We start from the raw sequence: 57,671 nt of genomic DNA, 5'->3' as shown, positions 1-57,671 counted from the left end.
GGGTTCCGGCGTGGGAACAGTCATTGGCGGCGCGATCAACAAAGGGTTGTACAACTCTGACCCGCTGCTTTCCGAACTGTTCATCAGCACCATTTACGCCGTGCTGCTGGGCTTTCTTGGTTTTTATGCCCTGTTTGACTTTTTGAAGAGCTCCCGCGGCGGCGCCGCAGCGAATCAGGACGCGCACGGCGGCAGCGCCGGAATGACAGGCGTGGCCCTGAAGCTTCAGGCTCTGGCCGTGCCGCCCATGATCACCTTTGACGAAGACCTCGTTCCTGGCGGCCGCCGGATCTCCGGCTGGATTGTTGCCGCTGGCGGCGTCATCGTGGGCCTTTTGGCCGCCATCATGGGCGTGGGCGGCGGCTTCGTCACCTTCCCCATGTTTGTGTACATCTTCGGCGTGTCGTCCATGACCACCGTTGGCACCGACATTCTACAGATCATCTTTACCGCTGGTTTTGCCTCCATCGGCCAGTACGCCATTTACGGCTACGTGTTCTACACGCTGGCTGTCGGCATGCTGCTTGGTTCGCTGCTGGGCATCCAGGTGGGCGCTCTGACCACCAAGGTGGTCAAGGGCATCCACATTCGCGGTTTTTACGCCATCTCGATCATTGCCGGTTTCATCAACCGTGCGGCCACCCTGCCCAAGAAGCTCGTTGAGCTTGAAGTGCTGAACTGGTCGCCCAGTGTGGTTGGCATTATTGAAGATGTGGGCAACGTGATTTTCTGGGTTGTTGTTGCCTTCTTCGGCATCTGGGTGTTCAGCAAGTTTTTCTTCAACCTCGGCAAGCTTAGAGGGGAGGCCTGATCATGCTTATTCATGCCAAAGCCCCTTTCTTCCGGGGCAGCTTGATGCTCATTTCGTTTCTGGTTCTGTTTGCCGCATTGCTCATGCCCATCTTGCGTGACGAAAACGGCAAGCATGTGACCGGCCTTGAATACGCCGATAACGTCTTCAACGAGCTCTCCAAGGGTTCGTCCTACTTTATCCCCGGCGTTCGGGAAAACCTGAAAAAGGTTGACGGAAAAGTAGTGACGATTACGGTCAAACTCAAGAAGGCCGCTCTTGCCCCCGTTGCCGCCATGGCCCTGCAAACTGCGGGTGCCACGGATGTGAGCGCAACTGACGGCAAGGTCACCTTTACGGGCGACCTTGGCAAAATCCTCGCCTCCGCCACTGACGATTCCGATGCCCTGTATCACAACGATGCAGACAAGGTTTCGCAGAAATACGGTGGGGAGAATGCCCTTAAAGTGGCCTCCGCATGGTGGTATCTGCTTTCGCCCAGCATCAAGGAACTGCAGAAGCAGCGCCTGATTGCCGAGTCGCAGGTGGTGGATCATGTGCTGCGCCGCGCCATTGAGCCGGGCAACAACTTCTACAGCGTGACAGCCGCCAAGGTGTCTGAGCACGTTCTGTTGATGGTTGGCATGCTGGTTTTCTACGTGCTGTACACCCTGTGGTACGGCTTTGCCATCTTTGAACTGTTCGAGGGCATTGGCCTTGCCATGACCAAGTCCAAAGTCAAAAAAGAAGGCTAAGGCATAAATCCGGAGACGCACACATCCCCATAGCTCGCGTCTGCTAAAAAATGGGGATATGCCGGCTTTGCCTGGTTGGATATTGAAGAAGGCCGTCTTCCAATGGAAGACGGCCTTCTGAGCGTTGATAGCATCAACGCGACCAGCAATCTGGAGCAGGTCGCGGCTTGCCCGCGCCGTTGCGACAGATTGATGGATTCTTATTCACGTTGACAGCCGTCTTCCAATGGAAGACGGCCTTCTGAGCGTTGATAGCATCAACGCGACCAGCAATCTGAAGCAGGTCGCGGCTTGCCCGCGCCGCCACCAAACACAACATATGCAATCTGATACATCTCGCAAAAAGCCTGTTACAAGTAACCGCTTAGGCACAATCGGACTGTATATTATCCAAGCAAATACCACTAACACATTGACATAATACCAGTATTAATATATTTACACGACTTTACCAACTCATTCAAGGCTGTCCCATGAATTCAGACGCTTCATTCTGCCTCTGGAACTCAAGCTGCCATGAGGCGCTGGCCGATGCACAAAACACCGGGGCCAATGTACACCTTGAATGCTGCCTTACCTGGTGCGGCGAGACCGCCTGCATATCTGTGGAGGGTCTGGTACGCGAAGTCAACGGCAGGGAGGCCCAGCTTGTTGTGCGCTCCATGAGCATGCAAGCCCAGAACCCCAAGGCTGTGGTAAACCATGGCAAATTTTACTTCAGCGTCAAACGGCACATTGCGCAGGATATGGCAGCGCGCCTTGGCGTATACGGTACCGCGCAGATTCTTGAAACAGCTGTCGGACCCAATGGCGAAATGCTGTATTTGAGTCTGCGCTTTTCACGCAATGTGACTGTACGGCAGTTGCGCAGCAGCAAGCGGATACCCTGGCGCGCTGAATACAGCCGCATGTCGAGCGTACTGCTCGCGCCGGAACGCCCCGACACCACCAACGATTTACGCATAATGCTTGGGGCGTACAGTCAGGTGGCCCCGCCAGCCACCCGTATTCTGGATGTTTCGGAAGGCGGAGCATGCGTCTGCATGCCGGAAGAACTGGCGATGCCTTCCTTCACCTCCGATGCAACCTACCTGTTTTTTCTCCAGCCCAGCGTGGTGCCTGTTACTGTGCCTCCCTACGTTTTTCTTGCCAAGCGGGCAGGTTTTGGCAAGCCCCCTGACGCACAGGGCGTTGCCGTGCGCCTGCGCTTTCAGGAAGAACTGGATTGGAGCGCCCGCCGCGCCCGGCTTCGCTGGCTCAACGTCAAGGGGGGCTCCCCCCGTTTGCGCCAGTGCCTCACCAAATACAACGATGCGTCAAAAAATCAGCAAGAGTCCGCCTAGGCACAAGTGCCCGCATTGTTCCATCTTTTGTCACGCTTCACTTCACTGCGCTTTCTTCCAGTTCTGGCTTTCTGGCCCCAAAATTGCATCTTTTATGGCTGTATTGCCGCCATGCGGAAAATTTGACCCCTGCAGGTCATCAACATAAAGGATACCGCCATGAAGATTTCTGGACTCAACCCCACTCCGGCCTTTGCCTTCCCTGCCATGGAAAAAGATGAAAACACCGCAGCCAGCGCGCCTTCCCGCGACGTTGTCAGCCTGAGCGCCCCCAACCTGCTGGCAGATGACGAAGTGGACGGCGTGCTTGACGACACCATGAACATGATCTCGCAAAATCCCATGGACGCGCTTTCCGTTCACGGCGGCCTGAGCGCCAGCCGCGTTGCCTCGCTGCTGAGCCTGTAGGCTGGCTGTTTCTCTGCGGCATGGTTTGACACTATCGCCGCCTTGGGGGTATCACTTTCCGTCTACGTCGGCGCATATTCTTTTTTTGGTCCGGCGTTTTTACCGAAGCCAGCACAGAGGTAAGGGTGATGACGGATATTGACCGCCAAATGGCCACAATCAAGCGCGGCATGGCCGAGCTGATTGACGAAAACGAACTGCGCAAAAAGATTGCGCGTGGCAAGCCGCTGCGCATCAAGGTGGGCTTTGACCCCACCGCTCCTGATCTGCACCTTGGGCATACGGTTGTTATGCACAAGATGCGTCATTTTCAGGAACTGGGGCACCATGTCATATTTCTTATTGGCGACTTTACGGGCCGCATAGGCGACCCTTCCGGTCGCTCGGAAACCCGCCCCCCCCTCACTGAGGAACAAGTTCTTGCCAACGCGGAAACCTACAAAAAGCAGGTTTTCAAGATTCTTGACCCGCAGAAGACCGAGGTTGCTTTCAACTCGGCCTGGCTGGGCAAGATGGATGCCACGGGCTTTATCAAGCTGGCTTCCAGCTATACCGTTGCCCGCATGATGGAACGCGATGATTTTGAAAAGCGTTTCCGTGAACAGCGCCCCATATCAATCCACGAATTTCTGTATCCGCTGTGTCAGGGTTATGACTCCGTCGCCCTCAAGAGCGATGTGGAAATGGGCGGCACAGACCAGAAGTTCAATCTGCTGGTGGGCCGCACCCTCCAGGCGCACTACGGCATAGAAAGCCAGTGCATTCTGACCCTGCCCCTGCTCGAAGGCACCGATGGTGTGCGCAAGATGTCGAAATCTTACGGCAACTACATTGGTATTGACGAAGCGCCTTCCCAGATTTTCGGCAAGGTCATGGCCATCTCTGATGAACTCATGTGGCGCTACTATGAGCTGCTTTCGGCCAAAAGCCTTGAAGACATTGCAGCCCTCAAGGCTTCCGTGGCCAGCGGCGAGCTGCACCCCAAGGCCGCCAAGGAAAATCTTGCCCACGAGATGGTGGCCCGCTACCACAGCGAAAAAGATGCCGATGAAGCAAAGCAGGGCTTTAATGCCGTTTTTGCTGGCGGCGGCGTGCCGGACGACATGCCCGAGCACCAGTGCGCCTGCGGTGAAGACAGCACTCCCACGGTGTTTCTTGAGGCCGCAGGCCTTGTTAAAAGCCGGGGCGAAGCTAAACGCCTGATGAAAGAAGGCGCGCTCTCCATTGACGGAGAACGCTGCGAAGACGCCATCACCCCGCTTGCAGCCGGGGAATACGTGGTCAAGCTCGGCAAAAAGCGCTTTCTCAAGCTGAAGGTACGCTGAAGCGCAACCAACTGAATACTTGAAAAAACGCCCTTGTGCAGCAGTTACAGACCAGCCGCACAGGGGCGTTCTTTTTATGCGCCAAAACCCTGCCCCTCCGGATTCTCCACGGCGGGCGGCAATAAATTGTCCGCAAGGCATACGCGATTACGGCCACTGTTCTTGGCACGGTAGAGGGCAAGGTCTGCCCTCTTCACCATGTCTTCCAGGGGATTTTCCACATCTACCTGTAAATCCGCCAGACCAATGCTGACGGTAAAACGAATATTTTTTTCATTGTGCCACACGACCATTTCCTCCACGCGCCTGCGCAAACGCTCTGCAATGGCCTCTGCCTGCTGGGGCACAACGCTGGCTAGCAGAATGCCAAATTCTTCGCCGCCAAGACGTCCCACATGGTCAGAGGTACGCATGGTATCGTGCAGCAACGCGCCAAGCCCTTTCAGCACGGCATCGCCCGTATCATGCCCGAACGTATCGTTGATTTTTTTGAAATGGTCGATATCAAGCATAAAGAATACCATGTTCAGTCTGTAGCGCCTGGCCCTTTCAATCTCGAACTGAATCTTTTCCAGCAGATTCCTGCGATTGTTCAATCCCGTAAGCGCGTCTGTGGTGGCCAGCGAGTACAGGTCTTCAATGCGTTTTTCCAGGCTTTGCTGTGTCTGCTTGAGTTCCGTAATGTCAGAGGCGATGACAAAAAAGCCCCGCACCTCCCGTCCGTCCATATCTGGTATGTAGCGGGACAGCACATAGCCTGTTGAGCCGTCGGCCCTGACCCTTTCCTGCTCAAAATCCTGTGGTTCGCCGCGCAGGGTCGCATCAATGAGGGGGGCGCATTTGGCAAGCAGTTCCTCGCCCAGCAAAGATTGCAAATCAATGCCGAGGATCTCCTCCTCACCTCTGCCAAACCAGGCTCTGTACATTTTATTGGCGTAATGGCACCGCCGCGCCGCATCCCAGTAGGACACCATGATGGGCGCGTGGTCCACCAGGATACTGATGAACTTATCGCGCGAGCGCATGTCGCTTTGCAGTCTTTCTGTGGAAAGTTCAGAACGGCGGCGTCTGCGCGCTTCCATCATCAGGAGTGAAGTTGAGAGCACAGCCGCAGTCAGCCATATCAGCACTTGATCGAGCAGGTCGCTACGCCAGTGGACATAGCTGTTTTCGCCGCTGATGATTGTTCCCACCACCAGAGGCCCACCCTCCAGAAAGGGTGCTGCCGCCTGCTGCAAGGTGAGCATGGACCGCGCCCCATCAGCCCGCAGGGGCTGGGTGTGCAAGGCCGCCGCATCGGGGGCCATGTTTGCAATGGTCTCCGCCAGAAATGCATTTTCAGTGTTGTCCAGGTCGGCAAAGGGCAGCAAAGGACGTCCAGAGGCTGCATAGACGGCAACCTTAGCATCTGCGCGGCTGAACGCATATGCCAGTTTGTACCTCCAGAATTCGGGTTTCAGGGCAATGCTTACAGATACGGAGAGAAGCCCGTCCTTTGCGGTGGAACGGGAAAAAACGGCTGTGGACGCAGAAGGAATTGCGCCAATGGAGGCCCGGGGTACATCGTTGGAAACGACAGATATGGCGGCGACAAAGGGATTATCCCGCACCAACTCTTGCACCTTGTCGGCAAGCTGTTCTTCGTCCCGGGAGGCAATGGCGGCGTTTTCCACCGTGTCCAGCAGAGAAGTGATGCCGCCCACTTCCATTTTGACAATATTGACGGCAATGCTGCTTTCAGAGAGCAGCAGACGCAACTCGTTTTCCTGAAGCAGAAAATAATCGTCCACCACGTTGGCGCACAGGACGGCAGCAAGCACGACCAGCCAGATACTGTGGATGGCCCAGTGCAACCGGGAAGACAGCGTTCTGAAAAAGGCCGCGATGCTCATGGCAAAACTCGGCGGGTAAATATGTTTATTGCATGATACTACCGCTATCGCGGGCAGGCAAGGAGCGCCCCGCCCCATCCCGCAGAGTTCTTTTATTTTTTTCTCTTTTCTCCTACCATGCGGCAACGGAGGTCGTATGCAGAAACTTTATGTCGCCATGGTCGGTCTGCCCGCGAGGGGGAAATCCACTCTGGCAAAACGCATCCGCGACGGGCTTGTGACCGAAGGAATTGCCGCAAGGCTGTTCAATAACGGCGACATGCGCCGCGCGCTCATTGGCGCGGAATCCACCGATCCCAATTTTTACGATCCCAACAACAAGCTGGGCCGTGAAGCGCGCGAAATGATCTGCATGCGCAACATGGAGATTGCCCGCGAATGGCTGGCCAAGGACGGCGAGGTGGCCATTCTTGACGCCACCAACGTCAGCCGCGCGCGCAGGCACCTCATTGAAACCACGCTCACCGACTACCCGGTGCTCTTTGTAGAATGCGTCAATGAAGACCAGCTGTTGCTCAATGCCTGCATACGCCGCAAAACCACCTTGCCGGAATACGCCTCGTATACTGAAGAAGAAGCCCTTGCCAGCTTCATGAAGCGCATCAGCTATTATGAAACCATTTACGAACCATTGCAGGACGAAAAATACTGGCTGCGCGTTGATTCCACAGCCAACCGCATTTTGGACGAGCGCCCCTGCGAAAGTTCGCCCTACTACCCCGCTATCCGCGAAATGGTTGTCAGCGTGTGGATTCAGTGCCTGTATCTGGCGCGCCACGGACAGACGGAATTCAACCTGCGGGGCCGCATCGGCGGAGACCCGCCACTCACAGCCACAGGCCGCGCCCAGGCGCTTGCCCTTGCCGCCCATCTGCACAACAAGCCCATTGAGTGGGTGTTTACCTCCACGCGCATACGCTCGCACGAAACGGCAACACCGTTGCTGACCGAACGGCCCGAAGCGCATGCCATGGCCTTTAAGGAGTTTGACGAAATCTGGGCGGGCGACTGCGAGGGCATGCTCTACAGCGAAATCCGCGAGCGCATGCCCGAGGTTACCCAGGGGCGCAACGCCTGCAAATACACTTACACCTACCCCAATGGCGAAAGCTACGCCCTGCTGCGCGAGCGGGTACAACGCGGCTTGCGGCGGGCGCTCTTTCTGGCTGGGGATGCCCCCCTGATCATTGTGGGGCATCAGGCCATCAACCGGATGCTGCTTTCGCTCTTTCTCCGTCAGCGCAACGAAGACGTGCCCTTTATCTACATTCCGCAAAACCAGTACTACCACATCAGCCTGACGCCGCGCCGCAAGGTCTTTGAACGCATACCCTATGACGGCGGGCCGGGGGCCAACCTGCTGGCAGAATAAAAATGGCTGCACCCACATCTGCCCGCGCGTCCATCAAACGCAGGCAGATAGGGGCACAGCCCGTGGACAGCCTGTTACGCAGGGCGCGGTGTTATGTTGGTACGCACCGCGCCCTGTTTTTATTCAGCATTCAAGGCAACCAGCCAGACGGTTGAAAACCGTCGGTTCCGCATGCCCCACCTGCACATCCAGCACATCGTGCAGCTTACGCACCTGCTTTACAATCTGCTCCATGCGCCCGTCGTCCTTGACCACCAGCCACATGCGGCAGGTATCGCCGTCTGCTTCCGGCGTAACAAGCACGCCTTCAAGGTTGTAGGCGCGGCCGGCAAAGAGACCGCATACGTGCGAAAGCACACCGGGATGATTGTTGACGCTCAAGTGCAACGTTGTAAGCGCGCTCGTCACGGAACCGTTCATGCGTTAACCCCCTCTATCATCTGACTGTTTGCCGCTCCTGGCGGCACCATGGGAAAAACTTTTTCTTCTGCGCTCATGCGCACTTCAAGCAGGCACGGGCCGGGCGTGCCCAAGGCCTTTTCCAGCACGGCCCTGGGGTCGCGCTCGTTGTTAAGACAGACGGCAGGCATGCCAAAGCCCTGGGCAATACGCACAAAGTCCGTGCCTGCCGTAAAGGTCGAGCCGAACAGGCGCCCTCCAAAGAACAGATCCTGCTGTTGTTGTACCAACCCCAGCCCATCGTTGTTGCACAGGATAATCTTGACGTTGGCCTGATTTTCGACAGCGGTGGCCATTTCCTGAATATTCATGAGCAGGCTGCCATCGCCGGAAAAACAGACCACGGTTTCCTCCGGCTTTGCCAGCGCAGCTCCTATGGCGGCAGGCAGGCCAAAGCCCATTGTTCCCAGCCCGCCGGATGTGAGCCACTGCCGGGGCTGCATCATGGGGTAGGCCTGAGCCACGCGCATCTGGTGCTGGCCCACGTCTGTGCTCACAATGCCCGTGCCGTGCAAGGCGTCCGCCACGTGTCTGATGATGCCGTAGGGCGAACAGACCTCATCCGTGCGGTCAAAACGCAGGCCATGCTCCGCCTTGCAAGCTGCCACGCGCTCAAGCCACGGCTCATGGTCAGTCTTGCGCAACAGGGGCAGCAGGGCCGTGAGAGCCTCTGCCGCGTCCGCCGTGATACCCACCTGTGGAATGCGCAGCTTGCCCACCTCGCAGGCATCAATATCAATGTGGATAAGGCCCGTCTTGGGGCAAAATCCGTCCAGCCTCCCCGTGGCGCGGTCGCCAAGGCGAGCGCCCACAACCATGAGCAGATCGCATTCGTCCACCAGCATGTTGGAAGCGCGCGCTCCATGCATGCCAAGCATGCCCACGGCCAGTTCATGCCCGTGCGGCACCGTGCCCAGCCCGCGCAGGGACATGACGGCAGGGATGCGGCGGGCCTCCATAAAGGAAATCACCGCCGCCGAGGCCTCGGGGGAAGACGTGCCGCCGCCCAGCATCAACAGGGGGCGCTTTGCGGCGTTCATCATTTCCGCCGCGCGGGCAAGGGCCTGCGGGTCTGGCTGCGGCATGGGCGCGGGGGTTCCGGCGGCGGGCAGATACTGCAATTCAGCAACAGCCACCTGCACGTCACGCGGAATATCCACCAGCACAGGGCCGGGGCGGTCGCCAGCGGCAATGGCAAAGGCCTCAGGAATCACGCGCAGCAGTTCCTCAATGGAGCGCACAATAAAGTTGTGCTTGGTGGCGGGAATGGACATGCCGTAGATGTCCACTTCCTGAAAGGCATCGGTACCGATCATGCTCAGGGGCACCTGCCCGGTAATGCAGACCAAGGGCACGGAATCCATGCGCGCATCGGCGAGCGCCGTAAGCGTATTGGTGGCGCCGGGGCCAGAAGTGGCAAAGATAACGCCGGGACGGCCCGTAACCCTCGCCATGCCCTGAGCTATGAAGCCAGCGCCCTGTTCGTGACGAGCGAGGATATGCCGTATGGTTCCACTGCGCCCAAGGGCATCATAGAGAGGAAGATTGAAACCGCCCGGGATGCCCGTAATGTGCGTGACACCCTGATTTTCCAGCAGGCGGATGGTGAGTTCTGCTCCCGAAAGACGTAACATCGCCGCAAGACTCCTTTTCGATGGTGAGGCTTGTCGGCGGCGGTGCGGACTAACAAAAAACCCCGCCGACTCGCGCCGGCGGGGTTTGCAATACTACCTTAAATCTTCCCTGCTCAGAACGCGCGCAAAGTGTGACACCGTACTACTACGGCGCACATAATGGATAGCAGCGCTACGTGGCGGAAAGAAGATTGTGTATTCATGCTCATGTTTGAAACCCTACGCCCTCACCCGGCAAGCTGTCAACATGTCAGACCAGTTCAGCCCAACAATTTATTTTTTGCGCTTTTTGCCCTCGGAATGCGGCAACAGCAACTTGACCGCGCGCACCTCGTCAATACGACGGCGATCCATGCGGGTTATCTCCAGATCCCATCCCTGATAGCGCAGGCGCGCGCCTTTTTCGGGTATGCGGCCCAGACGCTCCATGATGAGCCCCCCGAGAGTGGCGCTGCACAGACGGCGCGGCAGGCTCACCCCAAGCCAGCTTGCAAAGAGGTCAACAGCCAGCCGCCCCGGCAGAACCCAACTGCCGTCAGGCCTGCGGCAAACCTCCGGCCCGGCGGGCATGTCGCCCATCTGGCCCGCAAGCACGCTCAACAGTTCCGCAGGGGTGATGATGCCCACTACGCTGCCGTATTCATCCCGCACAAAGGCCAGCGGCGCGGGATTGGTACGAAAATCTTCCAGCAGGGTCGTCAGCGGTATATGCTCGAAGATGGTGGGCGCGGGCCGCACGTAGGTTTTCAGATCCCACTCCCGGTTGCCTATGCCCTGCTGTTCCTGTTGCAGGATTTCACCAGGGTGCACCACGCCCAGCACTTCGTCCGTATCGCGCCGCAGCACTGGCAGCCAGGCAAGTCGCGAGGCCGCCGCAAAACGCGTGACCGTGGCGCGGTCGGCATTGCTGTCCAGCCAGTCCACGCGCTGACGCGGGATCATGATAAAACGTGCCGTGCGCCCGCCAAGGCGGATCACTCGGGCCACCATGTCCCGCTCCATGGGTGCAAAGAGCTGGCCCCCGGCATCGCCTGCCAGCGCCGCTGCTTCCAGCTGCGCCTCGCCGCCGCCAGGCACGCCCCCGCCGAGCAGGTTCAGGATGACCCGTGCCGTGGATTCTCGCATGTCGCGCATGCTGTAGCGCCTGCGGCGACTCCGCAACGCCCACTGGTTGCAGGCCTCAACCAGCACGGAGAAACCAATGGCCGCGTACATATAGCCCTTGGGGATGTGGTAGCCCAGGCCATCAGCCAGCAGGCTCAGACCGATCATCAGCAAAAATCCCAAACACAACACAATGACCGTGGGGTGGCGCTCCACAAATTCCAGCAAGGGTGCTGCGGCAAGCACCATTATGACCATGGCAGCCAGCACCGCCAGCATCATGATGAACACGTGATCCACCATGCCCACGGACGTGATGATGGAATCCAGCGAGAACACGGCGTCCAGAATGATGATCTGAAAAATCACCTGCCAGTAGCCTGCCTGCGGCCCGCTGGTGTTAAATCTGCCCGCGTGGCCTTCAAGCCTGTCGTGCAGTTCCATGGTGCCCTTGAGCAGCAAGAACACGCCGCCAGCCATAAGGATAAGATCGCGGGCAGAATAGCCGTGCCCCCCCAGGGTAAACAGAGGGTCGGTAAGGGCGACCAGCCGCGCCATGAAGGCCAGCAGCACCATACGCATGAGCAGGGCAAGCCCAAGGCCGGTCATAAAGGCCTGACGCTTTTTTTCCTGCGGCAGCTTGTTCACAAGTATGGAAATAAAAACCAGGTTGTCTACGCCCAGCACCACTTCCAGCAGCACCAGCGTACCCAGACCAGCCCAGGCTGCGGGGTCAGTTACCCATGCCAGATCCCACATATTTTCTCCGGCGGCCATGCCGCGTTTCCGTAATAAAAAAGGGGCCAGAGGCCCCAGCAGACAGCAATTCCCGCCTCGCGGGATTTGAAGAGATCATGAGCCGACAACACCGCAAGGCGCGGTCAGTTCATGATTTCTGGTTGCGCTGACTTTGTCAAACGCAATGGGGGGCCAAAGGCCCCCCATAAAACCGTGCTTGGCCAGAAGGCGTACACTTATGTGCCGGAATCCGGTCCAGCGCAGTGCTTATTCGGCAGCAAGCTGGATGCGTTCGAAACCGGTAACCGTGATTTCGTCGCCGATGGTCTTGCCCGTTTCGCGCACGATGTCGGAAATGGTCTTCTTGTCGTCGCGGATGTAGGGCTGTTCCATGAGGCACACTTCCTTCTGGAACTTCTTCACCGCGCCGTCGGCAATCTTGTCCACGATCTGGGCAGGCTTGCCTTCTTCAAGGGCCTTCTGGCGGTAAACTTCGCGTTCACGCTCCACAGCGGCCTGATCAAGGCTGGCGGCGTCAAGGGCCAGGGGGCTGGCGGCGGCAACCTGCATGGCAAGGTTCTTGGCCAGTTCCAGCACTTCGGGCTTGGCGGCGCTTTCGGTCTTGCCGCAGGTCAGGTACACAAGAACGCCGATCTTGCTGTTGGCGTGGACATACTGACCCACCACGTCGTTGGCGCTCTTCTTGCTGAAGCGGGCAAACTTGCCAAGCTGCATGTTTTCGCCCACAGAGGCAATAAGCTGGGTCACTTCTTCGCCCAGGAGGGCTTCAAGAGCGGCGGCATCGGCAGGAGCCTTTTCAAGGATAACCTGGGTCACGCGGGTGGCCATGGTCTGGAACTGTTCGCCGCGAGCCACGAAGTCGGTTTCGCAAAGCAGCGAACCCATGGCGATATGCATGTTGTCGGCAGTGGCGGCAACGGTCACGAGGCCTTCGCTGGTGGCGCGGCCAGACTTTTTGGCAGCCTTGGCCATGCCCTTCTGGCGCAGCCAGTCAACGGCCTTTTCCAGGTCGCCTTCCACTTCCACCAGGGCTTTCTTGCAGTCCATCATGCCTGCGGCGGTCATGTCGCGCAGTTCTTTAACCAATTGTGCAGTGATAGCCATAGTATACTCCACACGCTGTCCGGCCCCAAGCCGGAGTTTTGTAAATGTCTGATCGGTTGCGCGGCCTCCGCGAAGCGCGGCGCACAATCTTTCATCCAGACGGGGGCAGCGCAGCCTTTACAGGTTGCGCCGCCCCCAGGATACGGAATATGGAAAGGCCTGCTATTCGGCGGGAGCGGCTTCCGGAGCGGAGGCGGCGGCTTCGGCCTTCTGCATGGCTTCTTCGGCGTTGACGACTTCGCCCTTGTGATCCTTGTTCATGGCTTCGCCTTCCATGCAGGCTTCGGCGAAAGCAGCCACAAACAGCTTGATGGCGCGGATGGCGTCGTCGTTGCCGGGGATGATGTAGTCAATGACATCGGGATCGCAGTTGGTGTCGGTCACGGCCACGATCGGGATACCGAGCTTGCGGCATTCCTTCACGGCGATGTCTTCACGGTGCGGGTCGATGATAAAGGCAAGCTGGGGAATGCGGTCCATGTTCTTGATACCGCCAAGGGTTTCCTCGAGCTTGTTCATTTCGCGTTCCAGAAGCAGAATTTCCTTCTTCTGGTAGCGATTGATGGTGCCGTCGCCAAACATGGCTTCCAGCTTCTTCAGACGGTCCACGCTCTTCTGGATGGTGACAAAGTTGGTGAGCGTGCCGCCCATCCAACGGTTAGTCACGTGGAACTGACCAGCGCGGCCAGCTTCAGCGGCCACAGCTTCCTGAGCCTGACGCTTGGTACCGATGAACAGCACTTTGCCGCCCTTGGCAACAGTATCGACCACTTTGTCGTAGGCGACGCGGAACAGCTTGACGGTCTGCTGCAGGTCGATGATATGGATGCCGTTGCGGGCGCCAAAGATGTAAGGACGCATCTTGGGGTTCCAGCGGCGGGTCTGGTGACCGAAATGCACGCCGGTTTCCAGCATTTGCTTCATGCTGACATAAGCCATTGGGATTCCTCCAAAGGGTTAACTTCTTCCACCCATGCCCTGACCCTGCAACCCGATGTTCGCACCCGAGTGGACAAACCGTCCTTGGGCGCAAAAAATGGACGACACCACACGCGCCGTCCCACCGGGCACCCCGGGCCGCTGCCTTTGGGTGTGCTTGATGGAAAGGGAGTCAATACACTATCACCCTGCGAATAGCAAGCATTGATGCGGAAATTTCCGCGCAAACCGCATATCGGCCTAACGGCTCAGCCCCTGCACAAGCTCGGGTGGGGTTTCACGCAGACTCTTTCCTGCATAAATGACCAGAGCATCGCGGTTCTTTACGCGGGCAAGCAGGCGCGCCCCTTTTCAAACGGCGCATCTATACTTATAGTTAGAGATCACGCTGTGCCTCAAGCGGCGCTGCACATCAACACTTCAGGATTCATCATGAACAAGCACGGATTCACTCTTCTTACAGAACAGCATCTGCACGAAGTGGACGGCACCGCCCGTTTGTGGCGGCACGAAGCCACCGGAGCGCAACTGCTTTCCATTAATAACTCTGACGAAAACAAGTGCTTTGGCGTCAACTTTCGCACGCCGCCAGCCGACTCAACGGGTGTTGCCCACATTCTCGAGCACTCCGTTCTTTGCGGGTCGGACAAATATCCCGTCAAGGAACCCTTTGTGGAGCTGATGAAGGGCTCGCTGCAAACCTTTCTCAACGCCTTCACCTTCCCCGACAAGACCTGCTACCCCATCGCAAGCTGCAATCTGCGCGATTTTTACAATCTCATTGACGTCTACATAGACGCCGTGTTCCACCCGCGCATTGACGAAGATATCTTCCGGCAGGAAGGCTGGCACGTGGAAGCCGAAACGCCCGATGGCCCGTGGTCGTACAAGGGCGTGGTCTACAACGAGATGAAGGGGGTTTACTCCTCGCCCGATTCCGTCCTTGCGGAGCAGAGCCAGCAGGCGCTCTTCCCCGATACGCTCTACAGCCTTGATTCCGGCGGCAATCCGGAAAACATCCCCGACCTCACCTACGAGGCCTTTTACGATTTTCACAGCCGCTACTACCACCCCAGCAACGCCCGCTTTTTCTTCTGGGGCGACGACCCGGAAGACGAACGCCTGCGCCTGACGGCAGCCGCGCTTGAAGGTTACACGGCCCGCCCGGTCAATTCAGACGTGCCTTTGCAGCCGCGCCTGGAAACCCCACGCCAGATCGAAGTGGCCTATGCCGCCTCCAAGGGCGAAAAACGCGCCCTATTCACGGTCAACTGGCTTCTGGGCGAGCGTGGGGACGTGCATCAGGCCCTGCTGATGGAAATGCTCGAGCATATCCTTGAGGGCCTGCCCGGCTCCCCCCTGCGCAAGGCGCTCATCGCCTCCGGTCTTGGGGAAGACACCACCGGCTGCGGGCTGGAGACAGACCTGCGCCAGATGTACTACTCCACCGGTCTCAAGGGCGTGGCTCCGCGCGATGTGCAGCAGGCCGAACTGCTTATTTTTGACACCCTGGCCCAACTGGCGGAAGAAGGCATCCCCCGCTCGGCAGTGGAAGCCGCCGTCAACAGCGTCGAATTCGCCTACCGTGAAAACAATTCCGGGCGCTTCCCACGTGGACTCTCGGCTATGGTGCAGTCGCTGACCACATGGCTGTATGATGGCGACCCGCTGGCTCCGCTGGCCTGGGAAGCCCCGCTTAACGCACTCAAGGCCCGCATTGAGGCTGGTGAACCCGTATTTGAACAGGCCATCAAGGATTGGTTCCTGAATAACGAGCACCGCGCCACCGTGGTGCTGCTGCCGGATACCAAGCTGGGCAAGACCCGCGAAGATGCGGAAAAGGCCCGTGTGGACGCCGTGCAGGCCGCCGCCGATGCCGAGGCCCGCGCCAGGATGGTGGAAGAAACCGCCCGCCTCATGGAAGCCCAAAGCGCGCCCGACAGCCCGGAAGCCCTGGCGACCATTCCTGCCCTGGGCATTGAAGACCTGCCGCGTGAAAACGCCTTGCTGCCCCGCGCCGTGGCAGAACTGCCCGAGACATATCTGACGCACGAACTGCCCACACAGGGTATTGCCTACGCGACCCTGCTGCTGCCCCTTGCCAATGTGCCGGACAGGCTCGTGCCCCTGCTGCCGCTCTTTGCCCGTTCCCTCACCGAAACAGGCACCGCCAAACGCGACTTTACGGAGCTTGGCGCACTCATGGCAGCCAAAACGGGCGGCCTCGGCGCTGAAACACTGGTGGGCCTTGTGCGCGGCAGCCGCAAGACCTTTGGCTACCTTGGCGTGTCGGGCAAGGCAGTGTACGACAAGCTGCCAGACCTCTTTGCCCTGACCCGCGAAATTCTGCTGGAACCCCTGACGGACGCCGATGTGCTGCGCGAACGCCTGGGCCAGATGCTGCTGGAAGGCAAGGCCCGGCTGGAGCACGGATTACAGTCCGCCGGTCATGCGGCGGTCAGCGCCCGCCTGCGGTCGCGCTTCAACGGCGCAAGCGCCATTGCCGAACGCACGTCGGGCCTGAGCTATCTTGAGAGCGTGCGCGGCCTGCTGGAGCGCATGGACACAGACCCGCAGTCTGTCTTGAATGATTTGGAAGAACTGCGCGCGCGTATCATTGCCCGCCCCGGCGCAATCGTGGACTGCACCGCAGAGGCGCAGGGCCTCGCACTGGTCGAAACGGAAGCCCGCCAGTTGCTGCGCTCGCTTTCGCCCGCGCGGGCAGGGGCGACATCGGACTTTGGCAGCGCCCCTCTGGAACTGCCCAAGGGTGAAGCCTTCATTGCCCCGGCCCAGATCAACTATGTGGGCAAGGCCGCCAACATCTACAATCAGGGCTATGTGTACCACGGCTCCGCCAGCGTTATCCTGCGCAGCCTGCGCATGGGCTACCTGTGGGAGCGCGTGCGCGTGCGCGGCGGCGCGTACGGCGCGTTCTGCAATCTTGACCGCCTGGGCGGCACCCTTGTGTGCGCCTCATACCGCGACCCCAACGTGGACGACACCCTGACGGCCTTTGACGGCATGGCCGAATACCTGCGCACCTTCAGCCCGGACAATGCCCAGCTCACCCAGGCCATTGTGGGCGCGGTGGGCGATCTGGACAGCTACCTGCTGCCCGATGCCAAGGGCGCGCAGTCCCTCTCGCGCTGGCTCACGGACGACACCGATGCCGCCCGCGCACTCATGCGCGAAGAAATCCTTTCCACCACCAGAAAGCACTTCCGCGAATTTGCCGAAGTGCTGGCCGAGGTTGCGCGCAACGGATCCACCTGCGTTCTGGGCGGGCCCAAGACCGAAGCCGCAGCCAAGGAACACGGCTGGAGCAGCACCAAGTTGGTGTAGCATCCCGCAATTACAGAAGGATAAAGGGGGAGATTTTCCATAAATCTCCCCCTTTGTGCATGCTGCACACAAGGAACATCTGCATGTCCCAAAATTCAGGCGACCAGACGCTCCAGCCAGACACAACGCATCTGCGGCCCGCACGCTTTGCAGGCCGCCTGGCCGCGCCCTCCTTTGTGTTGCCCGCCGGAGTGGCGGTAAACGCGCGTTTTCTGGCTGGCAAGGTGGACGAAGTAGGCCTGTGCTTTTTTGAAGCGCAGTCCTGTCTGGACTACGGCCCGCAGGATTTGCCGCCCGATCTGGCAACCCTGCCCCTGCGCTGGCATGTGCATCTGCCCGTTGACCTGCCCTGGCCCGCCAGCAAGAGCGCCGCGCATCCTGCCCGTAGGGCCGCGCAATTGGCAATGTCCGTACTTGGCAAGGCGGCCTTTCTTCAGCCGCGTTACGCCGTGCTGCACCCGCCCCAAGGTTCGCCCATGGTGCAACGCCGCCTGCTGGCAGGTTTTACGCACCACTGGAAAAACATCTGCAATGTCCCGCTGTTGCTGGAAAACGTGGGCCACAGCGATATTGCCAGCCTTGGGAATGGCTTTCTTCAGGATCACGGACTGGGCCTGTGTCTGGACGTAGGGCACCTCCTGGGCTATGGTCAAAAAAACCTGTTGGTTTCGACCCTGCCAGAGCAGGCGACCATGACGCACTGGAGCGCCCCCGGCGACGGCGACCGGCATCTGCCCCTCACGGCTTTTACGCCTGGGCAGGCGCATACCGCAGCCGCCATCATGCAGCGCATCCCCGATTCGGCAGTGCATATGGTCGAAATATTCAACTGGAATCGCCTAGCCGCATCCCTGCCGGTGCTGGAAGCGCTTGCGCAAACGCATTCCGGCGAATGAACCTCGGCAAACGCATTTTCGCAAGCGGGCTTTCGCAGAAGAACTTTTAAGGAGAATCATGGCTGGCGCCACAGACCACATCGCCCTGCTGCAAAAATGGCGGGCAGGTCTCAGCAAGGACGACCGCTGGTGCATCCTCATCAATGCCGACCCCGATGCCCTGGCATCGGCGCTGGCGCTCAAGCGTATTATGATCCACAAGGTGCACAACGTGGACATTGCGCGCATCAATGAGGTGACCCGGCCCGACAACCTGGCCATGATCCGCTATCTGAACATCCCGGTGCGCCCCTGGCAGCCTGAAAATGCCGACCAGTACACCCACTTTGCCATGGTGGATTCCCAGCCGCACCATAGCAAGGCTTTTCAGGGCCTGCACTTTGACTGCATCATCGACCACCATCCCCTGCCCCGCGTCGCCAACAACATTACGGCATGCTCACTGGCTGGCCCGGCCTTGCTGCGTGATATCCGCCCCAACATGGGCGCCACCAGCACCATGATGGCCCGCTATCTCAAGGCCCTGCGCATGCGCCCAGGGCCAAGGCTTGCCACAGCCCTGCTGTACGGCATACGCACAGACACGGCGGCTTTTGAGCGCTCCGGCGGCGAAGACGATTTTCGCGCGTATCAGTGGCTTTCGCGCCATGCGGACAACGGCCTGCTGCGACGTATTCTGCGTAGCGAATACCTGCGGGAATGGCTGCCGCTGTTTTCACGTGCATTCCGTTCCCTTGCCGACTGCCGAGGCGGCGGGGCCTTTGCCTCGCTCAACGAGGTCAACAGCGCAGACCTTTTGGTGGCAGTGGCGGACTTTTTCACACGGGTGCACGGCCTGCGGTGGATAGCCGTGAGCGGCGTGGTGGACAAAACCGTTATCGTGATCTTTCGCGGCGATGGCGGGCGGGACATTGGCCGTCTGGCGGACGCCTGTTTTTACGACGTGGGCGAGGCTGGCGGTCATCGCAATCTGGCCCGCGCGGAGTTTCCCCTGTCAGCAGTGCCGGAAGGGGTCAAACCCGGCGAATTTGTGCTCAGGCGGATTGAAACGCGCAAGCTGCGGCGCAAAGCAACACCCCCGGATGCCCCCTCAGACCCCGCAGAACGTGGCGCAGCCTGACCTTGCAAACAATTTTCATGCAAACTTCAATTTTCTATTGACAGGCTTTTGCATGCCGCGTAGCTTTTTACCTAGAAAATTTAAGGATACTTTCATGCAGCGCATTTCTTCCAACCACACCTCCTCCTACGCCGCCGGCATCTTTAGCTGGTATTATTTTGCGTACTTTACCGGAGCCTGTGGTCGGGAGCTTTGCTGACGCGTAAAAGTTAGAAAGTTCAACGGGCCGCAGGCAACAAGCCAGCGGCCCTTTTTTTGTATGGGCCGCCGGAAAAAATGCGGCAAACCCCGCCTCATGCGGGTCACCTTAAAGCAGCAGACTGAAAGGAGCGAGCCCATGTACCTTGGAAAAAAAATCCGCCTGGAACGCATCATCAACCGCACAAATGGCCGTACCATCATTGTTCCCATGGATCACGGAGTGACCATCGGCGCGGTTGAAGGCTTGGTGGACATGCGCGACACCGTCAACGACATGGCCACAGGCGGCGCGGACGCAGTGCTCATGCACAAGGGCCTTGTGCGTTGCGGACACCGCAACGCGGGCAGCGACATCGGCCTTATCATCCACCTCTCCGCCTCCACCGCTCTTTCGCCCCTCGGCAACACCAAAACCCTCGTTGGCACGGTTGAAGAAGCCATCAAGCACGGCGCGGACTGCGTTTCGGTGCACGTCAATCTGGGCGACCCCAATGAACGCCTCATGCTGGCCGATCTGGGCCGGGTGGCCGAATCGTGCGACAACTGGGGCATTCCGCTGCTGGCCATGATGTACGCGCGCGGCCCGCAGATTCAGAACGGCTACGCCAAGGATGTGGTTGCCCATTGCGCTCGCGTGGGTGTCGAGCTGGGCGCGGACATCGTCAAGGTGCCCTATACCGGCGATGCGGAAAGCTTCTCTGAAGTCGTGGCCGCCTGCTGCGTGCCCGTGGTTATCGCCGGTGGCGAGCGCATGGATTCCACCCGCCAGATCCTCCAGATGGTTCAGGATTCACTGAGTGCAGGCGGCGCGGGCATTTCCGTGGGCCGCAACGTATTCCAGCATCCCAACCGCGTTGCCCTGGTCAAGGCCCTGCGCGCCATTGTACACGACAACGCTTCCGTGGATCAGGCCATGGAAATTGTAGGAGAGTAAGCCGCATGTCCCGCATCTATTTCAACTGCGTTCCCTTTGACAAGGGCGATGTGACTCTGGCGCTGGAATCCGGCGTGGACGGCGTTATTGTGCCGCGCAAGCATGTGGAAGAAGTTTCCGGTCTTTCGCGCTGCCCTGTGTTGGCTGCCGAGGATACCGCCATGGTGGCGCTCAACGTCAAGGCAGACGAAGAAGCCGTGCTCGAACGGCTGCACAAGGGCGAGCGTGTGGTTCTCGCTCGCGGCTGGGAGGTAATACCTGTGGAAAACCTTCTGGCCCAGAGCGACAGCGTTCTGGCTGAGGCCGCTACGCTGGACGAGGCCCGCCTTGCCGCAGGAATTTTGGAACGCGGTGTGGCGGGCATTGTTGTATCCAGAGAGGCCGTGGCCGATCTCAAGACCATTGTCAGCCAGTGCAAGCTCGCGCAGGGGCATGAAGAACTGCTGCCCGCCGTGATCACCCGCGTGGAATCCGTGGGCCTCGGGCACCGCGTCTGCGCCGACACGCTCTCCATCCTGCGCAAGGGCCAGGGCATGCTGGTGGGCAATTCCAGCGCCTTTACCTTTCTTGTGCATGCGGAAACCGAACGCAACGAATATGTTGCCGCCCGCCCCTTCAGGGTCAATGCGGGGGCCGTGCATGCCTACGTGCGCCTGCCCGGCGACAAAACCACCTATCTTGGCGAATTCAAGGCGGGGCAGGAAGTGCTGATCGTGGACGCCAACGGCGAAACAAGCCTTGCCACCCTTGGCAGGGTCAAGATTGAAGTGCGCCCCATGCTGTTGGTTGAAGCCCAGGTTACCACCGAAGACGGCGTTAAAACCGGAGCGGTATTTTTGCAAAATGCTGAAACCATCCGCCTGACCACCCCCGGCGGCGAGCCGGTGAGCGTGGTGAGCCTGAAACCAGGCGATACTGTGCTGTGCCGCCTGGACGAAGCTGGTCGCCATTTTGGCATGCGCATCCGCGAAGACATCCGGGAGATATAAGCATGGACGACAGCAACAGCCACTGGCCCAAGGGCCACCCCGCAGCCGCAGCAGACCGTCAGGCAGCCTCTCCTGATGAGGCGGGCGCGCGCCTTGCCGCCATCCGACACGAGATTGACGCCGTGGATCAGGATCTGCTCACGCTCTTTAACCAGCGGGCGGCCCTGAGCCTCGAGGTGGGGCGCATCAAGGCAGATGTGCCGGGCATTATCTTCAAGCCCCTGCGGGAAAAGGAAGTGCTGGACAGTCTGGCAACGCGCAACCCCGGGCCCTTGCCGGAGGAGCATCTGCGGGCCATCTGGCGCGAAATATTTTCTTCTTCCCGCTCCTTGCAGCGGCCCCAGAATGTGGCCTATCTCGGCCCGGAAGGCACGTTTTCCTACTTTGCGGGCGTGGAGTATCTGGGCCATGCCGCCCAGTTCCGCCCCTGCAACGATATCACGCAGGTCTTTCAGGAAGTGGCTTCCGGTCAGTGCGAGCTCGGCGTGGTGCCGCTGGAAAATTCCCTTCAGGGAACCGTGGGGGTGAGCTTTGACCTGTTCCTCAAGTACGATGTGCATATTCAGGCCGAGCTGTTCTCGCGCATTTCGCACTGTCTGCTGAGCAACGCGCCTTCGCTGGCCGCCGTGCGCACCGTGTATTCCCACCCCCAGCCCCTGGCCCAGTGCGGCGCGTGGCTGCGCGCCCATCTGCCCGGCGCTGGCCTTGTGCCGGTGGAATCCACCGCTGCCGCCGCGCAGTATGCCGCTGGCAAGGAAGACGCGGCAGCCATCGGCCACGGCAAGCTGGCCGACCTCATGGGCATTGCTGTTCTGGCCCGCCGCATTGAGGATGAACCCGGCAACTGGACGCGCTTTGTGATCATCGGCCCCGGCGACGCGCGCTCGGGCAGCCGCACGGGCGGCCCGCAGCCCGGCCATACCGGCGCGGACAAAACCTCGTTGCTGTTCACTACGGCAGACAAGGCTGGCGCGCTCTCATGCGTGCTTGACCTACTGGCAAGCAATGGAATCAACATGCGCAAGCTGGAATCGCGCCCCCTGCGCGGTCAGCGCTGGAAATATGTATTTTTTGCCGATGTGGAAAGCGATCTCGAAGATCCCCGCTACGCCCCCCTGCTGGAAAAACTGCACGAAGTCTGTACCAGCTTCCGCATACTGGGCAGCTACCCCACAGGGCCGCAACTGGACCGTCTTGACCTCCACTCGGAAACACCGGAGCAGCCAGCCTCATGAGCCAGAGCACCATTATCATCACTGAGGCCGAAAAGCAGGCCACGGCAAGCGTTACCGCACCCGCTTCCAAATCTGTTTCGCACCGCTACCTTATTGGCGCGGCGCTGGCTCAGGGAGTTTCCACAGTGCGGCATACCCTTGAAAGCCGCGACCTCGAACGCACCCGCGCCATCCTGTGCGGGGCCGGGGCGAGCATGGAAACCCTGCCTGAAAGCACCCAGGCCTCCGGCGCGTGGCGCGTGACGGGCATGGGCGGCAAGCCTCGCGGTGGCGCAACGGGCTACCCCCTTTCCTGTGATGTGGAAGAATCCGGCACCACATGCCGCCTGCTCACCGCCGTGCTGGCCGCTGGCGAGGGCGAATTTCGCATACACGGCGCGCCGCGCATGCACGAAAGGCCCATCGCAGAACTGACGGACGCACTCAAAAAGCTGGGGCTTGCCGCCACCTTTGAAGGCAAGCCCGACTGCCCGCCTCTGGTGCTGCACGCCAAGGGCCTCAACCCTGCCCTGTGTGGGGGCGAGGTGACGCTGGGCATGGATATTTCGAGCCAGTATTTTTCAGGCCTGTTGCTGGCGGCCCCCATGGGACCTGCGCCTTTGTCAGTAACGCTTGGCGGGCAGAAAGCCGTATCCTGGCCCTATGTGGGGCTGACCCTGCAATGCCTGACCGACTACGGCATCCGCTTTGACGTGGAAACCCGCGACGAGGCCGATGCTCCATGGGAAATGCTGCCTCCTGGCGCATGGCGCGAACTCAAGGCCGCGCATCCCGGCTGCCTGCGTGTGACAGTCCATCCCGGCGCGTACCGCGCGGGCAACTACACTGTTGAAGGCGACTGGTCTGGCGCGTCCTATCTGCTGGCCGCTGGCGCACTGGGCCTCAAGCCTGTGAGGGTTGAAGGTCTGCGCACGGATTCCCTGCAGGGCGACCGCGCCATGCTGGGCATTTTGCAACGCATGGGCGCGCGCATGACCATGACGGAAGATTCCGTCACCGTGTACCCCTCCGCCCTTCATGGCGTGGAGCTGGACATGGGCGACTGCCCCGACCTCGTGCCCACGGTAGCTGTGCTGGCCGCCTTTGCGCAGGGTTCCACGCGCATCAGCAATGTGGCCCATCTGCGTTATAAAGAGTCGGACCGCATCAGCGCCCCGGCGCAGGAGCTTGCCAAGGCTGGCGTGGTCATTGACCAGCTCTCAGACGGCATGCTCATTCACGGCCTGGCTGGACGCGGCAACGGCAAGCCAGATTGTCCGCGTTTGCCCGAGGGAGTTTCCCTCTCTGCCCACAACGACCACCGCATCGCCATGTCTCTGGCCCTGCTGGGACTGCGCCAGCCTGAAACAAATGTGCGCGCCCTGCTGGACGACCCGCTGGTGGTGCGCAAATCCTTTCCGCAATTCTGGAATATCTGGGAGCAACTGGCATGAACGGCAATCAAGGCAGTAACGGCACTCCTGCCGCCCATAACGGCGGGGAATCCGCTGCGGAGGATGGATTTGACGGTTTTACCGGCTTCTGCCCGCGCAATCCCGTAAAAACCGTCATTGTTGGCTCCACTGGCCGCATGGGCGCCATGCTGCTGGCTCGCGCCGAGTCGGCAGGGCTGAATGTGGCGGGTGTGGACGTGCCCCTGACGCCCGAAGTTCTGGCTCCCGCCTGCGAGGGGGCCGAACTGGCCATCATTTGCGTTCCTGCCGCTGTGTTCAGCGAGGTTATTGCTACGGTCTGCCCGCATCTGCTCCCTGGGGCTGTGCTGGCGGACATCACCTCCGTAAAGGAAATTCCGCTGCAACAGATGGAGAAGGTCTGGGCCGGGCCAGTGGTGGGCACGCATCCCCTCTTTGGCCCCAAGCCGGATCCGCAGGCAGACCAGCCCGTAGCTATTGTGCCGGGGGGCCATGCGGGGCAAATTCATGTGGAACTGGCCTCGGGCTTTTTTACAGCCCTTGGCTGCCGTGTTTTCTGCACCACGGCCGAAAAACACGACAAGGCCATGGCCAGCATCCAGAATATGAACTTCATCACCAGCCTGGCGTACTTCGCCCTGCTGGCGGAGCATGAGGACCTGCTGCCCTTTCTTACGCCTTCATTCCGCCGCCGCCAGAACGCTGCCCGAAAAATGCTGACAGAAGACGCGCGCATGTTCGCTGGCCTGTTTGAAGCCAATCCCTACAGCTACGAAGCTGTGCGCCAATACCGGCAGATGCTCAACCTCGCCGCCGCTGGCGATATTGACCTGCTCAGCCAGCGCGCCCGCTGGTGGTGGCAGGAAGAAGAGGATCAACAAACGCACTGACTTCAAACAGCTCGCAACAAATGACGCACATGCGGAGGAAACTCCATGCGCCCAATGAGCGTTGCGCCCTGATCTGATATGCCCGCCAGTTCTCTGACGGGCATATTTTTTGCTATTGTCTGGGCAACGCGCTTAACAGCGCCAACCAAACCAGGGCGGTAAGAGCATGTTCGGTTCGCAGGAAGATCCAAGCAGAACAGAAAAAGCCACTCCAAAACGCGTCAGCAAGCAGCGTGAGGAGGGCAATGTTCCCAAAGCGCCAGAACTGGGCAAGGCCGTGAGCCTGCTTGGGGGCTTGTGTATTCTCTATGCCTGGATTGGCCCCATGGCCGACGACATCAAGCGCCTGTTCCGCCACTTTCTCAGCCACTCGTGGGAGTTCGATCCCAACCCTGAAAACGTCTACAGCCTCAGCATTGACGTCACGCTTGAAATTGCCCGTATGATCATGCCCATCCTGCTGACTCTGGGCTTTCTGGCCTTCCTGGCGCAACGCCTACAGGTGGGAAAACTCTGGACAACCAAGGCGATACGCCCCACATTGAAGCGCTTCAACATAATTCAGGGCCTCAAGCAGATGCTGGCATCGCCGCAAACAGCCCTGCGCACTATCAAGAGCCTGCTGTTTTCTCTTGTTCTCGGCATCATCCCCGGCTGGATCATCTTCAAGGAACATCAGAATTTTCTGCCCATGTACTACGCCAGCACCGAGGGCGTGGCGACCTACATGCTGCAAATGGCTTTCAAGCTGACCTGCTACGCGCTGCTGCCAATTATTGCCATTGCCATTTTTGACGTATGGCAGTCGCGCTATGCCTATAACGAAGGCATGAAAATGACCAAGTCGGAAGTGAAGGACGAGCAGAAGCAGGCTGATGGCGACCCCGTGGTCAAGGGGCAGCAGCGCAGAAAAATGATGGAAATGATGAGCAAACGCATGCTTGCCGACGTGCCCAAGGCGGATGTGGTGGTCACAAACCCCACGCACATAGCCGTGGCCCTGAGCTATAATACCTCGGAAGCTCCCGCGCCCATCGTGCTTGCCAAGGGCGCAGACAATCTGGCCGAAAAAATCAAGGAAGTAGCCCGCGAAAACAGGATTCCCATTCGCGAAAACGTACCTCTGGCACGGGCTTTGTATAAGTCCACAGAGGTGGGCGACATGATTCCCGAAGAGCTTTACAAAGCGGTGGCTGCTGTGCTGGCCAGCATCTGGAAGCTCAAGCCCAAGGCGGCAAGGCCCTAGAAAGGCAAGGAATTTTTCCATCTTGTCCATACGTACCAGGGTAAACCCGCTTTCGGGAACCAACGCAGAGAGGTGTCATAAAAATGGCTGCCGTAGTAATCCCCCAGCTTGATTACGCTCGATTTTCAAAAAACGGCGAAATATTTCTTGCAGCCGGTGTGGTCACCATCCTGTTTGTCATGCTGGTGCCTCTGCCCACGTTTTTTCTCGATTTCATGCTCTGCATCAGTATTTCCATTTCACTGCTGGTGCTTATAACCACAATGTTCATGACCTCGCCGCTGGAATTTACCATCTTTCCTTCGCTGCTGCTGGTCACAACCCTTCTGCGGCTGGCGCTCAACGTTGCGTCCACCCGCCTTATTCTGCTCAACGGCAATATGGGCGCAAACGCCGCTGGCGAAGTCATCCGAGCGTTCGGCCAGTTTGTTGTGGGCGGCAGTTACGTTGTGGGCGCCGTTATCTTTATGATCCTGTTCATTCTGAACAAGACCGTTATCACCGCTGGTACTTCGCGTATCGCAGAAGTGGCGGCCCGCTTCACCTTGGACGCCATGCCCGGCAAGCAGATGGCCATTGAAGCCGACCTCAACGCTGGTTTGCTGGATGAAGAACAGGCCAATGCCCGCCGCGCAGGGCTGCGCAAGGAAGCAGATTTTTACGGCGCCATGGACGGTGCCTGCAAATTTGTTTCAGGCGACGTGAACGCAGGCATGTTCATCACCCTGGTGAACCTTGTGGGCGGCATCATCATTGGTATGGTCCAGAAAGATATGGACTGGAACACAGCCCTCACCACCTATTCTCTGCTGACCATCGGTGACGGCCTGGTTTCCACCATACCTTCCATCATTGTTTCCACAGGCACTGGCCTGCTGGTTTCGCGCGCCGCCTCCGAAGCCAAGATGGGCGAAGAATTTCTGGCCCAGCTTACCTTCAACAGCCGTGCGCTCAAGATGGTCTCGGGCGTGCTGCTGCTGTTTGCGCTGGTTCCCGGTCTGCCGACCATTCCCTTCCTCTGCATATCCATCCTCATCTTTGTGGTGAGCCGCCTCACGGAAAACAAGGATCAGGAGGCCGCCAACAAGGCCAAGGCAGACAAGAAAAAGAAAAGCAGTTCCGGCACCGCCGATACGCCGGAAGAGGTACAGGCCCTGTTGCCCCTTGATACACTTGAACTTGAAGTGGGCTACGGCCTCATCCCCCTGGTGGACGAAGAACAGAGCGGCAACCTGCTGGCCCGCATCCGCTCCATACGCCGACAGTTTGCGCTGGACATGGGCGTGGTCATTCCCTCGTTGCACCTGCGCGATAACCTGCAGCTCAAGCCCGGCCAGTATGCCCTGCTTATCAAGGGCAATCAGGTGGCTTCGGCAGAAATTCTGGTCGATCACTTTCTGGCCATGGATCCCGGCAACGTGACCACCAAGATCAGCGGCATTGAAACGCGCGAGCCTGCCTTTAACCTGCCTGCCCTGTGGATTCCAGACAGTCAGCGCGAGGAGGCCATGCTTGCGGGCTACACGGTGGTTGACCCGGCAACGGTTATCGCCACGCATCTGACGGAAGTGTTCAAGCGTCAGCTGGCCGACTTTCTTGACCGCCAGGGCGTGCAGGGGCTGCTGGACACGGTCGCCAAGCATTCGCCCAAGGCAGTGGAAGACCTGGTGCCCAACGTGCTGCCCCTTGGCGTGGTGCAGAAAGTGCTGCAACTGCTGGTGCGCGAAAGCGTCAGCATACGCGACATGCTCACCATTGTGGAAACTCTGGGCGACTTTGGCTCAAGCGTCAAAAATCCCGACACGCTGGCAGAATATGTGCGCGAAAAACTCTCCCGCGCCATCGTGCGGCCCTACCTGGACAGCCAGGGAACGCTTTCAGTGTTGACCCTTGCGCCCAATGCCGAGCGCCTGGTGCAGGAAGGCATTCGCCATGCCGACAACGGCGTGACCTTCCTCTCCATGAATCCGGCTGTGGCCCAGCGGCTGGTGAACAATATCAGCACGGCTGCCGACAATGCGGTGAATACCGATGCCCAGCCGGTGCTGCTGGTGACACCGATCATCCGCCCGCATCTGGCCCAGATTGTCACGCGCTTTCTCCCCACGGTGCCGGTCATCTCGCAGGCGGAGATTCCGCCCGACATCCGGCTGCAATCGGTGGGCGTGGTCAGCGCCGACTAATCCGGTCTGGCTCAACGTTACGCGGCGCTCCGACCCTTGAGTCAGAGCGCCGCTTTATTTTTTATATTACGCTTCAGCTATCAGGATTCGTTGCCTTTTACTTTTCCACCAGCTAGTATTGTCTATGGCGAAAGCTGCGTTCATGTGACTGTTACCGCATGGGTCAATACTGCCCAAAAAGTTGGCCCCGAATTTGCAGATACTGGTCTGTCGTCAAACAAACGGCACTGATGCGCCGCTGGGCGATATTGAACCGTTAGGCAAAGGAATGGGCCATGCAGGTAAAGACGTTCACAGGGGCCACATCACAGGAAATTCTGGCCAGAATCAAGGCCGAGATGGGGCCTGACGCCGTTATCCTGGGCAACCGCACCTATCGCAAAAACGGTGCCGTCTGCCATGAAATAACTGCCGGGATAGAGCGCCCCAAGACCGAAGCAGCGCAAGCTGCAGGCGCGCCTGCAGGTTGGGGCGAATGGCACAAGGAATGGATGCATCTCAAGGATCAGATCTTTGCCTTGATGAAGCCGGCCATTCAGCTTGAACGCCTCACGCCCCGCCAGCGTGTTGCTCTGGAATATTTGCAGCGCGAAGGTGTTTCTGACTCTGTGGCGGTTGACCTTTATCAGCGTTTGCTGGCCGAACCCGGAGCCTCTGTGCTTGAATGCCTCTGCGGCATGGTGCCGGTCAAGGCTTGGGGCGCGGAACAGTGGCGGCAGCGCATCCACCTGATGGCCGGGCCTTTCGGTTTTGGTAAAACCACAACGGCCCTGCGCTTTGCACTGCACCTGCGCAAACACGAGCCAGAAGCGCGCATTGCCTTTATCAACGCCGACTGCCTGCGCGGCAACGGCAGGCTGATTTTGCGCCACTGGGCGGAACTTTCCAATTTTACGTATATGGAAGCGCCGGACAAAGCCGCCATGGAACTTGCCCTGGCCGCCACCCGCGAGGCCCGCGCCGTATTCATTGATGTTCCCGGCCTTGACCGCAACGGCAATCTTGCCCACTGGCGGGCCGACATGGGCCTGGACACTGTGGAAGCTGCTACGCACCTTACGCTTTCGCCATTTTTTGACGCACTGCAAACACAGGCGTTTTTGCAAAGATACAAATTTGAAGGGCCTGGCTCCCTTGTATGGACCAAGCTGGACGAAGCCGTAAGCTTCGGCAATATTGTGAATGTGGCCTGCGCTGCCGGATTGCCGGTTTCAGCACTGTCGTTCGGCGCGGAACTCAAGGAAAGCCTTGCCCCGGCCACCGAGCCGCTGGTCTGGCGTCTTATTTTCAAAAGGCAACTTCCCGGCCAGGCCGCCTAGCGCGGCATGAGCCATAACATGTGGAGCAGACAGATGAGCGGCACTTTCCCTCTGGTTTTTTCCGTCACCTCAGGCAAGGGCGGCGTAGGCAAGACCAATATCTCGGTCAACCTCGCCATTTGCCTCGCGCAGCTGGGCAAGCAGGTGGTGCTTATTGACGCCGACCTCGGCCTGGCCAACGTAGACGTGGTGCTTGGTCTGACCCCGCAGAAGAATATTTTTCATCTGTTCCACGAAGGGGCCACCATTTCGGACATACTCTTTCCCACGCCTTACGGCTTTTCCATCCTGCCTGCTTCTTCCGGCATGAGCGAAATGCTCACCCTTTCCACTGGGCAGAAGCTTGAACTGCTTGAAGCCGTAGACGAAATGGAAGACGGGCTTGACTACCTCATCGTGGACACAGGTGCAGGCATCAGCGACAACGTGCTCTATTTCAACATGGCAGCGCAAGAACGCCTGGTAGTGCTTACACCGGAACCGACCTCGCTCACTGACGCCTATGCCCTTATCAAGGTGCTGAAGAACAATCATGGCGTTGAACGCTTCAAGGTGTGCGTCAATATGGCCCCTGACCTCAAGACGGCCAAGGACATGTTTGTACGTCTGCATCAGGCCTGCGACCATTTTCTCAGTGGCGTCTCCCTGGAACTCGTGGGCGTTATCCCGCGCGATACCGGTGTGCGCAAGGCCGTGGTGCAGCAGTTGCCCTATTGCATAAGCGAACCGCAAAGCCCGGCGGCAAAGGCCACCATGTCGCTGGCCAAGAACATCAGCGCATGGGAAGCCCCCGAAAACCTCGACGGCAACATCAAGTTTTTCTGGAAAAAACTGCTGTTCCGCTAGCATTGCAGATGGGATTTCGGGCCTGAAAAGCCTTTGGCGACAGAAACAACGTTCCATAACCTCAACGTGTCAAAAACGCAGCGCAACCAGCCTTGGCGGGCAGGTGGAGCGAGGCATAACAGGCATCCAGATGCCACGGGGTAGAAGAGGCAAATCCGAAGGAAACCAACATGAAGACCGGCACAGCGCAAGCGCAAGCTCCCTGCCCCTGGGAAGCGCTCGAAACCGGGGCAACCCCTTGGGAGAGCTTTTCACCGGCAGAGCAGGAATCCGTGGTGCGTCACTATGCGCCCAAGATACGCTTTCTCGCTTTGCGGCTCAAAGCCAAGTTGCCACGCAGCATAGAACTGGGGGAGCTGATCAGCTCCGGCACCCTGGGCCTCATGGAAGCCTTGGGCAAGTTCAGGCCGCAGCTCGGCATCCGCTTTGAAACGTATGCCGAAAGCCGCATCAAGGGAGCCATGCTTGATGAATTGCGCCGACTTGACTGGTTTCCCCGGTCCTTGCGTCAGCGTGTGCGGGTGCTTGATGAAGCCATGCGCAAGGTTGAGCACGAGCAAGGCCGACAGGCCACCGAGGACGAGCTGCAAAAGATCACCGGCCTCGACATGCGCGATGTGCGGCAGGGGCTTGAAGCCCTGCAAAACCAGCTCTGGATTTCACTTGACGCCATTCAGGACACGCTCTCGGGCGAAGGCCCCGAAGGCGGAGAACCCTTCCGCAGCACTGCCCTGCAAGAGCTTGTGGAGCGCGTGGCGCCGCTGATCGACCGCTTGACGCCAAGAGAAAAGTTGGTACTCTCGCTGTATTATACTGATGAGTTGAATATGCGTGAAACTGCCGAAGTCATGGGCATCACCGAAGGCAGGGTTTCACAATTACATTCACAGGCCCTGAGCCGCCTTCGCAAGGAATTTCATAATCTTTACGGCGAAGGCACTGAAATATAAGCTTACAACAGACAGTGGCGCACGGCTGCAACGTCTGTTGCAAACCGATATTGACGGCGCTTCAAGGAGTTCTTCTCATGCCTTACAATCCGAATATGCGAGTTCTTGTGGTTGACGATTTTTCCACCATGCGCCGTATTGTGCGCAACATTCTGCGCCAGCTTGGTTTTCAGAACGTGGTGGAAGCCGATGACGGCACCTCGGCATGGGAAGTTCTGAACCGCGAAAAGATCGACTTTATCGTTTCTGACTGGAACATGCCCCAGATGACAGGCATTGACCTGCTCCGCAAGGTTCGCTCAAGCGAGCAGTTTGCCAACATCCCCTTTCTGATGGTTACTGCTGAAGCCCAGCAGGAAAACATCATTGAAGCGGTACAGGCCAAAGTTTCCAACTATATCGTCAAGCCTTTCACGGCGGACACGATGAAGCAGAAAATCGACAAGATTTTCCCCTAGAGTATTACACGTTAAAATACTTGCCTGTGGCGGTACGCATTCGCCCGGCAATCATGCGTGGCGCGGATATATACAAGTATCTACGCAAGGCAGCCAGCCTTTTCCCAGGCAACCTGCCCTTGGGCACAGCGCCAAGATTTCCCTGGCTTTGACGGCCCGCTCCTGGCCGGGGTCAGCGCTGTACGCGCTCTCCTGGTTCGGGGCGGGTTTTTTGTTCTTAGTGGTTGCGGTAGTATAGTGTTGGTCACGGCATGGAACAGATGAACAGGCCGTGATTGTCAGGAGAGGCGCGTGGCTGAAAAGCAGGATTTGAAAGACGCCCCCGTCAAGGATGAACTTCAGGTTGCGGTCAGCCAGGATACAAGCCTGCGCAAGGTCGAACTTGATCTTGACGATGCCCCGTTCCTTGTGGAACAGGCGCCTCCTCCCCCGGCCAAAACAGAGGAAGCCCCTCTTCAGGTAGCCGAAGAAGGGGCCGAACAACCCAAGAAGAAAAAAAAGCTGCTGATCATTGCTGCCGCTGCTGGCCTGCTCGTGCTGCTGGTGGCAGGCGCTGCAATCTGGTGGTTTGTACTGCGCACTCCCCCGCCGCCGGCTCAAGAGCCAATCAAGCCAGAGGTGATCGTAGTGCCTTCTGCAAAAACGCCTACGGCCCAGCCTGACAGCGTCAAAGAACTGGCGCCCTTTGTTATCCCCCGGCAAACAGCCACCGGCGCGCGCTTTTTAATTTGCAAATTTTCAACAGTCAGTCAAAGCCCCAGAGTGGGCATGGAGATTGACCACAAGCTCATTCCCCTACGCGATGCCCTGTATTATTACCTAAGCAGCAAGTCGGACGAGTTTTTGCTGAATCCAGCCAATACGGCCACCATTAAGAAAGACCTCAGCGGCGTGCTGAACGATTACCTGACGCAGGGTCGCATTGATGACATTTTGTTTGAAAGCTACCTGAACGAATAGCACAGCAGCTTCTGGCGGGCAGTGAAGCCCGCAGACGCCAGCGCCTGTAGCGCTGCTCAAGACATATTTGCTGCTGCATACGCGACCCTCTGAATGGTCGTACGGGCCCCCGAATCCGGCAACAGGAGGCCTCCATGAGCGTTGACGCCACCATGGCCGTGCTGTATGCCCAGACCAGCCTGGCCACATCCGTAAGCAATGCCGCTGCTGTCGCCCCGCAGGCATCGGCTGCCATGTCGCGCGTTCTTGCCGCCGCCATGGCAAAGCAGGAGCAGCAACAGGTAACGCGCACAGAACCCGGAAACCAGACGGCGCTGACCCCGGATGCCGATCACCAGGGCGCTCCCCATTTTGGCAGCCGCAGAAGGCGGCGGCCCCCCCCTGAACCGGAAACCCCATCGGGTGAAACTTCATCCCCGCTTGTGGGCAACCTCTTGAACATAAAAGTATGAACGACACCCTGCTTTACGCACTTATCATGCTCTTTTCCCTCTTCGAGCTTGCCATACTTGGTGGTGTGCTTGTTTTTTATCTGCGCTTGCGCCGGTCAGAAGCGCTGCTCAACGCATTGCAGGGCAATCAGGACAGCCTGCTGGCGCGCATAGAAATGAACGCTCGGCTGGAAAAGGAAATCGTGGCTACGTTTGCCCAGCGGCAGGCGGAATTGCGGAATCTGGATGAGAAGCTTGAGGCGCGCACGCATGAACTGCGCCGCTTGCTGGAACAGGCAGAGGGCATCAGCCGCTCCCCCCAGTTTTTGCGGGAACTGATTTTGAATGGACACCGCAAAGGTCTGAACAGCCGGCAGATCGCCAAAAACGCTGGCCTCAGCGTGGATGAGGTGGATCTTATACTTGCGCAGAACGTCCAGTAACGCCATCCTGCCCTGTAGCTGCGGGCAGCTATTCCTGATGCAAGCCCACATTCCCAGACAAACAGACGCTAACTCCGGCGACCAGGCTAGAAGTCAAGCTTGAACTGCATGCCCAGCCCTAGGGCAGATTCCGGCTGCTTGTTGGCATTGGTTCGCTCGCGCTGCTCATCCTTGAGGATCAGCTCGGGCCCGACCCTGATGCTCAGGTCATCGCCTGCGTCCACATCCGCATAGGCGCGCACAACATGGCGGCTCTGCATGGGGACGTTTTCGTCCGCCTCCAGTTCATGCTGTCCCTTCTTCCGCCACGCGGAGTCTTCCTGCCCAACGCTCACGGCCATGCCGCTTTTGTGTTCTTCTTTTGCTGGAGGCCCTTTGAGGGCAGAATTGATGCTGGCCGTTGTATTTATTGATTTTTCCTTGGACGCGTCATCCCCCACGGCCCGCTTTTGCAGATCGTTGGAGCTTGTGCCTTCCCGCCATGCATCTCGGCTCTGCGCCTCGCCGCCAAACGCCCACGCTGGCGCGTGAATGCCCTTTGAGTTCTTTTCCTTCTGCTTGCTTTCGCGTCGGTTTGCCTTGGCAGAGTCCCCCTTTTTTTCGCCAGAACGCTTGGCTCTGGAGCTTTTTGGGGCAATCTGGGGGGCACTTATGCCGGTCTGTTCTGGCGGAGCCGGATTTTCCTTGGCGCATGCCAGATCCGGCGCAGAGCAGCACAAGCCCAGCGCGACGCAAAGAGAAAGGAAAATCAGGGGTAACTTTTTATCCATGTTTTTCCCTTTACGACAGGCATGCCCCTTCTGTAAAGCCCCGAAAACGAGGTGGACTGGCTTCAATACTCATATACGGGGACCATGGGAGCAAACGCACAGTGGGGGAAGCGCCGTCAGACGCTTCCCCCACTGTTTATCAGACAGCGGCAGCTTGCCGCTTCGGTTCGTGTATTATTCGGATTTAGCCGCAGGCGCGCTTGCCCGCCCGCCAGCCTGTTCCTGCAACAGCTTTTCTGTGTTCACCACAGGGAAGCTGGGGCTTGTGCCGGGGTCTTGCCAGCCGCCGCCAAGGGCCATGCACACGCTGACCACGCTATCAAGCCTGTCGCGCAACGATGTTGCCAACTGCAACTCGGCAGCAAAAAGCTGACGCTCGGCGTCCAGCACCGTCAGGTAGTCCGTATAGCCGTTGTCGTATTGCAGACTGGCGATCTGCACGGCACGCCGCAGGCTTTCAACCTGCACCTGCATGCTGCGCACGATATGGTCGGCCTCGCGCTGCGAGGTAAGCGACGTGCGGATGTCTTCAAAGGCAGACTGCACGGTTTTACGATACACGGCGATGGCTGCCTTTTTCTGGGCTTCGGCATCCTTGAGGTTATACCAGTTGCGGCCAAAATCCAGCAAGGGCACAGTGCCGCTTGCGCCATAGCTCCATGTACCAGCGGGGCCGGTAAAGAGGTTACCCATGGAAGCGCTCAGGGAACCCAGCATGCCCGTGAGGGAAATGGAGGGGAAGAACTGCGCGCGGGCAACGCCGATATTGGCATTGTAGGCCATGATGCTGAATTCTGCAGCGCGCACGTCAGGCCGCCGCTCCAGAAGGTCAGAGGGCAGGCCAGCGGGCAGCACAGGCGGCGCGGGCAGCATGTGGATGCCTTGTCCGCGTTTCATGGCCCGATCCATTATATCGCGGGGGGAACGGCCAAGCAGCACGGCCAGACCGGCCTCGGCCTTGTCCACAGCCACGGTGCTGGTGTGCACCTGGGCGCGGGCAGTTTCCACCTCTGCACGGGCGCGCTGCCAGTCAAGCTCGGTTATATCACCCTGTTTGTAGCGGGCGGTATAAATCCGGAAGGATTCTTCACGCGATTTCAGGGTGCGGCGGGCCGTATCAAGCTGCATGTCCTGCGCCAGCAGGGCAAAGTAGCCCTGAGCCGTCTGCCCTGCCACCGAGAGGCGCAGAGCTTCGTGCCCAATGACCGTGTTCATCAAGATATCGCTGAGCATGGTGTACTGGTTGCGGATCTTGCCCCAGAAATCCAGTTCCCAGGAGGCGCTCAGCGCGCCCTGGTAGGCTGTGGTAGAACGCGACAACTTGCTCTGGTCAAAAGGCACCGTGTTGGCGGCCTTTTCAGATGCGCCCTGAGCGGCGGCGGAACCGGTACCGTTGATGACGGGCATCAATGCGGCAGTCCCTACGCCAACCTGAGCGGCGGCAGATTCGATCTTGGCCATGGATTCAGCCAGATCCTGATTGTTCTTCAGCGCTTCTTCAACCAGTTCTGACAGCACAGGGTCGTTAAACCTGTTCCACCAGTCGGTATGCAGGGGCACTGAGCCCATATCCACTGCCCGCCACTGCTTGGGCATTTCCTGCTCCGGCCTGTCATAGTGCGGAGCAAGAGAGCATGCCGAAAGCAGCATGGCCAGCATCAGCACCAATGCAGGTGTCTTGAGCATTATGCCCGGGGCCTTGCCGGAAGCGCTCATATGTCGTCCTCCTGGTCTTCCGCAAGGTGGTCCCTGCCCGCATTGGGATCAGTTTTGCCCTGCAGTTTCAGTGAGAGTTGCATGATGGCCTTGAAGAAGAACGGCACAAACAACGTGGCTATGCACGTTGCCGCCAGCATGCCGCCGATGACCGCCGTACCGATGGCGTGACGGCTGTTTGCGCCCGCACCCGTACTGATGGCCAACGGCACGCAGCCAAGGATAAAGGCAAGCGAGGTCATCACGATGGGCCTAAAACGCAGTTTGGAGGCGTGGATGGCCGCAGCATCAAGGCTGCGCCCGGCGCGCCAGGCTTCAACAGCGAATTCCACGATAAGAATGGCGTTTTTGGCCGCCAGACCAACCAGGGTCACAAGTGCCACCTGGAAGTAGATGTCGTTGGAAAGCCCGCGCCCCCAGGTAGCCAACAAGGCTCCGAACACGCCAAAAGGCACGGCTGTGAGCACTGAAAGTGGCAAGGACCACGATTCGTACTGCGCGGCAAGAATCAGGAAGACCATGACCAGCGCCAGCACAAAGATGACAGTGGTGTCGGCGCTTGCCAGTTTTTCCTGAAGGGCGGTACCAACCCAGCCCAGCTGATAATCAGAGGACAAGACCACAGAAGCGGCTTTTTCCATTTCGCTGAGAGCCTGGCCCGAAGAATACCCAGGCGTGGGCGCACCCATGATGTGGGCTGCCGGGAACACGTTGTAGCGTTCCACAACCTGGGGTGCCGTGCGGCGTTCAAGGGTCATTACCGCAGTCAGGGGCACCATCTCGCCATTTTTATTTGGCACGTATATGTCGTTGAGGCTTTCAGGCAGCACGCGGGTTTCAGACTCAGCCTGAAGCCGGACCTGGAAGGTACGGCCCATGAGGTTGAAGTCGTTGACGTATGAACTGCCGAAGGTGGCGCTCATGGCCGAATACACATCGGCAATGCTGATGCCCATATCCTTGCAGCGTTCGCGGTCAAGGTTGGCGTAGAGCTGGGGCGAACCAGTGGTAAAGAGGTTGCGCACCATGCCCACTGCCGGGTACTTGGGCGTGCCGTCGGCATTTTTGGAGGTCACTTCAAGCACAAGCTTGTTGGCAGAGTCTTCCATGTCCTTGAGGCTGCCGCTGCCGCGCATCTGCACATAGCCTTCAAAACCACCGGTATTGCTCATGCCGCTGATGGGCGGCGGCGTAAAGCCCAAGATAAAGGCCTCGGGCTGCATAACGGTTACAGCGCCCACGGTGTTCACGATGACGCTGGCTGCATCCTTGGGATCCTTGCGTTCTCCCCAGGGTTTGAGCAGGGCAAAGAAGGTGCCGTAGTTACTCTTGGCGGCCATGGAGGTGATGTCCAGACCGGAGAGCGTACCCACGCTCAAAACCGCAGGGTTTTTAAGCATGAAGTCGGTAAGCACCTTGTTGACCGCACGGGTGCGGGGTTGGGCCGCGCCATCGTCCAGAATGGCCAGACCAAGCAGATAGCCCTGGTCTTCATCCGGCACAAGGCCGCCGGGCACCACGCGGAACAGCCCCACGATGCACAGAACCATGACCACGCAGAGCGCCAGCGCACGCCAGGCGGAGGCTTTGACAAAACGTACGGCGTTTACATAGCGGCGGGTAATGCGACCAAACACATAGTTGAACCACACAAAGCCCTTGGCAGGCGTGTGGTCATGGGCATGCGGCTTGAGCAGCAGGGCGCAGAGCGCCGGAGTGAGCGTCAGCGCCACAATACCCGAAAGCACCACCGACACCGAGATCGTTATGGCAAACTGCTTGTACATCTGCCCCGCAAGGCCGCCCATGAACGAAACAGGAATAAACACGGCGCACAGCACAAGCACAATGGCGATAACCGGGGCCGTAACTTCGTTCATGGCCTTTGCTGTCGCCTCTCTGGGCGGCAGATGCTCCGAACTCATGATACGTTCAACGTTTTCAAGCACAACGATGGCATCGTCCACCACGATACCGATGGCAAGCACCAGAGCGAACAGCGTAAGCGTGTTGATGGTGTAGCCAAAGGCGTACAGACCCGCGAACGTGCCGATAATGGATACAGGTACGGCAATGCAGGGAATGAGCGTGGCGCGCCAGTTTTGCAGAAAGACGTACACAACGATGAACACCAGGATCATGGCTTCGACCAGGGTGCTCACCACTTCCTTGATGGATTCGATAACGAAGTCGTTGTTGTCCACCAGCAGGGTGTAAGCCAGACCATCGGGCATGCGCGAGGCAATGTCCTCCAGCTTGGCCTTTACCATATCGCCGGTGGCGATGGCGTTGGCGCCCGGCAACAGATACACGGCGCCCATGCGGGCACCCATGCCGTTGTAGCTGGAAAGAACGCTGTAGTCCTTGCCGCCCAGTTCTATGCGCGCCACATCCTTGAGCCGCAGCATGGCGCTGTCATCTCCGGTGCGGATGATGATTTCGCCAAACTCTTCAGGCGTTACAAGGCGGCCCTGAGTGTCGATCTGCCAGGTAAGCTGGGTGGAGTCGGCCGTGGGCATGTCACCCAGACGTCCAGGGGCGTACTGCGAGTTCTGCTCCTGAATGGCCGAGGTTACCTGCTTTGTGGTAATGCCGTACTTGGCGAGCTTGTCCGGTTGCAGCCAGATACGCATGGAGTAGTCCATGCTGCCAAAAAGCGAGCAGTCGCCCACGCCGTTGATGCGCTTGAGTTCGTCAACAACGTTGACCTGAGCCCAGTTGTGGATGAACACGTCGCTATAGCGCCCGTCGGGCGAATAGTAACAGAACACCTGCAACATGGCGGGCGAACGCTTGACGACCGTGACGCCCTGCCTGCGCACATCTTCCGGCAAGGTGGCCTGGGCCAGGTTAACCTTGTTGTTAACGTTGACCAGAGCCATGTTGGCATCACTGCCCAGCTTGAAGTACACGTTGATGTTGCCCGAACCGGAACCCGAAGCGGCAATGGAAGTCATGTAGAGCATGTTTTCCACACCGTTGATGTTCACTTCAAGGGGAGCCAGAACCGTGGAGGCAATGGTTTCCGCTGAAGCGCCGGGATACGACACGCTCACGTTGACCGTGGGCGGCACAAGGTCGGGGTATTGTGCGATGGGCAGGGCCTTCATGGCCAGCGCGCCCACCAGAGTTATGACAATGGAGATAACGGCCGACAGAACCGGCCTGCGCAAAAAGAAATTCGGCTTTGTAGAAACAGCCATATGCTACCTACTTCTTCGGCGCGGCATCCTGGGGCTGCTGCCCACCGGCTTGCTGCACGCGCACTTGAGTCCCGGGGCGGGCTTTGATGATACCTTCACTGATGATGCGTTCCCCGCCCTTGAGGCCGGAACCCACCAGATATTGATCTCCCACAGCCACAGTCACAGTGATGGGAATGGGGTAGACCTTGTCGTCCTTGTCCAGCCCCATGACCACGGTACCCTTCTGGGTCACGATAACGCACTTTTGCGGAATAAGAATGGCGTTCTTGAGGATGTCGCCTTCCACAAACAGGCGCACATACTGCCCGGGCATGATCTGCCCGTCGGTATTGGGAAACACCGCGCGGGCCTTGATAACGCCCGTGGTGGGCTGCACCTGGCTGTCGATAAAGGTCACGTCGCCTTCCGTGCCGTACATGGTGCCGTCCAGCAGGCGCAACCTTGCCTTGTAGCGGTTGTCCTTGGGGAACACCAGGACGCCCGAGGCTGCAAGCTGCTGGCGCAGCATACGGTCAGGCGCGGCAATGGAAAAGTCTATGTACATGGGGTCGGTCTGGTTCACATAGGTAAGCAGCGAATTGTTGCTCACCAGGTTGCCGGGGGTGTAATTTTCCTTGCTGCTGTAGCCGGAGACAGGGGCCACCACCTGGCAGTAATCCAGATTGATCTTGGCCTGACGCAGGGATGCCTTGGCGCTGTCGTACGCGGCCAGGGCAGAATCGCGGTCTTTCTGCGAAACGGCGTTCTTTTCGTACAGGGGGCGAATACGCTTCCATTCACGTTCCGCGTTCACGTACTGGGCCTGCGCCTGCTGCATCTGGGCTTCGTACTGATCGCGTTCGAGCTGGAACATCTGCTGCCCCGCCTTAACGAAATCACCTTCGTTATACAGGCGCTTTTCAATAATCCCCTGAACACGGGCGCGCACTTCAACCGCGCGTGAGCCTGAGGCCTGCGCCTGGAACTGGCTGGGCCAGGAGGCATCGGCGACGGTTACTTCAACAGCCGACACTGGCAAGCGCATGTCGGGCTGTCCTTTTTTGTCGCTCTGGCAGGCGACCAGGGCAAGACAAAGCCCCAATACAACTGAAATTTTTGCAATAGGTCTGATACTCATGAATAACTCCATATGGCGTGGCGCACGGCGCTCAAAACACGCACGGCGTAACGGCGGTGGCTTAATTTTCCACCGAGACGGGTCATCGCTAAACGTCGTTCCTGGGGGGGGATCAGCATGAAAGATTTGGCGCGAACAAGCGCCTCATGACGCGTTGGGGGCGTCATACAGCCCCAGCCTGGTAAACTCACCGACAATTGCAGTAAACCACCCCTTTAAAAAGCACAGTTCACGCCAAAAAGCAATGTATCGGGCTGTGGGACCGCCAAATGTTTGAAACGATTATTCCCTGTAATTTCAGATAGTTATCATATCGTGGTATTTTTTTATAACATACTGAAATTATTAACCATTTTTTTAGCAAAATTCTCCATCTGAATCAGGGGTTTCACTCTTCTCGAAGTACTCCCTGATATGTCTGGCATTGGCGCTTGCGCTGTCCAGAAAGACCACCCACCACACGGTATCCTTGAACAGCTCCATGCGCTTGAATTTGTGGCGCTCGTCAGTCATGCGCAGCACTGTTATCTCCAGTTGCTTCTCTGCGCCGCTTTCACCCATAAAAACAATCCGCAGGCCAGCACGCAGCATGACGCGCAGGTCTGCCGGGGAATACTGGGTAAGTATTCTGCCTGCCACATCGGTGGCCTTGAGGAAACTGGTGGCCTGGGCGGATGAAATGCCCACCTTGCGCACATCGCCGTTGATCAGCAGCTCCACACGCTTGATGTTGGCCAGATTGATACGGCTACGGTTGATGACCTTGCCGTCGCGCAGCACACGGTAATAACAGGCCCCGATTTCCTCAGAAACGCCCATAACAACGGTGGCGCTTACATCAGGATAAAAAACGCCTATGCTGGCCGTCATGCCGGAGGCTCTGGCAATATCGCCCTTCTCCTCTGCGATGCAGCGCAGATGGCGCGCAGTACGCATCCTGGCATTCACGTAAATGCCTACAAGCAGGAGAAACAGCAGGGCGACAATTGTAAGGGTCATGCAAAGCGCCTTGGAGGGTAAGGGATAAAGGATCTGCGCACCCGGCAGTCCAGCAGCAGGCAACTGCGCGGCGGAGTAGCGCACGCTCGCCTTTCAGGGCATGGCAACACCTGAAATGATCTTCTACAGCAGGAAAACCTGCCTGCCGTGCCCGGCAAACATTTTTTGAAATTATTGCCAGGCAGTTAATTCATTCCATTGTCAACGCTCTAGTCGTCAAGCCGCAGGCGCACCAAGGTTCCGGCACGAGCGGCAAGCAGCTCGGCCACAATGGAAACCGCAATCTGCTGCGGGGTCTCCGCCTCAATGGAAAGGCCAATAGGGCAGCATACGGCAGCCAGTTCTGCATCCGGCACACCCTGTTTGCGCAAAGCGGCATACACCTGTTCACGCTTGGTTCTGCTGCCGATCATGCCCACATACTGGGCGTGACTTGTCAGCGCCTGAGCCAGAGCCTCGCGGTCAAAACTGTGCCCGCGCGTGATAATGGCCACAAAATGCCTGCGCCCGATGTCGCAGGTCTGCACAAGATTTTCGTAGCCCGGCAAAACCTGACAATGGCGGGCCATGGGGAAGCGCTCCGCATTGGAAAATTCCTCGCGGTCGTCCACCACGTCTACTACAAAGCCGCAGGAATGGGCCAGCCGCGCAACTTCCAGCGATACATGCCCGCCGCCGCACAGCAAGAGCACTGGCGGCGCGTCCAGAGGTTCCACGTAAAGTATGCGCCCGTCCACGTCTACCAGGCCAGGGCGACCCTTACGCGTCTCCAGCAGGGGGGTTACTGCGTCCAGCCCCACGGTGACGCCTTCGGGCTGAACGGCATGTTCCGGCAAGGCATCAACAAACAGCCGCCGCAGCGGTGTTTCCGCCTCGCCATGCAGCGAAACGCCGTCCCGGCGCAATTCAACCAGCCATGCGCCCCGACCGCCCAGCCGCAGCACCTCTGCCGCAAGAGCGAACATTTCAGCCTGACGTGGTGCAAGCACCTCGCACAGAACTTCCATGCCGCCGCCGCAGATCATGTCGCTGTTGGGCGTAAAGCCGCTCATGTCGCACGAAACACGCGCAGAAAGGCTGCTTGCAAGGCTGTTGCGGGCCGCTTCCATGGCGCGGGCTTCAAGCAGGCCGCCGCCCACTGTTCCTTCAAATCCGTTGCGAGTCTGAAGGGCGCGGGTTCCAGCTTCGCGCGGGGCAGAGCCTGTGCGGCTCACCACGGTTACGAGCACCAGAGGTTCGCCCCCCGTCAGCAGGGCCGCAGCGCGGGCTTCAAGCGTATCTTCCCACGGGGTTGTCACCAGAGATTCCGGCGAGCCCTTGAGGCCTCCGCCGCCTGAAGGCAACAGAGAGGCATCGTTTTTCTTACCCATCTCCATCCTCCTTCACATAGCCGCACCCTTTGACAGGGCAGATGACCTTTGCGCCATCACGGCTTTTCTTTTCGATCAGATAGGGCGAATTGCACCGTGGGCAGGGGCCGGGCACGGGTTTGTCCCACAGGGCAAAATCACACTGCGGGTACTGGTCGCATGAATAGAATATCTTGCCGCGCTTGGTGCTTTTTTCAACCAGCGACCCCTTGCCGCAACGCGGGCAAGGCACCCCGGTGGAAAGCGGAGCCGCATACTTGCAATCGGGATAGCCCGTGCAGGCAATGAAGCTGCTGCCCGTGCGGGACTTCTTGATCACCAGGTCTTTGCCGCACTGCGGGCAGTTCCCCACTTTTTCATACTGGGGCTTTTCCTGGGCCACGGCTTCCACGGTGCCGTCTTCCGTGCGCTCAAAATTGCTGGTGTAGCGGCATTCCGGATAGCCGGAACAGGCCAGAAAAGCCCCGGCCTTGCCAAACTTGATGAGCAGGTCCTTGCCGCACTCAGGGCAGGGCAGGTTTGCGGGCATGCCCCCCTTGAGGCTCTTCATGTTTTTGGACGCAGCCGCCAGCGTGGGATTGAAATCTTCCGAAAAACGCCGCAGCAGTTCGACCCACTGTTCCTGACCTTCGGCCACCTTGTCCAGGTTTTCTTCCATCTGGGCGGTGAAACCCACGTCCATGAGCTTGCCGAAATGCTCCACAAGCTGTGTGCATACCACGCGCCCAAGGTCGGTAGGCACAAAATGGCGTTCCTTCAGGCTCACGTATTCCCTGTCCTGAAGGGTGGAAATAATGGCCGCATAGGTGGAAGGACGCCCGATGCCCAGTTCTTCCAGCTCGCGCACAAGGCTTGCTTCGCTGAAGCGGGCCGGGGGCTGGGTGAACTTCTGCTCCTTGTCGAGCTTTTCGAGCGTGAGCGTCTGCCCAGCGGTCAGGGGCGGCAGCTCAGCGTCCGCTTCATCCTTGCCGCGAGGCATGGCCGCCAGAAAGCCGGGGAACAGCAGGCGCTCGCCCTTGGCCTTCCACTGCGTGTGCGCGCAGACAATACTGGCCGTTGTGTCGTGAAAGCGCGCCCCGGCCATCTGCGAGGCCACAAAGCGCGACCAGATGAGCCGATAAAGATTGTACTGCTCCGGCGGCAGGTGGGTTTTCACCTCGTCGGGCGTGATGGTCACGTCAACAGGACGGATGGCTTCATGCGCGTCCTGCGCGCCGCCCTTGGCCTTGTAGACCCTGGCCCGCTTGGGCAGATATTCCTTGCCAAAGTTGCCTTCAATAAAAGCCTTGGCCGCATCGCGGGCTTCATCGGCAATGCGTGTGGAGTCGGTACGCATATAGGTAATGAGAGCCGTGAGTCCCCTGTCGCCCAGTTCAACGCCCTCGTACAGGCGCTGAGCAATATTCATGGTGCGCTTGGCAGTGTACGAAAGACGCTGGTTGGCAGCCTGCTGCAAAGTTGAGGTAATGAAAGGCGGCTGCGGAGCGCGTTCACGCTCTTTTTCTTCCACGCTTTCCACCACAAAGGGCTTGCCCGCCATGGCATCTTCGATATCCTTGGCCTGGGCTGCATTGCTGACCACAGCCTTTTTGCCGCCCACCTTGGCAAGCTCGGCCTTGAACGGAGGCGGTACGTCCGCTGCCAGCAAGGCCTTGAACAGCCAATATTCTTCGGGCTTGAAGACCTCGCGGGCCTCCTCGCGCTCAACAATGAGGCGCAGGGCCACTGACTGCACGCGTCCGGCAGAAATGCCGCGCTTGATGGACTTCCACAGCAGGGGCGAAATTTTGTAGCCCACCAGACGGTCCAGCACACGGCGGGCCTGCTGGGCGTCAAAAAGATGCCCGTTGAGCTCGCGCGGGTGCGCCAGGGCTTCTTTCACAGCCTTGGCCGTGATTTCGTTGAACTGGATGCGCTTGATGTCCTTGGCTTTGTCGCGGATAAGCTCCGCCACATGCCAGGCAATGGCCTCTCCCTCGCGGTCGGGGTCGGGCGCGAGATATACGGTATCGGCCTTGGAAGCGGCAGCGCGGAGTTCACTGACAACATTCTTTTTATTGTCTATAACCTCGTAGTGCGGCGCAAAGTCGTTGGCTTCGTCCACACCAAGCGAGCTGGACGGCAGGTCGCGCACATGGCCAACACTGGCCTGCACCATGTACTGCGGCCCCAGAAACTTCTTGATGGTCTTCACCTTGGCGGGTGATTCCACAATGATAAGCTGTTTGCCCATGCTGCCCCTCGGTTATCTCGTGCTTGCCGGCAAAAGACGCGCGGCCCTGTTAACGCTCACGCCATCGCGTGGCTTGCGCCCGCACCCTGCACCGTCACGTATATGGTTGCCAGGGCGGCGTTTTCACGCAATTTTTCTTGCGTGCAATCGCAACGCAACACGCCCTCGCAACGATTATTTCCCGTTGCCAAAATCCATTGCAGCGCCATAACGCCCCATTGGCGGCCATGCGCGACACAACCAATAGCGTCAAGTACGAAGCATTTGTCAAGTCCCGACCTGTCTCAGTTCCATACGCCAACAACGCTTGCCCTGGGGGCAACCGTGCCAAACTGGACAGCAAGGCCGATCTGCGCTATTTATGATAGTGTCGTTCAAAATTGCAAGGAAGCATATGCCAATCTGTTTTCTGCCACGTAACTTTGCCGCTGTTCTGTGCCTGCTGACCATGTTTGCTTTTGGCGCGGGTTGCGCAACGCATCAGGAGCAGCCGGGCACTCCCCCTGCCGCAGATTCCGGAGCGCAGCCAGGCAGCGATGCAGACGTTTCTGATGCGCCGCTGCAAAGTGTACAGGTGCGCAAGGGGCAGACCGTGCACGTGGCCGTGAGCGGCGGCGACGCCTCGTTTAAGGCCGACTTTGAATCCATGCTCACGAGTTATCTGCAGAGCGAAAAAGATCTGACCCCCGCCGATTCTGCACAAAAGGCAGACCTACTCATACGCGTGAAGGTGGAGGACATATATCCTCTGGGTTCACGCAACGCGCCTGTGAGCGCAGGGCATGCCCTGGGTTCAACCGCCACCGGAGCCATGCTGGGCGTGCTGCTTGGCGGCGCAACCGGCGGCAGAAGCGGGGCAGCCTGGGGAGCAGGAGCAGGAGCGGCCCTTGGCCTAGGCGCGGCCCTGCTGGACAGCTCCGGCAAAAGCAAAATATGGGGAATGAAAGCTCTTGTGGGCGTGGGCCGCAACGGACAGGAGCCGTCAGATGCGGACATGCACCGCACCACGGTACGCGCTGAAGGAGCCAACATGGGCAAGGAGGACATCCTGCCCGCCCTAGAGGACACCTTAAGCCGAAAGATTCTCGAGTCGCTGCGCTCCTGATTTCGCGCCAACGCTATCCGCATTCCGGCCCTCGCCCGGCGAGGCTGGTCGCAAATATTATCTCCCCCCGAATCCAACTCAGATCCGCGCCTTTTTTGGCGGCGGCATCTCAAAGGAGCCGTATGTCCTTTATCCGCTATATTCTGATGCTGTGCCTGGTCTTTGCCTCCCTCTGCGGTTGCGTGCGCCAATCGGCGGACGCAGCACGCGTGGAAGTGCTGCGCCAGGGCCAGATTGAGGAGCCGGAAGCCGATGTGAACATCCATCCGGCGGTTTATGTTAACGTGCGCGACAATACCAACAAGGTTTTCGGCCTGCGCACCCAGGTGGAGACATGGCTGCAACGCCAGGGCTACACGGTAGTCCCAAACCCCAGCGAAGCGGGCTACATCCTCCAGATAGTCGTGCTCGCCGCCGGGACAACCGCGCCGGAAACCGCCCGTCAGGTGGTGACTGCCGGGTATGACGCACCCTCGCAACTGAGCGGCAAGGGCGGTACTGCCATGGTGGCGGATGTGCTGCTGGTGCAGCGGCATGTTCCGAGCACTCAGGGGTCCCGCAGTAAAAATCTCAAAAACATTGGCAAGCGCAATGCCGTTGGCAGCAGCCAGATGCGCATTGCCCTGCTTGCCCATCAGGAATTCAAGACCGGCGCGGGCATGCCCCCGGTCTTTGCCGAAACCCTCGCCAAGGAACTGGCGACCTCCGTTCACAGCGCCAACACTGAAGAAGCCCCAGCCCAGCCCGCCAAGCAGTAGCCGTTTCCGCGCGGAAGCCCCGCCGGAACCCCTACCCCATCGTCTTTCCCAAGGGCAACCGACGCTGTCGGTTGCCCTTGTTATTTGCGGCAGCCCTGACGGGTTCCTCCGCCAGCGTCAGCATTCCGGCGCAGGCCTGATCCGCAAAATATAACCTGTCGTTTTACCCGCGCATATCCAGAGTTGGCACTGTACTTGCTTTTTCCTCAACGCGGAGCCTCAGCCCCGCAGGAGGAACACATGGCACTTTCCAATTTTCTGATCCGCCCCCCATCTGATGCACAAAAGGCCCAGGCGGGAGCTCCACGCCGCACTGCGTCTGCACAGGCCGGAAACCCCGCGTCCTTTGCCAACATCATGAGCGGCCAGACCACCAATGCGGAAAACGCCAGCACTGCCGAAATGCAGCGCGCAGGCATGGCCCTGGCCGGGAACATGGGGCAGCAGGGCATGGTACTGGCAGGGCGCTCGCCAAGCGATCTTGCCCGCACACAGGTATTCAGCAAGGCTGAAACCGACATGCGGCAGACCAAGGCCATTGACAGCCTCATGCAGACAGTATCCGGCGGCAACTCTACCCTTGATCTTGCCCGCAGCATGGGTACTGCCCGGCATCTGCGCTCCATGACCAGCGCCATGGACAACCGCATCAAGGGACTCAGCATGGGCGATTTTGTCCATTCGCGCACCCAGCCCCAGGCTCAGGCCCGCACCAAGGCCTCGCACAAGATAGAGGACATGGAGCTCGGTCAGCTTTCAGCCCGCTTTGAGTCTGGCAGCGACGGCATTGCCGCCGTGGGCTATGACCGCAACGGCGGCACCTCCTACGGCAAGTATCAGGTATCGTCACGCGCGGGCAGCCTGAAGGATTTTCTGGATTTTCTGGACACGGAAGCGCCGGATCTTTCCAAGCGCCTGCGATCATCCGGCCCTGGCAATACCGGCAGCCGCAAGGGAGCCATGCCCGACACATGGCGCGCCATTGCCAACGAACAGCCCGAGCGGTTTGAGGATCTTCAGGAGGCCTTTGTACGCCAGAGCCATTACAAACCCGCGTTGGAATCCATATCTCAGCGCATCGGCCTGAACCCCGACAAGGTTTCCACCGCCATGCGGGAGGTTATCTGGAGCACATCGGTGCAACACGGCCCAGCGGGCGCGGCCCGCATATTCGAGAGGGCGCACGCCATGAGCGGCAAACCGACCGATGCAGCCTACGAGCGCAACCTCATCAACAACGTGTACAATATACGCGTGGGGCAGTTTGGATCTTCCGACAGCAATATTCAGGCAGCCGTGGCCAACCGCTTCAAGCAGGAAAAGGCCCTGGCCCTGAACCTTCTGAACGGCGGCAAAACCTCGGCGCTGGCATAAGGCGGCCAAGCAATGGAGAACACCAGCTCTGCGGCTGACCGCTCAGCCACCACACTGGTCATCAACCTGACGCGTTTTGGCGACCTTCTGCAATGCCAGCCCCTCATTGAGGATCTGTATAGTCAGGGCCAGACCGTGCATCTGGTGTGTCTGGACAATTTCTCCAGCGCCCAGCCCCTGCTGCGCCATGTAGAACGCACCTGGCCCCTGCCCGGCGCGCGGCTCATGGCCGACATGGACAAGGATTGGCGCATCGCAACGGCTCTTCTGCTGGAATTTGCCCGCACCGTCAGGAGCGAGGCCAGGCCAGGCTGCGTTGTCAACCTGACTACCACCCTACCTGCGCGGCTGCTCACAGGCTTGCTGGCGGGCGGACATACGGACGGGCAGGCCGAGATTCGCGGATTCTGCCTTGACGCGCACGGTTTTGGGCAAAACAGGGGCATCTGGTCCACATTTCTGAACAGCGGCGCTACAAACCGTCTGAGCGCTCCCTTTAATATTGCGGACATGTTCCGCATGGTGGGCGCGCCGCACACGCCAGCAGCAGCCGTGCAGACCCGCCAAGGGTTGGCCGATCCGCCGCAGGGAGCCCTGGATGCGGCGGATGCCCTGCTTGCCGGGGCTCCGCCGGAGACATGCGGTTTTGTGGCCATGCAGCTGGGCGCAAGCGAAGCACGGCGGCAGTGGCCCGCACATTTTTTTGCCGAGGTGGGCGACCGCCTGTGGCGCGAGCGCAAGCTCTGCCCGGTGCTGCTTGGCTCACCTGCCGAACGCCCGCTGGCCGAGGCCTATGTTCAGGCAGCCCAAGGCACGTGGGTGGACGCCGTGGGCAAAACCAGTCTCACCCAACTGGCGGCATTGCTGCGCCGGTCAAAGTTATTGTTTACCAATGATACAGGTACGATGCATCTGGCTGCTGGCCTTGGTGTGCCCTGCCTGGCCATATTCCTTGCCACGGCCCAGCCCTGCGACACTGGCCCCTATCTGCCCGGCTGTTGCTGCCTGGAACCTGCCCTGCCCTGCCATCCCTGCCCCTTTGGCCGCCCCTGCCCCAATAATCTGGCGTGCGTGACGCACATCAGCCCCCGGAGCGTGGAATCCCTCGCCCTGTCATGGCTTGACGCTGGACGATGGGATGCCGCCCCGCTTGACCTTGTGGAGAGCGAGGCCCGCGTATGGCTGACGGAGCAGGACGACAAGGGCTTTATGACCGTGCGCTGCCTTACGGAGCACGCCGCCGCAGATCGCAGCTTATGGCTTGCGCAGCAGCGGATTTTCTGGCGTCAGATACTTGACGAACTGGACGATGCCGCCCGGCCCGCAGCGGGGGGGCAACAGAGCGCGGATACCCGCCAGCCTGAAAAAAACGCTCCTTCAGCATCTGCACACGGCACCACGCATGCGGACAGCCAGACGGGCGCATTTTCTCCCGAATTTACGCAACGCATGGCAACATCGCTGGAGCAGGCCGCACAACTTTTTGAAATACTTACGCAACAAGGGCAGCTGCTCGGCAAGAGCCCCAAGGCAGGACAATTGTTTTTGCGTAATTGCGAACGCCTGCAAACAGTTTTTGACGCCTGCCCCGAGCTGCGCTCATTGGGAGCCTTCTGGCGTGAACTGCGCCAGGAACGCGGCGACCGGCTGGACGACCTGCTGGAGCTTACTGCCCAGCTTGGCGCGCATTTCGTTATTTGGTGCCATAAATTTACCGATGGCACGTCATTTGCTTAAATATACTCAGAACACATTACGGTAAAATCTTCCCTGTGGGGAGAGGAGGGAACTGGAATGATAATCATAGACGGCTCACAAAGCGAAAAAAGCATTTCTGCCTTTGCCAACCTTGAAGAACTGCTCAAGGATGTCATGCAGGAAGACCAGATGGCCAACCGCGTAGTCACGGACGTTCTGGTAAACAACGAGGCGTTTTCCGAGATTTATCCGCATCAGGCCGAAGACATCGCCTGCTCCGAAATTTCTTCCATTGAGGTGCGCTCTGTGCCCATGGCTGAAATGGCTGTGGATATGTCCGCCGAATTGGGCAAGGTCGCCCAGATGATGGCCCACGGCTCGCGCGAAGTGGCCCGGTTGTTCCGCGCCGCCTCTGACACGGACGCCCTGGAACTTTTTCAGGATCTGCTGGACGTAACCCGCGACTTCATGGGCATGCTGGGCGAACTGCGCACCAACTACACGGATGGCGCTCTGCCCGATTTTGCCGAAAAAACCGAAAAATTCTCCAGCCTGCTTTCTGAAATGGGCGACGTGCTGGAAAACGAAGACTGGATTCTTCTGGCAGACCTGCTTGAATATGAATTCATCCCGCTGTGCGACGACTGGCGCGCCACCAGCGAGATTCTGCACAAGCAGGTTGTCGAACACATGGCCCAATAGGCCTCAGGAGCTTGCATGAATCAGGGAGTATGCCTTCTTGATGAAGCGCTGAACCTTGCCCGTCTGGAAATGGCGGCACTGGAGGACGGCGCATACGACAGGGCGGTCGAGCTTGCCGAAAGGCGGGGCGAAGTGACCAGCATGGCCTGGCACATGCTGGAAGACAGCCAGGCCGACCAGTACAGAACTCACCTGATTGAACTGGCCCGTGTGCAGGATCAACTGACGGAACTTGCCACCAGGGCGCACAGCGAAATCAGGTCGCAGTTGCAACGCTCACGCCTCGAAAGTCGCCGCATGCGCGGCTACCACAGGGCCGTGGGTCAGGCGCTGCAATAGCACACCGTGCGTTCAAAATCATAGGTGGCGGCATACGCAACAGCGTGTGCCGCCACCTGTTTTTGGGGCTGGCCTGTTCCGGGGCCCTACCCCACCATGCCTTCACGCATGGCCTTACGCACATCTTCCACTCTGATGCGGATGTCGGGCGCGCCGACCAGTTCGCTCACAAGCGAGCAGCAACGCGCGCCGTGCCGCGCGACTTCCGCAATGTTATGCCGTTTGATGCCGCCAATGGCCACAAAGGGCAAATCTCCGTTGCGGGCAACCCAATCCAGATACTCATACCCTACGGGATCAACCACGTCTTCCTTGGTGTTGGTGGCAAAAATCGGCCCCACGCCGATGTAGTCCGCGCCAAGGCTGCGGGCTTCGCGGGCCTGCTCCGGCAGGTGGGTGGAAAGGCCGATGATCATTTCCGGTCCCACAAGGCTACGCACATCGGGAACAGGCAGATCCTCCTGCCCCACATGTACGCCGTCGGCCTGCACCAACATGGCGATGTCCACGTGGTCGTTGACGATAAAGCAGGCCCCGGCCTCCCTGGTCAGCCGCCGCAACAGGCGGCATTCCTCCAGCATTGCACCGGATTTCAGCTTTTTTTCGCGATATTGCAAAATGCGCACGCCTGCCCCCATAAGGGCGGAAACAACTTCTTCAAGCGGCCTTCCCAGTGAAAGACCGGCATCCGTGATGGCATAAATATCCGTTTCTCCAGGCAGGATTCTGGGCATACGAGGCTCCTTGGCGGCTATTTTCTGAACGCCGCAACAATGCGGCGAAAACAACTGTGTACAAAGCGGGCAGGATGAAAGGACGTGTGCGAAAGCTCCGCTGGCAACTGAAATCCGGCAGATGAAAAATCCGATGGACTTCGCAGGGGAAAGACCGCCCGCATGCCATCGTGCCCTTCTGCCGGGGCGCTGCCCCAGGCATGACGGCGGCGCAGGGCCGCACCCAGAGGCACATCCTGCGGCGCAAGGCCCAATACGGCATACAGCGCTTCGTCCAGCGCCACGGCTGAGGCGCTGGCCCCCACCACGCCCAGGGCAAAGGGGCTGCCGTTGCTCGGCCCTGTAACATGCATGGCCGTGACGCCGTCCGCAACTGCGGCAACAGGGGGCAAGGCCGCCCACAACGCGGCAAGACAGTCTGCAAAAAACAAGGGATCGCGCCCCTCGCGGGCGTGGGCAAAAGCCTTGTGCAGGCCGCGCACGCAACCAAAACAATTTTTGACAGAGAGCGTCACCAGCATCTGCGCATGGGCCTTGACCCGGGGAACCGACACAATAAAATCGCTCTCAAGTGCCAAACGCGCCACATGAAAGCGCGATCCGCCCGCCTGCAAACCTGCCTTTTGCGCCGCTTCGCCCTCAAGGGGCAGGGGCACCGGCTGCGCAGGGCCGATCTCTTCAACTTCAAGGCCCAGAGGGCGCAAAGCTGCTTCAAGACCCACAGCCCGAGCCACAGAGGCCGCGCGTCCAAACCCCGGCGAATCCGCCACGCGCACCCGCGCACCGTGGTCCATAAGCCAGGCGCATACGGCGGCCACAACCTGCGGCGAAACGCAAGCAAGGGGCTTTGCCAGCAAAAGATTGGGCTTTACCAGCACGCGCGCACCGGGGCGCAGGTGGCAAAGCTCCGTCAGGCGGGCAGCGTCCATGACGTCGCCCACAGCCCTGCCCAAGCCGGGATCGTGGTAATCCTCTTGCTGCAACAAGGCCACGGGCAGTGAAGCCGGGGCGGCCACAGGGCTGTTTCCCAGCCCGGCTGGCGGGGTATTTGTGCTGTTTTCCATGCCCGGACTATGCCGCCCGTCCGGCCCCTTGTAAAGACCACGACCTTTTCAAACGGCCTTTCTTGACGTATGGAAGGGCATCCACCTTCAGGGACAACCGACTGTAATCTGAGGATTCCATGCACGCACCCAAATTGCTGATAACCGCCCTTTTATTGACCCTGTGCTGTGCCCTGGCCTCTCCCGCCGTATTCGCGGCGGAACCGACCCCCGCCGCCAAACAGGATTCGCCCAAGGCAGACGCTGCCAAGCCTGACACTGCCAAACCAGATGCCGCCAAACAGGATGCCCCCAAGGGCGATAAGGCTGACAAGCCTGATAAAACAGACAAACCTGACAAGGCCGACAAGCCCGCCGCCAAGACTGACGCCAAGGCCGATGCCAAATCTGATGCCAAATCCGACGCGAAAACGGACCCAAAAGCGGACGACAAGGCTGAGGCCAAGGTTGACACCAACGAAGAACCCGCCATCGCCACCCTGCCCCTGCGTGATCCGTGGGAAATGGTCTGGAGCGGGCAGAAGGCCATGCTTGATGAAATTACCCAGAAGGCCACGGCCATGGGTGATACCTTTGCCCAGCGGTCAACCAATCTGAGCCAAAAGGTTCAGCCCTTTATGGAAGAAGCGCGGCGTCTGCTGGTGCTGCTCAATACGTATAAAAACTGGCCCAATCCCGTCGAAGCTGTCAGCCGCCGCATCACGGCCACAGTGCTTGATCTGCGCAAGGTGCTAGACCCCGTGCTGGTTGCGCGCACCGAAGCCCAGGCCCTGTTGGAACGCGTGGGCTATCTGGCCGACAGCATGCCTGAAGACCTGCACGATGGCAGTCTTAGCCCTGAAATGCAGGAATACGGGAAAACGCTGGCGCTCACCCGCCTGCGCCTCACAGCCGTACTGGCCCAGTACGACTCGGCCCTTGCCCCGGCTCTGGCGCTTATCAAGCGGCTGGAGAAGATGCAGGAAGAGATCAACGCCCAGATCCCCCTGCTGTGGAAAAACTATTATCTGCAAAGCCCGGTGCCCTGGCTCAGCCCCGATGCATGGGCCGACTTTGGGCGGCAGATGCACTATTCCGTTCAGGGCATGATCCTGCGCCTGCCTGTGGAAGTTCCTGTCACGCTTGAACGCTGGGGCACGGCAGTTCTGCGCTTTATCCTCGGACTGCTGCTTACCGGCGTGCTCACCGTTTTGCTGTACCGCCGCTGGGCCGCGCAGGACAAGGACGAAAACAGCACCCTGCGGCATGTTTTTCGCGTCAGTCTGCCCTGGCTGTGCGTGGGGCTGGCATTTCTTGGCAGTTCCATGTCCGCATCCGGCGAGTTCTTTCGCCTGTTTCTGGCCTTGGGCAACCTGTGCCTCATTGTGGCCCAGATACATCTGGCATGGGACCTGCGCCTGCTGAAATACCCCGAAGTGCCGCGCCAAAAGCCGCCTTTCTGGATACTCATTCAGCCAACGCTGTGTTCATACGTGCTGCTTTATCTGCCGCTGACCAAGCCTCTGGTGCTGATTATCTGGCTGTGCATCGTCATCATTTCCATCGTGCGGCAGCACCGCAGGCCCAAGCTTGATCTTGGCCCCATGCATGTGGAAACCAGCGTGCTTGAATGCGAACCCATAGTGTTGTGGATATGCCTTGTGCTGACCCTTGCCGGGCTGCACATCTACAGTATGGTGCTGTACCTGCTCTTTGTCTCCTGCTCGCTGGCCCTGCAACTCTGCATGGGCGGCATGTCTCTTGTCAGCAGCCTCAACGACAAGCTGCCTCAGGAAGGCGTGCGCGCAGCCCTTGCTCACCTTGCCGTGGCGCTCTCCGCCCCTGTGGTGCTGGTTGCGGCCTTTGTGGGCGTTTCGCAGTGGGTCGGCACATTGCCCGGCGGCATGTATCTGCTCCAGCATTATGTTCTGCGCGGTGTCAATGTGGGCGCTACGCAGTTCAACGTTGTGCACCTGTTGCTTATCATCACCATGTTCTACCTCACGCGCACAGCGGTTGCCATGGGTTCGCGCTTTCTGGCGCGCCTGCCCAAGCAGGGGCTGGCTATTGATGCCACGCTCATTCCGCCCATGCAGACGGCCTTTACCTATGCGCTGTGGTGCTGCTTCGGCCTGTTCGCCCTGCGCGCCGTAGGCATGGAACTGAGCAACCTTGCCATGGTAGCCGGTGGTCTTTCTGTCGGTATCGGTTTCGGCATGCAGACCATCGTCAATAACTTCCTGTCAGGTCTGATCCTGATCTTCAGCCGCACCCTCCAGGCGGGCGACGTGGTGGAAGTGGGCGGCACTCAGGGCCGAGTGCGCAAAATCAGCGTGCGCGCCACCATGGTGGAAACCTTTGACAATGCCCTGATTATTGTCCCAAACTCGGAATTTGTGGCCAGCCGCCTTATCAACTGGACGCGCAACAGCCGCACCGTGCGCAGGGAAATCAAGGTCGGCGTGGCCTATGGCTCTGATGCCAACGCGGTGATGAAAATTCTGCTGGCAACGGCCAACGCCAACAGCAACGTGCTCAAATATCCGCCGCCGAGCGTGGCCTTTGCGGATTTTGGGGCCAGTACGCTTGATTTCAGCCTGAAGTTCTGGGTGCGGGATTATGACGTATCTGTTTCCACAGCTTCGGACATCCGCGTGGAAATCGAGCGTGAATTCCGCGAACAGCGCATTGAAATTGCCTTCCCGCAGCTTGATGTGAACATCAAGGAACTGCCGCCGCGCACAAGGGCGCCGCAACCGCCGACCGAACCGCGCGCAAGCAAAAGACGCGCGCCGCGCCGTCCGCGCAAGGTGCTGCCTGCCGGAGCCAAGGGCAAGCCGGACGCCACAAATGCGCCAGCCGCTGCCCCCGATGACGGGGACGATGACGAGAACAACAACTAAGCGCTTTCCGCGCGAATGATCGCCGCAGCAATGCCCGGTTATCACGCGGGCATTGCAGGCGGGCCTTGCAAAACAAGGAAACGCGCTCTTGCAGCCCAGTTTTAACCGGCGCATCCGCGCCCGAACCACAGGAGAACACCATGATCAACCGCGCTGACGCTCTGGAATGCTTTGAAAAGGAACTTTTTGGCGGGCCGGGCGCCGTCCACTTTACCAAGATCGTCAATGAGAACGGGCTGGCTGGCAAAGGCCGTCTGTTCAACATCGGCACTCTCAAGCCCGGCTGTGCCGTGGGCAACCACAAGCACAACGGCGAAATCGAGATATACTACATCCTTGAAGGCGAAGGCATGTACAACGACAACGGCGTTGAAGCCCCCGTCAAGGCTGGCGACGTGACCGTGTGCAACGATGGCGAAAGCCACGCCCTGCTCAATACCGGCTCCACGGATCTCAAGATGGTAGCGCTGATTCTGTTTACCAAGTAAGCAAAGCCGATTCCTGATATGAAACAAACGAGGCCCCTCAATGAGGGGCCTCGTTTGTTTCAGCATATCTGCAATTATTTGTTAATATTGAATATAGGCCACATGAGTCTGGAGGTATTCCATAAGACCGTGCTTGCCGTCCGCGCCGCCAATGCCCGACTTGCGCCAGCCGGCATGGAAGCCCTGCATGGCCTCGAAGTTTTCGCGGTTCACGTAGGTCTCGCCAAACTTCAGGCGGTTCACCGCTTCCATGGCCGTGGATACGTTGGTGGTGTAGATGGAGGACGTCAGGCCGTAGTCGCAGTCGTTGGCAAGGGCCAGGGCTTCATCCAGATCGTGGAAAGTCATCATGGGCAGCACAGGGCCAAACACTTCGTTGCGCACGATTTCCATGTCCTGTCTGCAGTTGCGCAGCAAAGTAGGCGTGTAGAAGTAGCCGGAATCCCGGTCTGCGGGCGCGCCGCCGACAACTGCTTCCGCGCCGTCCGCTTCCGCGCGCTTGACCATGCCGCTGATCTTTTCAAGATGCTCGGCGCTGATCTGGCTGCACATGTCCGGGGCCGGATCGTCAAAAGGATTGCCCAGCCGCACTGCGGCAAAGGCAGTCGCCAGTTTTTCGGCGAACATGTCGGCCACGCTTTCGTGCACGTAGAGGCGTTCCGCGCAGTTGCACACCTGCCCGCTGAACACTGTGCGCGAGGCCGTGACGGCCTTGACCGCCAGATCCATATCCGCATCGGCGCAAACAATGGCCGGGGCCTTGCCGCCCAGTTCCAGCGAAACCTTGGTGATGTTCTGCGCGCCAGCGGCAATGATGCGCTGCCCGGCCTCCACGCTGCCTGTCAGGCTGACCATATCTGTCATGGCACTGGAAGAAAGGGCCTCGCCCAAGGTGCTGCCGCCGCCCGTGACAAAGTTGACCACGCCAGCGGGCAGATCCAGCTCCGTCAGCAGGCTGGCAAAATGCATGACAGTGGCAGGGGCGATGCTGCTGGGTTTGATAACCGTGGTGCAGCCCACGAGCAGCGAGGGGGCGACCTTGCGCGCCATGACAAAGAAGGGGAAGTTCCACGGGCAGATGCCCACGACAACGCCAATGGGCTTGCGGTACAGCAGGATATTTTCGCGCGGGCGGTCGCTCTGGATGATCTCGCCCTCGTAGATGCGCGCCCATCCGGCATAGTAGTCAAAATACTCAGCGGTGAGGTCGATCTCGACCTGTGCCAGGGGGTGGGTTTTGGCCTGTTCTTCGGCGAGGATGCGCCCAAGCTCCAGCCTGTGCTTGCGGATAAGATCCGCCATTTTTTTTAGGTATCCGGCGCGGGCCACCGCCGGAAGCGCAGCCCAGGCATCCTGTGCCCTGTGCGCGGCTGC

48 protein-coding genes (2 of these 48 running past the window's edge) are annotated in these 57,671 nt (G+C 59.1%); 31 read left to right on the top strand and 17 right to left on the bottom strand.

Annotated elements, in window-relative coordinates; genetic code table 11:
• From JMF94_RS02545 to tyrS, 5 genes are all read left to right on the top strand, one after another.
• Positions 1 to 811: the 3' portion of a sulfite exporter TauE/SafE family protein gene (locus JMF94_RS02545; protein WP_240823625.1), read on the top strand. It extends 452 nt beyond the left edge of the window; only the last 811 of its 1,263 coding nucleotides appear in the window; the start codon falls outside the window, past its left edge; the stop codon is at positions 809 to 811.
• 2 nt (positions 812 to 813) lie between these two features.
• Positions 814 to 1,545: a hypothetical protein gene (locus JMF94_RS02540; protein WP_240823624.1), complete on the top strand. Its 732-nt coding sequence runs from the start codon at positions 814 to 816 to the stop codon at positions 1,543 to 1,545.
• A gap of 473 nt (positions 1,546 to 2,018) precedes the next feature.
• Positions 2,019 to 2,888, top strand: coding sequence for a hypothetical protein (locus JMF94_RS02535; protein ID WP_240823623.1), 870 nt, complete (start codon positions 2,019 to 2,021; stop codon positions 2,886 to 2,888).
• A gap of 159 nt (positions 2,889 to 3,047) precedes the next feature.
• Positions 3,048 to 3,296, top strand: a complete 249-nt coding sequence (locus tag JMF94_RS02530; RefSeq protein WP_240823622.1) for a hypothetical protein — start codon at positions 3,048 to 3,050, stop codon at positions 3,294 to 3,296.
• A 128-nt stretch (positions 3,297 to 3,424) separates the two neighbouring features.
• Positions 3,425 to 4,621 carry a tyrosine--tRNA ligase gene (tyrS, locus tag JMF94_RS02525; protein ID WP_240823621.1) on the top strand — a complete coding sequence of 399 codons (1,197 nt, stop codon included), beginning with the start codon at positions 3,425 to 3,427 and terminating at the stop codon, positions 4,619 to 4,621.
• 74 nt (positions 4,622 to 4,695) lie between these two features.
• Here tyrS and JMF94_RS02520 read toward each other — a convergent pair whose 3' ends face one another.
• Complete coding sequence (locus tag JMF94_RS02520; protein ID WP_240823620.1) at positions 4,696 to 6,513, bottom strand: GGDEF domain-containing protein; 1,818 nt, start codon at positions 6,511 to 6,513, stop codon at positions 4,696 to 4,698.
• Positions 6,514 to 6,649: 136 nt separating this feature from the next.
• On the opposite strand from JMF94_RS02520, the gene JMF94_RS02515 reads away from it, so the two are divergent.
• The gene (locus tag JMF94_RS02515) at positions 6,650 to 7,885 is read left to right on the top strand and encodes a 6-phosphofructo-2-kinase/fructose-2,6-bisphosphatase (RefSeq protein ID WP_240823619.1); all 1,236 of its coding nucleotides are present in this window, start codon (positions 6,650 to 6,652) and stop codon (positions 7,883 to 7,885) included.
• A 123-nt stretch (positions 7,886 to 8,008) separates the two neighbouring features.
• Here JMF94_RS02515 and ilvN read toward each other — a convergent pair whose 3' ends face one another.
• The 5 genes from ilvN to rpsB form a co-directional block, all read right to left on the bottom strand.
• Positions 8,009 to 8,305, bottom strand: a complete 297-nt coding sequence (ilvN, locus tag JMF94_RS02510) for an acetolactate synthase small subunit (protein ID WP_022657648.1) — start codon at positions 8,303 to 8,305, stop codon at positions 8,009 to 8,011.
• A complete protein-coding gene (gene ilvB, locus JMF94_RS02505; RefSeq protein ID WP_240823618.1) occupies positions 8,302 to 9,978 on the bottom strand; it encodes an acetolactate synthase large subunit in 1,677 nt (558 codons plus the stop codon). The genes ilvN and ilvB overlap by 4 nt, the downstream gene beginning before the upstream one ends.
• Positions 9,979 to 10,251: 273 nt before the next feature.
• Positions 10,252 to 11,841 (bottom strand): transporter associated domain-containing protein, encoded by a 1,590-nt coding sequence (locus tag JMF94_RS02500; RefSeq protein ID WP_240823617.1) that lies wholly within the window; start codon positions 11,839 to 11,841, stop codon positions 10,252 to 10,254.
• Positions 11,842 to 12,087: 246 nt separating this feature from the next.
• Positions 12,088 to 12,945 (bottom strand): translation elongation factor Ts, encoded by an 858-nt coding sequence (gene tsf / locus JMF94_RS02495; RefSeq protein WP_240823616.1) that lies wholly within the window; start codon positions 12,943 to 12,945, stop codon positions 12,088 to 12,090.
• A 162-nt stretch (positions 12,946 to 13,107) separates the two neighbouring features.
• Positions 13,108 to 13,884 (bottom strand): 30S ribosomal protein S2, encoded by a 777-nt coding sequence (gene rpsB / locus JMF94_RS02490; protein ID WP_240823615.1) that lies wholly within the window; start codon positions 13,882 to 13,884, stop codon positions 13,108 to 13,110.
• A gap of 432 nt (positions 13,885 to 14,316) precedes the next feature.
• On the opposite strand from rpsB, the gene JMF94_RS02485 reads away from it, so the two are divergent.
• The 17 genes from JMF94_RS02485 to JMF94_RS02405 all read left to right on the top strand — a co-directional run bounded on the left by JMF94_RS02485 (position 14,317) and on the right by JMF94_RS02405 (position 33,742).
• Positions 14,317 to 17,229 carry an insulinase family protein gene (locus tag JMF94_RS02485; RefSeq protein ID WP_240823614.1) on the top strand — a complete coding sequence of 971 codons (2,913 nt, stop codon included), beginning with the start codon at positions 14,317 to 14,319 and terminating at the stop codon, positions 17,227 to 17,229.
• 83 nt (positions 17,230 to 17,312) lie between these two features.
• Positions 17,313 to 18,125 (top strand): cobamide remodeling phosphodiesterase CbiR, encoded by an 813-nt coding sequence (gene cbiR, locus JMF94_RS02480; RefSeq protein WP_240823613.1) that lies wholly within the window; start codon positions 17,313 to 17,315, stop codon positions 18,123 to 18,125.
• 58 nt (positions 18,126 to 18,183) lie between these two features.
• Entirely contained in the window at positions 18,184 to 19,245 is a 1,062-nt protein-coding gene (locus JMF94_RS02475) for a DHH family phosphoesterase (RefSeq protein ID WP_240823612.1), read from the top strand.
• 337 nt (positions 19,246 to 19,582) lie between these two features.
• On the top strand, positions 19,583 to 20,380 hold the full coding sequence (locus JMF94_RS02470; protein ID WP_240823611.1) for a 2-amino-3,7-dideoxy-D-threo-hept-6-ulosonate synthase: 798 nt from the start codon (positions 19,583 to 19,585) through the stop codon (positions 20,378 to 20,380).
• 5 nt (positions 20,381 to 20,385) lie between these two features.
• Positions 20,386 to 21,369, top strand: coding sequence for a 3-dehydroquinate synthase II family protein (locus tag JMF94_RS02465; RefSeq protein ID WP_240823610.1), 984 nt, complete (start codon positions 20,386 to 20,388; stop codon positions 21,367 to 21,369).
• 2 nt (positions 21,370 to 21,371) lie between these two features.
• Entirely contained in the window at positions 21,372 to 22,604 is a 1,233-nt protein-coding gene (pheA, locus tag JMF94_RS02460) for a prephenate dehydratase (RefSeq protein ID WP_240823609.1), read from the top strand.
• Complete coding sequence (locus JMF94_RS02455) at positions 22,601 to 24,037, top strand: 3-phosphoshikimate 1-carboxyvinyltransferase (RefSeq protein ID WP_240823608.1); 1,437 nt, start codon at positions 22,601 to 22,603, stop codon at positions 24,035 to 24,037. Before pheA ends, JMF94_RS02455 begins: the two co-directional genes overlap by 4 nt.
• Positions 24,038 to 24,174: 137 nt before the next feature.
• The gene (locus tag JMF94_RS02450; RefSeq protein ID WP_240823678.1) at positions 24,175 to 24,906 is read left to right on the top strand and encodes a prephenate dehydrogenase/arogenate dehydrogenase family protein; all 732 of its coding nucleotides are present in this window, start codon (positions 24,175 to 24,177) and stop codon (positions 24,904 to 24,906) included.
• A gap of 166 nt (positions 24,907 to 25,072) precedes the next feature.
• A complete protein-coding gene (flhB, locus tag JMF94_RS02445; RefSeq protein WP_240823607.1) occupies positions 25,073 to 26,152 on the top strand; it encodes a flagellar biosynthesis protein FlhB in 1,080 nt (359 codons plus the stop codon).
• A gap of 83 nt (positions 26,153 to 26,235) precedes the next feature.
• Entirely contained in the window at positions 26,236 to 28,335 is a 2,100-nt protein-coding gene (gene flhA, locus JMF94_RS02440; protein WP_240823606.1) for a flagellar biosynthesis protein FlhA, read from the top strand.
• Between the two features lie 275 nt (positions 28,336 to 28,610).
• A complete protein-coding gene (locus JMF94_RS02435; protein ID WP_240823605.1) occupies positions 28,611 to 29,654 on the top strand; it encodes a flagellar biosynthesis protein FlhF in 1,044 nt (347 codons plus the stop codon).
• Between the two features lie 33 nt (positions 29,655 to 29,687).
• Positions 29,688 to 30,500, top strand: a complete 813-nt coding sequence (locus JMF94_RS02430; protein WP_022657631.1) for a MinD/ParA family protein — start codon at positions 29,688 to 29,690, stop codon at positions 30,498 to 30,500.
• A 170-nt stretch (positions 30,501 to 30,670) separates the two neighbouring features.
• On the top strand, positions 30,671 to 31,450 hold the full coding sequence (locus tag JMF94_RS02425) for a FliA/WhiG family RNA polymerase sigma factor (RefSeq protein WP_240823604.1): 780 nt from the start codon (positions 30,671 to 30,673) through the stop codon (positions 31,448 to 31,450).
• 77 nt (positions 31,451 to 31,527) lie between these two features.
• Positions 31,528 to 31,908, top strand: coding sequence for a chemotaxis response regulator CheY (locus tag JMF94_RS02420; RefSeq protein WP_192112196.1), 381 nt, complete (start codon positions 31,528 to 31,530; stop codon positions 31,906 to 31,908).
• Positions 31,909 to 32,199: 291 nt separating this feature from the next.
• Positions 32,200 to 32,868, top strand: a complete 669-nt coding sequence (locus JMF94_RS02415) for a flagellar basal body-associated FliL family protein (RefSeq protein ID WP_240823603.1) — start codon at positions 32,200 to 32,202, stop codon at positions 32,866 to 32,868.
• Positions 32,869 to 33,002: 134 nt separating this feature from the next.
• Entirely contained in the window at positions 33,003 to 33,320 is a 318-nt protein-coding gene (locus JMF94_RS02410; RefSeq protein ID WP_240823602.1) for a hypothetical protein, read from the top strand.
• Positions 33,317 to 33,742 carry a hypothetical protein gene (locus tag JMF94_RS02405; protein ID WP_022657626.1) on the top strand — a complete coding sequence of 142 codons (426 nt, stop codon included), beginning with the start codon at positions 33,317 to 33,319 and terminating at the stop codon, positions 33,740 to 33,742. The genes JMF94_RS02410 and JMF94_RS02405 overlap by 4 nt, the downstream gene beginning before the upstream one ends.
• A gap of 86 nt (positions 33,743 to 33,828) precedes the next feature.
• Here JMF94_RS02405 and JMF94_RS02400 read toward each other — a convergent pair whose 3' ends face one another.
• The 8 genes from JMF94_RS02400 to JMF94_RS02365 form a co-directional block, all read right to left on the bottom strand.
• A complete protein-coding gene (locus JMF94_RS02400) occupies positions 33,829 to 34,512 on the bottom strand; it encodes a hypothetical protein (RefSeq protein WP_240823601.1) in 684 nt (227 codons plus the stop codon).
• A 174-nt stretch (positions 34,513 to 34,686) separates the two neighbouring features.
• The gene (locus JMF94_RS02395) at positions 34,687 to 36,228 is read right to left on the bottom strand and encodes an efflux transporter outer membrane subunit (RefSeq protein WP_240823600.1); all 1,542 of its coding nucleotides are present in this window, start codon (positions 36,226 to 36,228) and stop codon (positions 34,687 to 34,689) included.
• Entirely contained in the window at positions 36,225 to 39,431 is a 3,207-nt protein-coding gene (locus JMF94_RS02390; RefSeq protein WP_240823599.1) for a multidrug efflux RND transporter permease subunit, read from the bottom strand. The genes JMF94_RS02395 and JMF94_RS02390 overlap by 4 nt, the downstream gene beginning before the upstream one ends.
• Before the next feature lie 7 nt (positions 39,432 to 39,438).
• A complete protein-coding gene (locus JMF94_RS02385) occupies positions 39,439 to 40,551 on the bottom strand; it encodes an efflux RND transporter periplasmic adaptor subunit (protein WP_240823598.1) in 1,113 nt (370 codons plus the stop codon).
• Between the two features lie 357 nt (positions 40,552 to 40,908).
• Positions 40,909 to 41,550, bottom strand: coding sequence for a thioredoxin (locus JMF94_RS02380; RefSeq protein WP_240823597.1), 642 nt, complete (start codon positions 41,548 to 41,550; stop codon positions 40,909 to 40,911).
• Positions 41,551 to 41,759: 209 nt separating this feature from the next.
• Positions 41,760 to 42,920, bottom strand: coding sequence for an XdhC/CoxI family protein (locus JMF94_RS02375; protein WP_240823596.1), 1,161 nt, complete (start codon positions 42,918 to 42,920; stop codon positions 41,760 to 41,762).
• On the bottom strand, positions 42,913 to 45,153 hold the full coding sequence (gene topA / locus JMF94_RS02370) for a type I DNA topoisomerase (protein ID WP_240823595.1): 2,241 nt from the start codon (positions 45,151 to 45,153) through the stop codon (positions 42,913 to 42,915). The genes JMF94_RS02375 and topA overlap by 8 nt, the downstream gene beginning before the upstream one ends.
• Before the next feature lie 56 nt (positions 45,154 to 45,209).
• Positions 45,210 to 45,362, bottom strand: a complete 153-nt coding sequence (locus JMF94_RS02365) for a hypothetical protein (protein WP_240823594.1) — start codon at positions 45,360 to 45,362, stop codon at positions 45,210 to 45,212.
• Between the two features lie 185 nt (positions 45,363 to 45,547).
• Here JMF94_RS02365 and JMF94_RS02360 point away from each other — a divergent pair, with 185 nt between their 5' ends.
• The 6 genes from JMF94_RS02360 (at position 45,548) to JMF94_RS02335 (ending at position 51,129) form a co-directional block, all read left to right on the top strand.
• Entirely contained in the window at positions 45,548 to 46,258 is a 711-nt protein-coding gene (locus JMF94_RS02360; protein ID WP_240823593.1) for a hypothetical protein, read from the top strand.
• A 122-nt stretch (positions 46,259 to 46,380) separates the two neighbouring features.
• Positions 46,381 to 47,016, top strand: coding sequence for a complement resistance protein TraT (traT, locus tag JMF94_RS02355; RefSeq protein ID WP_240823592.1), 636 nt, complete (start codon positions 46,381 to 46,383; stop codon positions 47,014 to 47,016).
• A gap of 240 nt (positions 47,017 to 47,256) precedes the next feature.
• Positions 47,257 to 48,390, top strand: coding sequence for a hypothetical protein (locus tag JMF94_RS02350; RefSeq protein ID WP_240823591.1), 1,134 nt, complete (start codon positions 47,257 to 47,259; stop codon positions 48,388 to 48,390).
• 12 nt (positions 48,391 to 48,402) lie between these two features.
• Entirely contained in the window at positions 48,403 to 50,127 is a 1,725-nt protein-coding gene (locus JMF94_RS02345; RefSeq protein WP_240823590.1) for a glycosyltransferase family 9 protein, read from the top strand.
• Between the two features lie 57 nt (positions 50,128 to 50,184).
• A complete protein-coding gene (locus tag JMF94_RS02340; RefSeq protein WP_240823589.1) occupies positions 50,185 to 50,790 on the top strand; it encodes a hypothetical protein in 606 nt (201 codons plus the stop codon).
• Between the two features lie 15 nt (positions 50,791 to 50,805).
• On the top strand, positions 50,806 to 51,129 hold the full coding sequence (locus JMF94_RS02335; protein WP_192112181.1) for a hypothetical protein: 324 nt from the start codon (positions 50,806 to 50,808) through the stop codon (positions 51,127 to 51,129).
• 86 nt (positions 51,130 to 51,215) lie between these two features.
• Here the strand turns inward: JMF94_RS02335 and thiE are convergent, their stop codons facing one another.
• Positions 51,216 to 51,863: a thiamine phosphate synthase gene (gene thiE, locus JMF94_RS02330; RefSeq protein WP_240823588.1), complete on the bottom strand. Its 648-nt coding sequence runs from the start codon at positions 51,861 to 51,863 to the stop codon at positions 51,216 to 51,218.
• Positions 51,864 to 51,880: 17 nt separating this feature from the next.
• Complete coding sequence (locus tag JMF94_RS02325) at positions 51,881 to 52,927, bottom strand: DUF362 domain-containing protein (protein ID WP_240823587.1); 1,047 nt, start codon at positions 52,925 to 52,927, stop codon at positions 51,881 to 51,883.
• 119 nt (positions 52,928 to 53,046) lie between these two features.
• Here JMF94_RS02325 and JMF94_RS02320 point away from each other — a divergent pair, with 119 nt between their 5' ends.
• Both JMF94_RS02320 and JMF94_RS02315 read left to right on the top strand, forming a co-directional pair.
• The gene (locus JMF94_RS02320; protein WP_240823586.1) at positions 53,047 to 55,809 is read left to right on the top strand and encodes a mechanosensitive ion channel domain-containing protein; all 2,763 of its coding nucleotides are present in this window, start codon (positions 53,047 to 53,049) and stop codon (positions 55,807 to 55,809) included.
• 140 nt (positions 55,810 to 55,949) lie between these two features.
• Positions 55,950 to 56,297 (top strand): cupin domain-containing protein, encoded by a 348-nt coding sequence (locus JMF94_RS02315; protein ID WP_240823585.1) that lies wholly within the window; start codon positions 55,950 to 55,952, stop codon positions 56,295 to 56,297.
• Positions 56,298 to 56,378: 81 nt separating this feature from the next.
• On the opposite strand, the gene aldA is transcribed toward JMF94_RS02315, so the two are convergent.
• Positions 56,379 to 57,671, bottom strand: the 3' portion of a protein-coding gene (gene aldA / locus JMF94_RS02310) for an aldehyde dehydrogenase (protein ID WP_240823584.1). Its footprint extends 141 nt past the window's final position; only the last 1,293 of its 1,434 coding nucleotides appear in the window; its start codon lies off the right edge, out of view; the stop codon is at positions 56,379 to 56,381.

The organism is Desulfovibrio sp. UIB00 (genome assembly GCF_022508225.1).
Classification (GTDB): domain Bacteria; phylum Desulfobacterota; class Desulfovibrionia; order Desulfovibrionales; family Desulfovibrionaceae; genus Desulfovibrio.
This window is presented reverse-complemented; position numbering and strand designations above follow the sequence as displayed.

Bases quoted from the DNA above. Each gene is read 5' to 3' on its own strand.
- JMF94_RS02540 (WP_240823624.1), top strand. From the start codon at position 814: ATGCTTATTCATGCCAAAGCCCCTTTCTTCCGGGGCAGCTTGATGCTC.
- JMF94_RS02535 (WP_240823623.1), top strand. From the start codon at position 2,019: ATGAATTCAGACGCTTCATTCTGCCTCTGGAACTCAAGCTGCCATGAG.
- JMF94_RS02530 (WP_240823622.1), top strand. From the start codon at position 3,048: ATGAAGATTTCTGGACTCAACCCCACTCCGGCCTTTGCCTTCCCTGCC.
- tyrS (WP_240823621.1), top strand. From the start codon at position 3,425: ATGACGGATATTGACCGCCAAATGGCCACAATCAAGCGCGGCATGGCC.
- JMF94_RS02520 (WP_240823620.1), bottom strand. From the start codon at position 6,513: ATGAGCATCGCGGCCTTTTTCAGAACGCTGTCTTCCCGGTTGCACTGG.
- JMF94_RS02515 (WP_240823619.1), top strand. From the start codon at position 6,650: ATGCAGAAACTTTATGTCGCCATGGTCGGTCTGCCCGCGAGGGGGAAA.
- ilvN (WP_022657648.1), bottom strand. From the start codon at position 8,305: ATGAACGGTTCCGTGACGAGCGCGCTTACAACGTTGCACTTGAGCGTC.
- ilvB (WP_240823618.1), bottom strand. From the start codon at position 9,978: ATGTTACGTCTTTCGGGAGCAGAACTCACCATCCGCCTGCTGGAAAAT.
- JMF94_RS02500 (WP_240823617.1), bottom strand. From the start codon at position 11,841: ATGTGGGATCTGGCATGGGTAACTGACCCCGCAGCCTGGGCTGGTCTG.
- tsf (WP_240823616.1), bottom strand. From the start codon at position 12,945: ATGGCTATCACTGCACAATTGGTTAAAGAACTGCGCGACATGACCGCC.
- rpsB (WP_240823615.1), bottom strand. From the start codon at position 13,884: ATGGCTTATGTCAGCATGAAGCAAATGCTGGAAACCGGCGTGCATTTC.
- JMF94_RS02485 (WP_240823614.1), top strand. From the start codon at position 14,317: ATGAACAAGCACGGATTCACTCTTCTTACAGAACAGCATCTGCACGAA.
- cbiR (WP_240823613.1), top strand. From the start codon at position 17,313: ATGTCCCAAAATTCAGGCGACCAGACGCTCCAGCCAGACACAACGCAT.
- JMF94_RS02475 (WP_240823612.1), top strand. From the start codon at position 18,184: ATGGCTGGCGCCACAGACCACATCGCCCTGCTGCAAAAATGGCGGGCA.
- JMF94_RS02470 (WP_240823611.1), top strand. From the start codon at position 19,583: ATGTACCTTGGAAAAAAAATCCGCCTGGAACGCATCATCAACCGCACA.
- JMF94_RS02465 (WP_240823610.1), top strand. From the start codon at position 20,386: ATGTCCCGCATCTATTTCAACTGCGTTCCCTTTGACAAGGGCGATGTG.
- pheA (WP_240823609.1), top strand. From the start codon at position 21,372: ATGGACGACAGCAACAGCCACTGGCCCAAGGGCCACCCCGCAGCCGCA.
- JMF94_RS02455 (WP_240823608.1), top strand. From the start codon at position 22,601: ATGAGCCAGAGCACCATTATCATCACTGAGGCCGAAAAGCAGGCCACG.
- JMF94_RS02450 (WP_240823678.1), top strand. From the start codon at position 24,175: ATGGGCGCCATGCTGCTGGCTCGCGCCGAGTCGGCAGGGCTGAATGTG.
- flhB (WP_240823607.1), top strand. From the start codon at position 25,073: ATGTTCGGTTCGCAGGAAGATCCAAGCAGAACAGAAAAAGCCACTCCA.
- flhA (WP_240823606.1), top strand. From the start codon at position 26,236: ATGGCTGCCGTAGTAATCCCCCAGCTTGATTACGCTCGATTTTCAAAA.
- JMF94_RS02435 (WP_240823605.1), top strand. From the start codon at position 28,611: ATGCAGGTAAAGACGTTCACAGGGGCCACATCACAGGAAATTCTGGCC.
- JMF94_RS02430 (WP_022657631.1), top strand. From the start codon at position 29,688: ATGAGCGGCACTTTCCCTCTGGTTTTTTCCGTCACCTCAGGCAAGGGC.
- JMF94_RS02425 (WP_240823604.1), top strand. From the start codon at position 30,671: ATGAAGACCGGCACAGCGCAAGCGCAAGCTCCCTGCCCCTGGGAAGCG.
- JMF94_RS02420 (WP_192112196.1), top strand. From the start codon at position 31,528: ATGCCTTACAATCCGAATATGCGAGTTCTTGTGGTTGACGATTTTTCC.
- JMF94_RS02410 (WP_240823602.1), top strand. From the start codon at position 33,003: ATGAGCGTTGACGCCACCATGGCCGTGCTGTATGCCCAGACCAGCCTG.
- JMF94_RS02405 (WP_022657626.1), top strand. From the start codon at position 33,317: ATGAACGACACCCTGCTTTACGCACTTATCATGCTCTTTTCCCTCTTC.
- JMF94_RS02400 (WP_240823601.1), bottom strand. From the start codon at position 34,512: ATGGATAAAAAGTTACCCCTGATTTTCCTTTCTCTTTGCGTCGCGCTG.
- JMF94_RS02395 (WP_240823600.1), bottom strand. From the start codon at position 36,228: ATGAGCGCTTCCGGCAAGGCCCCGGGCATAATGCTCAAGACACCTGCA.
- JMF94_RS02390 (WP_240823599.1), bottom strand. From the start codon at position 39,431: ATGGCTGTTTCTACAAAGCCGAATTTCTTTTTGCGCAGGCCGGTTCTG.
- JMF94_RS02385 (WP_240823598.1), bottom strand. From the start codon at position 40,551: ATGAGTATCAGACCTATTGCAAAAATTTCAGTTGTATTGGGGCTTTGT.
- JMF94_RS02380 (WP_240823597.1), bottom strand. From the start codon at position 41,550: ATGACCCTTACAATTGTCGCCCTGCTGTTTCTCCTGCTTGTAGGCATT.
- JMF94_RS02375 (WP_240823596.1), bottom strand. From the start codon at position 42,920: ATGGGTAAGAAAAACGATGCCTCTCTGTTGCCTTCAGGCGGCGGAGGC.
- topA (WP_240823595.1), bottom strand. From the start codon at position 45,153: ATGGGCAAACAGCTTATCATTGTGGAATCACCCGCCAAGGTGAAGACC.
- JMF94_RS02365 (WP_240823594.1), bottom strand. From the start codon at position 45,362: ATGGCGCTGCAATGGATTTTGGCAACGGGAAATAATCGTTGCGAGGGC.
- JMF94_RS02360 (WP_240823593.1), top strand. From the start codon at position 45,548: ATGCCAATCTGTTTTCTGCCACGTAACTTTGCCGCTGTTCTGTGCCTG.
- traT (WP_240823592.1), top strand. From the start codon at position 46,381: ATGTCCTTTATCCGCTATATTCTGATGCTGTGCCTGGTCTTTGCCTCC.
- JMF94_RS02350 (WP_240823591.1), top strand. From the start codon at position 47,257: ATGGCACTTTCCAATTTTCTGATCCGCCCCCCATCTGATGCACAAAAG.
- JMF94_RS02345 (WP_240823590.1), top strand. From the start codon at position 48,403: ATGGAGAACACCAGCTCTGCGGCTGACCGCTCAGCCACCACACTGGTC.
- JMF94_RS02340 (WP_240823589.1), top strand. From the start codon at position 50,185: ATGATAATCATAGACGGCTCACAAAGCGAAAAAAGCATTTCTGCCTTT.
- JMF94_RS02335 (WP_192112181.1), top strand. From the start codon at position 50,806: ATGAATCAGGGAGTATGCCTTCTTGATGAAGCGCTGAACCTTGCCCGT.
- thiE (WP_240823588.1), bottom strand. From the start codon at position 51,863: ATGCCCAGAATCCTGCCTGGAGAAACGGATATTTATGCCATCACGGAT.
- JMF94_RS02325 (WP_240823587.1), bottom strand. From the start codon at position 52,927: ATGGAAAACAGCACAAATACCCCGCCAGCCGGGCTGGGAAACAGCCCT.
- JMF94_RS02320 (WP_240823586.1), top strand. From the start codon at position 53,047: ATGCACGCACCCAAATTGCTGATAACCGCCCTTTTATTGACCCTGTGC.
- JMF94_RS02315 (WP_240823585.1), top strand. From the start codon at position 55,950: ATGATCAACCGCGCTGACGCTCTGGAATGCTTTGAAAAGGAACTTTTT.